Consider the following 50,482-nt stretch of genomic DNA (forward strand, 5'->3'; position numbering starts at 1 on the left):
GATCGACGCCGATGACAAAGCCTCGTTCGAGGTCAACGATCCCGCGCGCCGCGTACTGCTTGCCAGCGTGCCGAAGCTCGGTGCCACCGAGACGCGCCGCGCGATCGACGCCGCCGCGAAGGCCGGTCCCGCCTGGCGCGCCCTGCCCGCCGCAAGACGCTCGGCGATTCTGCGAAAATGGCGCGACCTCATGCTCGAAAATGCCGACGATCTTGCGCGGATCATGACGGCCGAACAGGGCAAGCCGCTCGCCGAGGCCAAGGGCGAAATCGCCTATGCGGCGTCGTTTCTCGAATGGTTCGGCGAGGAAGCCAAACGCATCTATGGCGATACGATTCCTTCGCCGACCGTCGACAAGCGGCTGATCGTCACTCGCGAGCCGATCGGCGTCTGTGCCGCGATCACGCCTTGGAACTTCCCTGCCGCGATGATCACCCGCAAGGTCGCGCCCGCGCTCGCGGCCGGGTGCACGATCGTCGTCAAGCCCGCCGAGGCGACGCCGCTGTCCGCGTTCGCCCTTGCGGTGCTGGCCGAGCGCGCCGGCGTACCGGCCGGCGTGCTGAACATTGTCACGGGCAATCCGAAGACGATCGGCGCCGAAATGACCTCGAATCCGATCGTCAAGAAACTGTCGTTCACGGGCTCGACGCCGGTCGGCCGCCTGCTGATGGAACAGTGCGCGCCGACGCTCAAGAAGCTCTCGCTCGAACTCGGCGGCAATGCGCCGTTTCTCGTGTTCGACGATGCCGACCTCGACGCGGCCGTCGAAGGGGCGGTCGCATCCAAGTATCGCAACGCGGGCCAGACCTGCGTCTGCACCAATCGCTTTTATGTGCACGATGCCGTGTACGACGCGTTTGCGGCCAAGCTCGCGGCAGCGGTATCGAAGCTTTCGATCGGCAATGGCTTTGAAACAGGGGTCACGATCGGACCGCTGATCAATGATGCGGCGATCGACAAAGTCGAGCGCCATGTAAGCGATGCGCTCGAGCACGGCGCCAAAGTCGTCACGGGCGGCAAGCTTCATGCGCTTGGCGGCACCTTCTACGAACCGACTGTCATCACAGGTGTGACGCAATCGATGAAGTTCGCGACTGAAGAAACGTTTGGCCCGGTTTCGCCGCTGTTCCGCTTCAGCACGGACGCCGAGGCCGTCGAGATGGCCAACGCAACCGAATTCGGCCTGGCCGCCTACTTCTACAGCCGCGATATCGGACGCGTCATGCGCGTAGCTGAAGCGCTCGAATACGGCATGGTCGGCATCAATACCGGTCTGATCTCGAATGAAGTCGCGCCGTTCGGCGGCGTCAAGCAATCGGGCATGGGTCGTGAAGGGTCGAAGTACGGGATCGAGGACTATCTGGCGATCAAGTACTGGTGCATCGGCGGCGTGTAAAGCCAGCGCATCCGATATGGGTGAGTCACCAAGGCGCACAGCGAACCCTGTGCGCCATTTTCACGTCCGCATGGAAGGCGCAATACGCATCTTGCGCGCAGGGAAACATGTTCGAGAAATAAAAACGCCGCCTCATCCCCAGGGCGTCGACTTCTGGCGCCCCGAGCGGGGCGCCACGTTCAGGAGATGATGTACCGGCACTGCGGACCGCCGCCGTACGCCTTCTTGGCAAGCTGCAGGATCTCGTCCCGATGGGTGTCGAAAGCCGCCAGCACCGCGGGTTCATCGGAGCCTGTCACGCCACCCAGTTTCAGGGTCACCGCATCGTCGATCAGGAAGGCGATTTCGCGCGAATTGTCATAGCCCCAGAAACATACACAGTGTCTGGAAGCATCGTAACTGCGACTGGGATTGGGGAAGTTGAGCGCCATAGAGTCATCGTAGCCTATTCGGCTGTCCGCCCATGACCGTTTCGTGAAAGCGAGCCGATGTACTGTTGTGTAATCTTGTGTTTTTGTGTAATATTACACACGTGAACAGCGCGAATCTTGTCAAGCAACTCAAGGCGATGGGGTGGGTTCTGGTCCATACCGTGGTTCACACCAGTAGTTCAAGCACCCAGACAGGCCCGGCAAGGTGACGGTGCCTCACCCACGAAAAGATCTGCCAATCGGTACGGTGCGAAGCATTCTTAAACAAGCAGGCATTCACTAAGGAGGGCGCGATGCTCTATCCGGCTTACATTCATTCCGGCGACGAAGGTCACGCCTTCGGCATCCAGTTTCCGGATTTTCCCGGCTGCTTTTCGGCAGCGGACGACGAGCAGAACATCACGACAAGCGCGCAGGAAGCGGTCGAGGCCCACTTCGCCGACGGGGAACCAGTACCCCAACCGTCCGCGGTCGGCGTTCTCATGAAGGCGCCTGAGTACCAAAGTGGATTCTGGATGCTGATCGATATCGATCTCTCCAGAGTCAATATGAAAGCGGTTCGGCTGAACATCAGTCTTCCCGAGCGACTGGTGCAGCAGATCGATGCATTCGCCCGCGCGCGTCGCCTGTCCCGCTCCGCCTTTCTTGCGCTTGCTGCTGAACACGAGATGACGAGGGCTTGACGCCGAAGCGCGCCCCTGTCGGAAGCTGCGTGTCCGATAGGTATCGCCAATGGATACCTTTAACGGGCACTCACTCATTGGCAGAATCGGGACTCCGCGCCGCCACGAGACGAGGCGGCCTGCCGATCGCGCAATGCCTTCCCCTACGTCCCAAACATCTCTTTCATCCGGTGATATAGGAAGCCGAGCTCGAGCACCGGACGACGCAACGCCTCGCCCCCCGGAAAGCGCCGGTGTTTGATGCGGGCGAACAGATCGAAGTTGCCCGCCTGCCCTGCGATCGCCTCGGCGGCGATGCGCCCGGCGATTCCCGTCAGCGCGACGCCGTGCCCCGAAAATCCCTGCAGGTAATAGATGTTCGGCGCGATACGCCCGAAATCGGGCGCACGGTTACGCGTGACATCGACATAGCCGCCCCATGCATACTCGACCTTCACGTCGCCAAGCTGTGGATAGACCGCAAGCATGCGCTCGCGCAAGGCGGGTGCAACGGCCTGGGGATCCATGAATGCAGTCGTCGCACGACCGCCGAACAGCAGCCGGTCGTCGCTCGAAACACGGAAGTAGTCGAGAAAGAAATTGTTGTCGCACACCGCCGCACGATCGCGGACCAGGCTTGACGCACGCTCGGCATCCATTCGCTCGGTCGCGATGATGAAGGAGCCGATCGGTGCGATCCGGTCATGAACTCTCGGCAGCACGCGTCCGATGCTCGCATTCCCCGCCACCACGACAAAATCGCACTGCACGCTGCCCTGCACAGTTTCGACGACCGGTTTCGCTCCCTCGACGATGCGGGTCACGCGACTATGCGCATGAATGCTGACCCCCGCGCGCCGGGCAGCGGCGGCCAATCCGAGACAATACTTGAGCGGATGCACATGACCCGAAAAGCTGTCGTGAACGCCGCTCAGATAGCGGTCCGAATCGATGCGGTCATGCGCGTCGTCGATCCAGCTCAGATGCGGATAAGCGAAGCGCTGCTCGACCATGTCCATCCATGCGCGCAATTCGGGGACGCGCTTCGAACGTGTCGCCACGGTCAGGTAACCGGGGGTGAAATCGCAGTCGATCGAGTACTTCGCAATCCGCTCGCGCAGCAAGCCGACACCCTCCACCGAAAGCCGCCACGCGCGCATGGCGTCGTCGCCGAGCTGATCGACGAGCGGATCGTCTTTCGCAAAGCCCACGAGAACCTGACCGCCATTGCGCCCCGATGCACCCCAGCCAGGCTCGTGCGCATCGACGAGGGTCACCGAGAAGCCTCGCGCACGCAAATCGAGCGCTGCCGACAAGCCCGAAAAGCCCGCGCCGATCACACAAACGTCAGCCCGCGCCGCCCCCTGCAAAGGCATGTCCGCGGCCGGCCGCGTGACAGTGGCTTCGTAGTAGGAACGCCGGATCAGCGGATCGTCATCGTGTGCATCGACAGTCATGTTGCGGGCCGGATAGGATTGGACCCAACATAATCGGCCCCTCTCGAATGCTTGGCAAGACGCCGTATTCCCTAGCGCCGCCCGCTTACAGTTCGCTTGCCGGCTCGACTCTCGCGGCCTGCGTTCTCTCGGGGGAAAGTTGCAGAAAAATCCAGGCCGATGCGGACGTGATCACGCCCACGCAGATGAAGGTTGCATGAAAGGCTGGCAATGCACCCGCAAGATTCTGTTGCTGGCCGAGATGATTCTGAAAAGTCTGCAGCAAGGCACCCGCCGACGTCACCGCGAGACTCATTGACAGCATCTGGACCATCGACAGCAGGCTGTTGCCGCTGCTCGCACCCGCACGTCCGAGGTCCTTGAGCGTGATGGTGTTCATGCCGGTGAACTGGATCGAATTCGCCGCGCCGAACAAGGCAAGCTGAATCACCAGCAGCCAGATCGGCAGGTTCGGCGAGATCAGCGCGAACGAGGCAATCATCACACCGACGAAGAAGGTATTTCCGACCAGCACGCGGCGATAGCCGTGCCGTTCGATCAGGTTCGTCGCAAGACGCTTGGACAACATGCCCGCGAAGGTTGTCGGCAGCATCATCAGGCCTGCCTCGATCGGTGAATAGCCAAGGCAGACTTGCAACACGAGTGGAATCAGAAACGGCATGCCGCCGTTGCCGATCCGCGCGAACAGGTTGCCGAGCAGACCGACGCTGAAAGTATGAATCCTGAAGAGCTCGAGCGAGAACAGCGGCTCGGGCTTGCGTGTCGCATGCAGACCGTAAGCCACCAGCAAGGCAAGACTCGCAATGAGCAGCATCAGGACAGTCGCGTGTTCGAAGCCCAGTTCCGCGAGCCCGTCGAGCGAAAACGAAATCGCGACCATGAACAGGGCGAGCAGCAGATACCCGCTCATGTCGAAGCGGCCGAGCCCGCTGATCTTGCTGTTCGGCATGTAGAGGATCGTCGCAATCCCGCCAGCGATACCGACGGGCACATTGATCAGGAACACCCAGTGCCACGAGAACGTCTCGGTGAGCCATCCGCCGAGGGTCGGGCCGATCAGCGGGCCGATCATGCCCGGTATCGCGACAAAGCTCAGGGCCTGGAGATAACGCTCCGGCGCGAAGGTACGCAGCACGGCCAGCCGGCCGACCGGCAGCAGCATCGCTCCGCCAACGCCCTGGACGACGCGCGCGCAGACCAGGAACTCGAGCGAATGGGCCGCGGCGCACAGGATCGAGCCGAGCACGAACAACACGATCGCCGTCTGGAAAATCCGCCGCGTGCCGAAACGATCCGCGAGCCAGCCCGACGCGGGGATCACGACGGCCATCGTCAGCGAATAGCCGATGATGACCGACTGCATCCTTAGCGGACTCTCGCCCAGACTCCGGGCAATCGGCGGTAGCGCGGTGTTGACGATCGTCGAGTCGAGCGTCTGCATGAAGAACCCGACCGCGACCACCCACAACATGATGTTCAACGATCGGGACTGCGCCGGAGTGTCGGTCATCGTCATCGCGGGGAGGAAAAGCCTTGATCTTACGCCGCACGCGTGACGCGCGAAGGTCCTTTCCTTTCAGGCCTGGCGTCGCACCAGCGGGGTCTCGGGCGTCGGGTAGCCCGCCTTGGAGAAGGTCTCGATGATGGTGCGATTCGTATCGAAGTAGACCTGCCAGTAGTTCGCATTGTCCGCATACGGACGCACGGCGAGCAACGGACCTTCAGGCGTGAACGACAGGATCTCGACGTCGGGCGCGGGCGTGGGCTTGACGTTCGGAATCTCGCCGATCGCCTGCTTGAGGCGCGCGATCGCATCGATCGGGTCGACGCCATTGGCGATCTTGGCGGTCAGCTCGACGCGCCGATAGGGCTGTGCGCTGTAGTTCGAGATCGTGTCCGCGAAGATCTTGTTGTTGCCGATGATCGTGGTCACGTTGTCGGGCGTGAGCAAGGTCGTGCCGAACAGGCCGATCTCGGTCACGGTGCCGGTCACACCGCCCCCGGTCACGAAGTCGCCGACCTTGAACGGCCTGAGCACCTGCAGGAACAGGCCCGCCGCGAAGTGCGCGAGCAGCCCGCCCCAGGCAGCGCCGATCGCCAGGCCGAGGCCGGCCAGCAAGGCGGCGAACGATGTCGTCTGGATTCCGAACACCTGGAGGATCGCCAGCACCAGCAACAGCGTCAGCAAGCCCGCAATGATCGAGCCGAGGTAATGCGCAAGCGTGGGGTCGACGCGGCCGTTACGCGCCAGCATCTTGCGCATGAGTCCGATCAGAATGCCGATGACCCAGCGACCGATGATCCACAACACGATGGCGGCGACGACTTTGATGCCGAAGTCGATCCCGCGGGTCATCAGGAATACGCGAATGGTTTCCAGATCCATGGCTTTCTCGCAGAGAAATGAAGGTTGACCAACGGCCACAGAAACGCTGCTGCGACGAATGACATCGGTGACGCATGACGCGCGATGCCTGCCGGCTGCGGCGTAGATGTCGACACCTCCGTATGCCCGAGCCCCCGTGCCGAGGCAGCGAACACTCGCGATTTATAACCGCGCCGCACGGCAGGCGCAAGCCGGATTCCGGCGCGCGCTAAACATCGGGGCGCATGTCGGAGTGCCGCGGATATCACGGGAATCGCGGTTGCGCACTGCTTCGCGCGATATCAGTTAATGTATCGGTCATCTCTTCCTGCCATTCACGAGGTTCGTCGTTACCATGCTGGCCGCTTTTTCGCACCATTCCCCCTACCCCTCCCGTCGCAGCGTGGTCTACGGCCGCGGCGGCATGGTCGCGGCTTCGCAGCCGGTGGCCGCCCAGATCGGGCGCGACATGCTCGCGCGCGGCGGCAATGCGATCGATGCGGCCATCGCGACCGCGGCCGCCCTCACGGTCGTCGAGCCGACCAGTTGCAGCATCGGCGGCGATGCCTTCGCACTGGTCTGGATCCGCGACCCGCTGACCGGCACGGGCGAATTGCACGGGCTCAATGCGAGCGGTCCGGCACCGGCCGGCCTCACGCTCGAACACATTCGCAGTGCAGGTCATGAGACGATGCCGCTACACGGCTGGACGCCGGTCACGGTGCCCGGCTGCCCCGCTTCCTGGGCGACGCTGTCACGCCGTTTCGGCAAACTGCCGTTCAAGGAGTTGCTCGCGCCGGCGATCGCGCTGGCGCGCGACGGCTTTGCGGTCACGCCGGTGATCAGTCAGCTCTGGCAGAAGTCAGAGCAGGCGTTCCGTAGCGGCGACACCCTGCGCAAGGCCGCGGGCGACGAGATCGCGCAACGCTGGTTCGACGTATTCGCACCGGACGGTCAGGCGCCACTGCCTGGCGAAGTCCATCGCTGGGAAGAGCAGGCCCGCACGCTCGAAGAGCTGGCGGCAACCGAATGCGAAAGCTTCTATCGCGGCGAACTGGCCCGCGCGATCGACGCCTTCTCGCAAAAGACCGGCGGCTACCTGCGCGCCAGCGATCTCGCGAGCTACGAGCCCGAATGGGTCAAGCCGATTTCGATCGACTACCGGGGCTATCAGGTCTGGGAGATCCCGCCGAACGGCCAGGGCCTCGTCGCCCTGCTTGCACTGAATATCCTCAAGGGCTTTGACGACCTGCGCGGGCGCGACGATCCGCTGACGCTGCATCGCCAGCTCGAAGCCATCAAGCTCGCCTTCGCGGACGGCCAGCATTACATCACTGAACATCATCGGATGAAGATGCCGCTCGAGGCGCTGCTCAGCGACGACTACGCGGCGCGGCGCCGTGCGCTGATCGGCGCGCAGGCGGGCGATCCGGCCCACGGCGAACCGGTACCGGGGGGCACGGTCTATCTGTCGACCGCGGACAGCGATGGCAATATGGTCTCGTATATCCAGAGCCACTACCGTGACTTCGGCTCGGCGATGATCGTGCCGGGCACGGGGATCGTGCTGCAGAACCGCGGAGCGGGTTTCAGCCTCGATCCCGGACATCACAATGCCTACGCGCCGGGCAAGAAGCCCTACCACACGATTATTCCGGGCTTCCTGACGCGCAACGGCGAGGCGCTCGGACCGTTCGGCGTGATGGGCGCCTTCATGCAGCCGCAAGGGCATGTGCAGGTACTGATGAACATGATCGATTTCGGACTCAATCCGCAAGCCGCGCTCGACGCGCCGCGCTGGCAATGGTTCGGCAAACGTCGTTTCGGCTTCGAGCAGGCCTACCCGAATTCGCGTGTTCACGAGATGGCGGCACGCGGCCACGATGTCTACGTCGATCATCATTCGACCGACTATGGTCGCGGCCAGATCATCCTGCGCGATCCCCAAACCGGCGTGCTGTGCGGCGGCACGGAGCCCCGCACGGACGGGATGGTGGCAGTGCTGTAGTCACGCCAGCTGGAACTCGTAGACAGGGCCGATACCCAGCAGCGTGGTCAGTTCGTCGAGCGCCGTGCGCGACTCGACGAGCAACTGCGGATCGGCAAGGTCATCGACGCCGAGCCTGTCGCGATAGTGTCGTTCGACCCACGCACTCAACACGGCATGCAGCGCATCGTTCATCCAGACCGACGGTGCGACGGCGGCGATTTCAGCGTCGTTCAGGGCCACGCGCAAGCGAAGGCAGGCGGGGCCACCGCCATTGCGCATGCTCTCGCGCAGATCGAATACGCGCTGTCCGGCAATCGGACCGTCCGCGTCTCTCAATCGTTCGAGCCAGGCGGCAACGCTCGGGTTCTCCATGCATTCCTGCGGCACGACCAGCAACTGGCGACCATCGGCACGCGCAAGTAGCTGACTGTTGAACAGGTAGGAAGACACCGCGTCGCCGACGCTCACCTCGGCATCCGGCACCTCGACCACCTGCAGCGTCGCGCCGTGCCGGGCCAGCTTCTCGCGCAAGACTTCGTAGACCGATGCTTGCTCGACGAACGCACGCTCATGGCAGAACAACACCTGCTGGTTGCCGACCGCGATTACGTCGTTGTGAAACACCCCCGCATCGATCACATCCGGACGCTGCTGCGCAAACACCGTCGCGCTGGTGGACAGGCCGTGTCTGCGTGCGATCGCCTGACTGGCCTCCAAGGTCTGCCGAGCCGGATAGCGCGATGGCGCAATGCCCCCGCCATAGGCACGGCGTCCGTACACAAAGAACTCGACACCGCGCGCCCCATAGGGTCCGCAGAAACGCGTGTGGTTCGCCGCGCCTTCATCGCCCAGCACAGGCGTTCCGGGCAAGGCCGGATGAACCGCGAAATGCCGTTCGGACGGAAACAGTGCCGCGAGCAGCCGCTGTGTCGTGCGGTGTTCGATGGAACGATGGAGATTGAATGCAAGATTGGCCGGCGTGAAATGCACGCGCCCGTCGGCCGTATCGGCCGATGGACTGACCGTGGCCGCATTCGCCGCCCACATCGCCGAGGCTGAGCTCGCGGCCGCTAGCAGTTCGGGTGCCTCGGCCGCCGCGCGGCGAATCACCTCCGCGTCGCCGCCATTGCTGCCGCTGCCTCCTCCGAAACCCAGCGTTCGCAACAGGCTGACCGATGGACGCTCGTGCGGCGGCAACACGGCCTGCCGGTAACCGAGATCGGCGAGCGCTTTCATCTTGTGAAGGCCCTGCAGGGCCGCCTGCTTCGGATTCGCGATACGCTTCTCGTTCGATTGAGACGCGACGTTGCCGAACGACAGTCCCGCATAGTTGTGCGTCGGACCGACGAGCCCATCGAAATTCGCTTCGAACGCGGTCGGCACCGGGGCCCCCGTCCGCTCCAGCTGAGTCCTCGTAGCTTGCATTATCTGTTCCAGAAGCTGTTTCAGATCCGTGTCAGGAATGAAGTCCCGCTGCCGTGGCTGCCGGTGTCGCCTGAGCCAGCACGCGGACTTCGCCACCCAGGCTGACATTGAGCGCCGCGGCCTGCGCGGCGCTCAATGCAATGGACGAACCATCCGTGCGCGCGGACACGGCGATCACGCGAAACTCGACAAGCGCCAGATTCGAGACGAGGCAGCGCAGTTCGCTCGTGTCTTCATCGACCGCGCCGACCCGCAACACGCGGCTCGCGCGCACCGTCCGCAAATCGGAGACGTGGCATTCGAGGACCGGCCCCGCGTCGAAGATATCGACGTGGTTCTCGTAGCGCAGCCCCTCGGATTCGAGCATGCGCCTGGCCGGCAAGGTATCGGCATGCGTCACGCCGATGCTCGCCTGCGCGGCTTCGGGCAACAGCTGGACATAGACGGGATGGCGCGGCATGAGCTCGGCGATGAACGCCTTCTTGCCTTGCGCGCTCAAATAGTCGGCCGCATTGAAATCGATCTGGTAGAAATGCGAGCCGAGGGCCCGCCAGAACGGCGACTCGCCGTGCTCGTCGAAATAGCCGCGCATCTCGGCGCAGATCCGCTGGGGGAAGCGTTCCTGAAACTGCGCAATGAACATGAAACGCGAGCGCGACAGCAAGCCCCCCGCTCCGCTCGCGCGCGCACGCGGGCTCAGAAACAAGGAGCAGAGTTCGGCATAGCCCGTCAGGTCGTGGGAAATCGTCAGCAGCGAGGTCCGCGACCAGACGTTGAGCTCCTTGCTCGCATGGACCACCGTGCTCACGCGATAGTTATAAAACGGCAGCTCGAGGCCGACCGACGCTTCGAGCCCGCAGACGCCGACGATGTCGCCGTTCGTGCTGTCTTCCATGACGAACAGATAACCCTGCTCGAACAGCTTGGCCTCGCCGCGCACGGTGCGCAGCGCGCGATCGATGCGTGCGCCGAGAGCGGCGCGGTCCGGCTTGAGCGTCGTCAGCCCGGGCCCGGTTTCGTTGGCGAGTGACAGCACGGCCTCGAGGTCGGACTGACGGGCATTGCGGACAACCATCATGCTCGTATCTCCTGCGCGGTCAGGGCGGGACGGTTCGTCCCGAGTTGCCGCGGCGGTTTGTGACCCCCGGGCAAGACAAGCGAAATGATAAGCGACGAGCGGGTTTGAAAGGAAACGATCGAACGGGAAAGATCAGGTGGCGAAGCGCACCATCAGACGTCGAAACGAAACAATTCCGGCGCTTCGCTGCTGGCCGTCGTACCGGCAGGCGAACGAAACGGCGCGCGCAGCAGCGGGACGATCTGGTCGGGCAGCAACGGCTTGGAGAACAGGTAGCCCTGTGCGTAACCACAGCCGCTTGCACGCAGCATCGCAAGCTGGCCGGTGGTCTCGACGCCTTCGGCCACGACGCCGTAGCCGAGCCCTTTGGCGAGCATGATGACCCCCCGCACGATGCCCGCGCGCGAGGTGCGGGTCTCGAGCTCGCTGACAAAGGACCGGTCGATCTTGAGCCGGTCGATCTCATAGGTATCGAGGTATGACAGACTCGAGTATCCCGTGCCGAAATCGTCGATCGCGATCCGGATTCCGTAGCTGCGCAAGGTTTGCAACTGGGCGAGCGTGCGGCTCGCGTTCTGGACCAGCGAGTTCTCGGTAATCTCGAGTTCGAGCCAGTGCGGCTCGATCTGGTGACGGGCAAGGCATTCGAGCACGGTCGACACGAAGTCGCCGCTCGCGAATTGCTGGGGCGCGACGTTGACCGACACCGCCACGAGCGGCAGGCTCGCCGCGCGCCACGCCGCGAGCTGGGCAAGCGCCTCGTTGAGCACATATTCGCCGAGCCGGCCGATCAGGCCGTGCTGCTCGGCAATCGGGATGAACTCGGACGGCATATACAGATGCCCGTGCGCGTCACGCCAGCGCACCAGTGCCTCGATCCCGGTCAGCTGATGGGTCGACAGGGAATACTGCGGCTGATAGACCAGATAGAGTTCGCGCTCGGCGAGCGCGCGGCGCAACTGATTCGACATGCCGAGCCGCGCCTCGATCTCGCGGCCCAGGGCCGGCTCGAAAAAACGCGTGCAGTTGCGGCCGTCGGCCTTGGCGAGGTACATCGCGGCATCCGCGCAACGCAGCAGGTCTGATGCCGAGCGCGCATGGCTCGGACACAGGGCGACGCCGATACTGCCATCCACGTGCAGCTCGCTCGTGCCGCTGAAAACCGGCTCGCCAATCGCGTCGAGCACGTCTCGGCACAAGGTCTCGATCTGCGCCACGTCGTAGCCGCAGACTGCGATCACGAACTCGTCGCCGCCGTAGCGCGCGATCAGCACGTCGCGCGGCAACCGCTTGCGCAGGTGCGATGAAACGTCGCGCAGCAGGGCATCGCCCGTCGCGTGGCCGAGCGTGTCGTTGATGAACTTGAAATGATCGAGATCGAGGAACAGCACGGCACAGGTGGTGTTCTCCCGCGCGGCTTCCACAAGCATCGCATCGAGCCGCTCGAGCAGTTCGTTGCGATTGGGCAGGTGCGTCAGTGTATCGATCTTGGCCTGCTGGCGCAGGCGTTCGCGCGAGGCCAGCAGCTCGCTGACGTCGTTGAGCACGCAGACGTAATAGGCCGGCTCGGTCACGTCGTCGACCACGGACGAGATGCACATCTGCACGCCAACCCGCTCGCCCGACTTGCTCCTGAGATGCACGAGCTTGCGGTACTGGCCGGTCTGGGCCAGCATGGCGCGCATTTCGGCGACATCCTCGACATCGGCGAGCGCTTCGCCTCTCATCCCGATCAGTTCCTCGCTCGTATAGCCGAGCATCGCCGTCACCGCGGGATTCGCGTATTCGATGCGCCCCTGCTTGTCGTCGGCCCGGCTGATCAGCACACCGTTCAAACTGTCTTCGAGCGCCTTGCTCAGCAGTCGCAACTGGTGGTCCGACATCGCGAGCGTGCGCATCGCGTCGAGCTCGGCCTTGCGCGTCGCGACGAAACGCGAGAACAGGAAGATCATCAACACATTGGTCACGATGACGGTCGCGAGCAGGATGCCGACCACCCAGTACGACCAGCCGAACACACTCGCCATGGCGCGCGTCACGCGCTGGTTTTCGACGGCGCGCTCGCGGGCAATCTCGTTGAGGACGGCATTGAGCCGCACATTGAGCGGCATCAGCCCAGTCGTACCCTCGCTCATGAGCGCCTCACTGCCGCGCAGGCGTTGGAGCGTCGCGCTGGCTGACTCGAGATATTGCACCGCCAGGTCGTGCAGGCTCAGGCCGTCTTTTGTCACCGCGCGGGCGGGACCGAGTGCTGACAGGACGTCGAGCGAATCTCGAGCTGCCTGGTTGCGTTGGGCTTCGAGGCTGCGCTCGCCGATGACCGTGGGCGCTGCAATACCCGAGGACACCACGGCATTGACCTGAAGCAACGCATCCTGCAGCGAATCGAGCGCCTGCTTGACCGTCGCCGTCTGGACGAGTTCAGCCTGCGAGCTGCGCTCGGACTTGATGCAGAAAAAGGCCACGCTTGCATCAAAGGTGGTCGCGAACAGGATCAGGATCAGGACATAAGTCCATCCTGTGTTCGGCGTCCGTGCAGCGCGCCACTGCGAATTAAAAGTTAATCGCATGCAAGACTCGTCAGGCACTGACTACGTTAATCCGGACAGTGCGGGTAATACCTCAACCCTTATTTACGGCAGATTTGCAGAAAAATGGAGTCGATGAGGCTCCGTAATTACCCTGACTAATCCGGCAAATACGAGGCGGGCCGCGCAGAAGCCCAGCCGGAAGGCGAAAGGCGGCCCCAAATGCGAAACGCCCGCCTCGTTTTACCGAGGCGGGCGCTATTCGTTCGAACGTGGGTTTGAACACCCATCAGCCGATCGAGCGTATCAAGCGCGAGCAGCCTTGCTTTACTACGTCACTGGGTGCTGGTCGTGCCGACGGTGCCGGCCGGCACGCGGGTCTTCGACGGATGGCCGATGCCACCGTCCTGGAACCAGTAGCCGAGCGCCATGAACACGGCGCCGCCGGCCAGATTGCCCAGCGTGACGAACAGCTCATTGTGGATCGCACCGGCGAGCGTGACTTCGGCCGGATGATCGACCATCAGCGCGAGGGCGAACACGAACATGTTCGCGACACTGTGCTCGAAGCCGCAGGCGACGAATGCGAACACCGGCCAGAAGATCAGGCCGAGCTTGGCACCGTCGTTGTTGGTGCGCGCCGCCATCCAGATGGCCAGGCAGACCAGCCAGTTGCACAGCAGCCCGCGCGCGAAAAGGGCGGAGCCGGGAGCGGCCATCTTTGCCGCGACGATCTTCATGAACACCGGCAAACCGTCGGTCAGCAACACGCCGCCACCCGCCAAATGAAGCAAGGCCGCCAGGATGATCGCCCCGATCAGGTTGCCGATCCAGCAAACCACCCAGACCAACACCACACCGCCGATGCCGGTCTCCCCACGCAGGGCTGCGAGCGGCATATACATCGCGGTACCGGTGAACAGGTCTGATCCGGCGAAGACGACGATGGTCAGCGCGCAGGCAAACACGCCGCCCATCACGAGGTGCACATAGGCCGGATCGACATGCGCGCCGACCGAGATCATGAGAATGTCACCAAAGCCGATATAAGCGCCGGCCATTGCCGCGCCAATCAGGAATGCAAGTGGCGAGCGGAGAATAGCCGATACCTTGTGCGCGCCGACCTTTGCGAATTTATCGATGCTTTCTGCGTACATCATTACTCCATTGAGTGGTCTCCCCTGCTCCACTTAGAACAGGGTGGTTGAATCAGGCGCACAGAATAAAAGAAGAGCATCACATTTACATCAAAGAATTCGCAACTTCGCCCGTGGAGCGCGTTGGGCTCAAACTGTACCCCTCTCAGCAAGCGCGAACTGTACTTCTTTTTCGACAATGGTCCGACTTAAGCTCGCGGCCTCGATCCAATAAAGTGTTCCTGGGCGAAGCTGGCAAGACTTGAAGCAACGCGCTTGGGCACGACAATATATTCAATGGCCAAATCGACACACGACGCTCGCATCGAACCGTATACGCATGCGGCAGCCGGCTGGGGCGCACTCAAGCAGGTCGCAATCAATCTCGTACGCGAGCGTGTGCCGGGCGCCCACTACCGAACCCTGCTCAAGCAGAACCAGCCCGACGGCTTCGATTGCCCCGGCTGTGCGTGGCCCGATCGCGAACACGCATCGACCTTCGAATTCTGCGAAAACGGCGTCAAGGCCGTCGCGGCCGAAGCGACCAGCAAACGCGCGACACCCGATTTGTTCGCCCGGTACACGGTCGCCGAACTCATGCAGCAGTCGGACTACGAGCTCGAGTTTCACGGCCGCCTGACCGACCCGCTGGTCTACGATGCGGCCAGCGACAAGTATCTGCCGATCAGCTGGGACGATGCGTTCGCGCTGATCGCAGATCACCTGAAGCGGCTCGACGACCCGAACGAGGCGGCCTTCTATACGTCGGGCCGGGCCGCCAACGAGGCCGCCTTTCTCTTCCAGTTGTTCGTACGGCTATACGGCACCAACAACTTTCCCGACTGCTCGAACATGTGTCACGAGCCCACCAGCCGCGGCCTGCCGAACACGGTCGGCATTGGCAAGGGCACGGTCACGCTCGATGACTTCGAACACTGCGACACGCTGCTGGTCTTTGGCCAGAACCCCGCGACCAATCATCCGCGCATGCTCGGCGAGCTACGCGAGGTTTCCCGGCGCGGCGCGACGATCGTCTCGATCAATCCGCTGCGCGAGCGCGGACTCGAGCGCTTCACGAGCCCCTCGCATCCGACCGAGATGCTCACGATGTCGAGCACGCCGATCGCGACCGTCTTCGTGCGCCCCAAGCTCAGCGGCGATTTCGCCCTGATCAAGGCCATCGCCAAGTACGTGCTCGAGCGCGATGACGAAGCCATCTCGAACGGCACAAAACGCGTGCTCGACACCGCCTTCATCGACGAACACACCACCGGCTTCGACGCCTTCGCGGCCGACCTGCGCGCCGAAGACTGGGCTCTCCTGATCGAAGAATCGGGTGTGCCGCGCGAAGAGATCGTCCGCCTCGCCGAGATCTATTGCAAGGGCGAGCGTGTGATCGTCACATGGGGAATGGGCCTGACCCAGCACCGCAATTCCGTGGCGACAATCCAGATGTTGTCGAACCTCATGATGATGCGCGGCAATATCGGCCGGCGTGGCGCCGGGCTGTGCCCGGTGCGCGGCCACTCGAACGTGCAGGGCGACCGCACCATGGGGATCGATGAGAAGCCCTCGAGCGCATTTCTCGACCGCCTCGGCAAGGTATTCAGGTTCGAGCCGCCGCGCGAACATGGCTATGACACGATCGAGACGATCCAGGCGATGCTCGAGGGCAAGGTCAAGGTGTTCGTCGGCCTCGGCGGCAATTTCTCGATCGCCACGCCTGATACCCCGCGTACCTGGGAGGCGCTGCGCGCGTGCGCGCTGACAGTCCAGGTCACGACCAAGCTCAATCGAAGCCATCTGATCCACGGCAAGGACGCGCTGATCCTGCCGACGCTCGGCCGTACCGAGATCGACCTGCAGGATGGCGTCGCCCAGGGCGTGACCGTCGAAGACTCGATGAGCATGGTCCATATCTCCTACGGGATGAACAAGCCCGCCTCGCCGAACCTGCTGTCGGAGACCGCGATCGTCGCGCGCATGGGCGAGGCGACGCTTGGCCAGGACAAGGTCGACTGGCGCTGGTATGCGCAGGACTACGCACGGATTCGCGATGCGATCGAGGGTGTCATCGATGGTTTCGACGACTTCAATGCGCGTGTCGCGAAGCCCGGCGGTTTTCACCTCGGCGTCGCTTCGCGCGATCGTGTCTGGAAGACGGCCAGCGGCAAGGCGCAGTTCATTGCGCATGCAGTCGATACCGATACGCCCTTGCATCGCGCGCGCCAGAAGCATGGCGAGCAGCTGATGACCCTGATGACGACCCGTTCGCATGACCAGTACAACACGACGATCTATGGGCAGGACGACCGCTATCGTGGTGTTTATGGCCAACGTCGCGTGGTCTTCATCAATCGAGGCGACCTCGAGATGCTCGGTTTCGCCAACGGCGACTGGGTCGATTTGAAAAGCGTCTGGGAAGACGGCATCGAGCGCCGGGCCGACGGCTTCATGCTGGTCGAGTACGACATCCCCCGAGGTTCCCTCGGCGCGTACTACCCGGAGACCAATCCGCTCGTGCCGCTCGAAAGCTTTGCGATCGGCGCGGGGACCCCTGCCTCGAAGTCGATTCCGGTCTTGCTGAGTCGCGCGGCCAGCCCGCTGCAGGCGCGCTGAAGATTTCATAGAATGGCGGACCATGCCGAGTTCCGCCCCTACCTTCACCGTCGTCATCGAGCCTGCGGGCTGGACGTTCACCGCGCCCGCCGACGTACCGATCCTGCAGGCCGCCCGCGAGGCCGGCTTCGTGCTGCCGAGCTCGTGCCGCAACGGCACGTGCCGGGCCTGCCTGTGCCCCGTGAAAAGCGGGCAGACCGCCTACACCATCGAATGGCCCGGCGTGAGCGCCGATGAAAAGACCGAGGGCCTGATCCTGCCCTGCGTCTCGGTTGCCCGGAGTGATCTCGTCATCGAAGCGCCACGCGCGATCCTGGTCTCGCAACTCGCGCGCCGTTCACCATTCGCCAAGACGCAAGAGTAAGGCGCTAAAGCGACAAGGTCCCGTCGATACACGTAAGCGCCGCGCCGCCGACCCAGATGTCGTCGCCGATCTGTTCAATATGGACACGTCCCGCGCGACCCATTGCGGTGCCCTGGCTCGCGATATAACGCGCGGGCGCCCTGCCGTTGCCAATCAGCCATTGAGCGAGGCTCGCGTTCAGGCTGCCCGTGACCGGGTCTTCGAACACGGCTTCGCCTGCGATGAACGCGCGGACTTCGAAGTCCGCGTCGCCACCCGCATGCCATGGCGCGACGACACCGAGCTTGATCCCGGCCAGGGCCGGATAGTCGGGCTGCAAGGCGAGGACGTCCGCGCGGTCGGCCAGCATCACGGCAACCCATCCCGGGCCGTTGTCGACCCATTGCGAGGCGACGATCGCTTGCGACGCAATGCCAAGCCCCCGCGCGATCCGTCCAAGCAGTTCGGGCTCCACCTCGCCCGTGCGGCGCAGCGGCGGTGCGGCAAACGCGAGGCGTTGACCTTCGCGCCGGATGCGAACCAGGCCGACTCCACATTCCTGCACGATGAGCTCCGCCTGCGGCTTACCACCGGCTTCGAGCCACGCGTGACAGGTGCCGAGCGTCGGGTGTCCCGCGAAGGGAAGTTCCGTGACCGTCGTGAAGATTCGCACGCGGTAGTCAGCCGCCGGGTTCGTCGGCTTGAGCACGAAGGTCGTTTCGCTCAGATTGGTCCAGCGCGCGAACGCGGCCATCTGCGCGTCGCTGAGTTCGTCGGCACCGAGCACGACAGCGAGAGGATTCCCCTTCAGAGGCTCGCTTGCAAATACATCGAGTTGCTTGAATGCAATTTGACTCACCTGGTGCGACTCCTCATCGTTCACGTTGATCGGTCGATGATCACCCGGGCAACCGCGCACATGCAAGAGACACAAAGGGACGCCTAGACCGGTACAGGTCTGCTTTCCGGACGAACAGACGCGAACGGACAGATGGAGTGGCGTCGCGCCTTGAATCAACGCGGATCGAGATCGCGCGGCAAGCTCGAAGGATTGTTGTACATCTGATAGCCGTACCAGAGGCTTTCGGCGATTCGCGGCGCGAGCATGTCGGCGCGATCGCGCATCGCCGCATTGCCAAGCGCGCGGGTGGTCTGGTGAAACAGGCTCAGCCATCGCTTGAACAGTTCCGGATCGAGCCCGGGCAACTGGGCATGCCGGGGCATCGGCGTGCCGCGATAGCGTGCCGTCCCGCGCAGCGTCGACGACCAGAAGTCGACCATCTTCGCCAGGTGCTGCTCCCAGTCCTTCACATGGGCGTTGAAGATCGGCGCCAGCAGCGGGTCTTCATGAACCTTCGCGTAGAACGCGTGGACCAGCTCGCTGACTTCCTCTTCGGTACACAAATCCGGTGTCGAACTCACCACTTCCTTCCTCGCACTGCTTCAACCTTGTTAATGTGCACGCCGATGCGCGCCGGCGCATACCGGCGCGGTCCACGGCCCCCGAGTCGCCCCAGGGACCGCGACAAGCGGGACCCGAAGGTGCCATCGCGTCCCACTATCCTAACCTTAGTCGAGCGCCGTCGCCGGGCCGAAGAACTCATACCGGCTTTGCTTGCCCGGCACGCCCAGTTCGAGCAGATGACACTTGACCGCCTTCATGAACGGCAGCGGCCCGAGGAAATAGACGTCGATGTCGCGCGAGGCCGGCAGCCAGCGGGCGAGCAGATCGCGGTCGAGCATGCCGATCGCATCGGCAGCCGGGTCGCTGTCGCGCTGCTCGGCGTAGCAATAGAAACGCTTGAGTTGCGGATGCCGCGCGACGAGACCGTCAATCCAGTCGCGGAAGGCATGGACACCGCCGTGCCGGGCCGCATGGATGAAGTGCACCGGGCGATTTGCCTTCAACGCGGTTTCAAGCATCGCGAGGGTCGGCGTGATGCCGACACCGCCGCTGATCAACACGAGCGGCCGTTCGCTCAACTCGAGCGTGAAATCCCCCGCCGGCGGAAACAGCTCGAGCATGCCACCTTCGGCAATCGAGTCGTGCAGATACTTCGAGACCGTCCCGTTGGGCTCGCGCTTCACACTGATGCGGTATTCATGCGATGAGGCCGCCGCTGACAGCGAATAGTTGCGGCGCATTTCGCGACCGTCGATCACGACGCGCAGGCCGATGTACTGGCCCGGATGGAATTCGAGCAGCGCCTTGCCGTCTTCCGGCCGCAGATAGAACGAGGTGATCTCCTCGCTCTCGCGAACTTTGCGTGCGACCGTGAACCGACGCGCACCGCGCCAGCCGCCGGGCGCGTTCGCCTTTTCGTCGTAGATGTTCGCCTCGGCAGCGATCAGGATATCGGCGAGCTGCCCGTAGGCGGCGGCCCACGCTTCGATGACCGCATCGGTCGCGATCTCCGTGCCGAGTACTTCGCGAATCGAGCGCAGCAGGCAGCCGCCGACGAGCGGATAGTGCTCGGGCAGGATCTGCAGCGACACATGCTTGTTGACGATTTGCGAGACGAGGCCGCCAAGCTGCTCGAGCTCGTCGATATGACGTGCATACATCAGCACGCCGTTGGCCAGCGCGCGCTGTTGCGCACCGCTCGCCTGATTGGTCTGGTTGAACAGCGGCTGGACTTCCGGATGCTCGCTGAGCAGCATTTTGTAGAAGTGGGTCGTGAGCGCCTCACCCCCGCTTTCGAGCAGGGGAACGGTGGCTTTGACGATAGTGCGGTGTTCGGCGGACAGCATAGTGGGCTTCACTCTCAAAAAAGGCAGCGCCTGGAACTGCATGACCACAGGCCCTCCCTCTCATACACTTTCCATGCCTGATTTTATTATTTAATAATCAATTAGATAAGGTATAGTGGGTCAATATGACACGAGTCGAATCGACTCACCTCGAGTCATTATGACTTCAAAAGCCTTACTGGACACCCTGATTCCGCTGGTCGGCGATCTTTCTCGCGAGCTGTCCGACGCCGAGCGGTATCAGCGTCTGCTCGGTTCCATGCGCGCGCTGTTTCCCTGCGATGCGGCGGCGCTGCTTCGACTCGACGGCGACATCCTCGTGCCCGTCGCGATCGATGGCCTCAGCAGCGATACGCTTGGCCGGCGCTTTCGCGTGAGCGACCATCCACGCCTGCAGGCCCTGCTCCGGCATCCGGGCGCGACACGTTTTCCGCCGGACTCCGATCTGCCCGATCCCTACGACGGACTGGTGCAGAGCATCCACGACAGGCTCGAGGTCCACGATTGCATGGGTTGTGCCCTGCACGTCGGCGGCCGCGCCTGGGGCCTGCTCACGCTCGATGCGCTCGACCCTGCGCGTTTCGATACGGTTGATGTCGCTTCGCTGGAGGCTTTCGCGAGCCTCGCCGCGGCCACCGTCAACGTGGTCGAACATATTGGCGTACTCGCGCGGCGCAATGAGCAGGAACGCCAGCGCGCCGAAGCCTACCGGGCCGCCGCAGGCGAGGTCGCGCACGAGATGATCGGACAGAGCACCGCGCATCGCCGCCTGCTCGAAGAGATCCAGGTCGTCGGGCACAGCGAGTTGACCGTGCTGATCACGGGTGAAACCGGTGTCGGCAAGGAACTCGTCGCCCATGCGATCCATGCCGCCTCGCCGCGCGCGGACAAACCGCTGATCAGCCTGAACTGCGCGGCACTGCCCGAGACACTGGTCGAAAGCGAACTGTTCGGCCATGTACGCGGCGCGTTCTCGGGTGCGATCAGCGACCGGCGCGGCAAGTTCGATCTGGCTGACGGCGGCACGTTGTTTCTCGACGAAGTCGGCGAGCTACCGCTCGCGAGTCAGGCGAAGCTGCTGCGCGTGCTCCAGAGCGGGCAATTGCAGCGGGTGGGTTCCGACCAGGAACACAAGGTCGACGTGCGGCTCATCGCGGCGACCAACCGCAACCTCGCCGACGAAGTGCGGCTCGGCCGGTATCGCGCGGACTTCTATCACCGGCTGAGCGTCTATCCGCTGACGGTGCCACCGCTGCGCGAACGCGGCCGCGACGTGCTGATGATCGCGGGCTTCTTTCTCGAGCAGAATCGCGCGCGTCTCGGGCTGCGCAGCATCCGGATCGCCGCCGATGCGCAGGCGGCCTTGCTCGCCTATCCATGGCCCGGCAATATCCGCGAACTCGAGCACCTGATCGGCCGCAGCGCACTACGGGCGCTGGCCGTTCAGCCGGAGCGCCCACGCATTCTGACGCTGGCGGCAAGCGATCTTGAACTGCCCGATGCGGCAGCAGGCACCGGCATCGCGAGCGTCGCGCCGGTCACTGACTTGCGTCAGGCGATGGCCGAATACGAGCGCGAACTGATTCGCGCCAGTCTCGAGCGCCATCGGAACAACTGGGCTTCGGCCGCCCGCGAACTCGGCATGGATCGCGCGAACCTCAGCCGGTCGGCGAAGCGGCTTGGATTGAAATAGCGGTGGGTGCTCCCCTCAGACCTGGATGGAACCCGTGCGCTCCAGCTCGAAGCCGAGTTGTGACTTGCCCGTCGGTGACAGGTCGTCCTCACGAGCGCGGCCGCTGAAATCGATTTCGAAGTCGTCGGCCGGAAAGTCCGGCGGGCTCCGGCCTTCGAGAAAACTCGGTAATTGCCGCTTCAGATAGGCATCGTTCTTCGCGCACGAGGGGACCGACGCGATATACATGACGTTGCTGTAACCCGCTCCGTGATGCCGGTCCTCGACCGCGTGGATCACGTCGCTGTGCCAGAACACCGTATCGCCCGCCTGCATAGGCGGGATGGAGACGAGCGCGTCGAACAGCGGCGCATGCCAGGCCGGCTTGATCGACAACGCGCGACCCGGCAACGCGCCGCAGAGATCATCTTCAGGCACATCGTCTTGCAGGGCGCGCAACAGCACATAGGCCATCGCATTGGCAATCGGGATCAACTGAAGCGTGCCGTCGCCAGGACCCTGCGGCGTCAGTGCAGTCCAGCCCTGGAAGGTCCGGAACATCGAGCAGACCGCGGGCGAGGCGATCTCGCGCACATCGGGCCGATAAGCTGCGTCGAAGGCGTCGTACTCGCGCCACTGCCCGCTGTACACGTGCCGGTAGACCTGCCGGAAATTCGTCTCGAGCCAGCGTTCGACCGAACCGCCGTCGCAATGCGCGGACAGGCCCAGTGACTCCGAACCCGGCGGCCGGCGGCGGATGCGATCGGCATAAACCGGCACATGATCGGGATCGAAATGCCGCACACCGTCGCTCTCGGCGCGCCAGAGGCGGTTGAGGAACACGCGCGCCTCAGTCAGTGCGGCGGACTGGCGCGCCTCGACCTGCGGTTTGGACCAGTAGATCCCATAGATCTGCGGCTTGCTCGACTGGAGCTCGCCGAAGTACTTGTCTTCGGCGCGATGGAGCAGTTTGCGATCAAGACCATTGGTCTCGACGTATTCGGCGATCTGCGCGTCCCAGCGGGCCGCTTGCTCGCGCGGGAAGACACGGCGGATCACACAGGCGCCGCGCTCCTTGATCGATGCGAGGGTCGCCTGGTTCACGCGCTGCGCGCGGATGTCCGCGAAGTCGAGCTCGGGGATGCTTGAAACACCGTGTTTGCGTTCGGCCATGATCCGCTTCGCCTGCTGTCGGATGTCGGCCTCGACTTCGGTGAACACCTCGGCGTAGTTCGGCAACTGGGCGCGCAGTTCGCGCTTGGCCGCACGAATGGCGGAAGGGAGGTCATCGATCTGAAGGGGTTCCATCGTCGTCTTCTGGGCATCATGGGATTTGATGCGAGCATAAGTCCGCCGCGCATTTCAGAGTGATGCGTTTCAGCCAATGAGTATGCCGATTCGGTCAGCAAGTCGATAGGCCTAATTTCGGATACCGCACTATCCCTGTTCTTTGAGCTTGGCTTGGCTTGGCTTGGCCTAGCCTGGCTTGGCTTGGCTTGGCTTGAGCCTGCACTGATGCTGAGCTTCGCGAGCTCGAACTGCTTAGCTGCCCTCGCGCTTCGTGAATGTGCGTTACCACACACAACACCACCTAAATCGCGCTTTCAAATAAACGTCGGTTCGACAGACCGGCACGCGCGGATATCGACCATGAAAATAAATCTCAATACCGTGCCGTTATGTTGGCTTGCACGCTGATCGATCGCTACCCATTTGATATGTTCGGCCTGCACACACCCCGTGTGCGATTGGTCTGTTTGCCCCGCGCCGTTCCCCGACGGCCGGGGCTTTTTTTTGCCCTTCCCCGAGCGGCGCCACCCGAAATGCGTCGCACCGTGAAAGCAATAGCCGCGGCAACCGTAGCGACACGCCTGCGCTTCTACCTGTCCTGCACGGGAGAGTGAAACAGCTGAGAACACGAAAACAAAAAAGGCAGACCCGCGAAGCGGACCTGCCTTTTTCTTGTTTCCAAAGCGCTGGCGCCGGAGCGCGCGCGCTCTAGAACACCCTTTTACAGCGGCGAAATATTCGAAGCTTGCATGCCCTTCGGGCCGCGCTTCGTTTCGTAGCTCACCTTCTGGTTTTCAGCAAGCGACTTGAAACCGTCACCGCGAATTTCCGAGAAGTGCGCGAAAAGATCTTCACCGCCTGCATCCGGCGTAATAAAACCAAAGCCCTTTGCATCATTGAACCACTTGACAATACCGGTATCCATTACGAATCCCCTAAAAAAGATTGAGTGCTGCTCCGGGATCGGAGCGAATGAGCGTCAAGTAGAGAGAGGACAACTAGATACCGCTAAGGGAAACGGGACGTGATGTACAGCAATCGACTTCTTGAACACTTCGACCCGCACAGTACGTGTCGGCATCGATAGTGTCAAGGCATTCCGAAAGTTTCGCGACAATGCATTGAAAACAGCGCACACTTGGCGCACGCTCGACCACTCGGCGAGCATGCACGTAATAGGAGTCATCTCATGGCAAAAGGTCAAATAAAAGGCAATAAAGAGGCCAAGAAACCGAAGCAACCCAAAAAGCCGGAGCCTGTTTCGGTAGTGGCCGGCTCGACCCCGCTGCGCGTACCTTCCGGCACGCCAGCCGCAAAGAAGCGTTAGAACATTGCGGCATCCCCGTTTTTACCGCTGTCTTTCGGCACGGTCGATCGTCGGCACCGCATGACCTTGCACGGCCGCCCTCGCGGGCGGCCGGCGCATACCCTGCAAGCCATGTCCAGGCGGCCCGCAAACCGCGCATGCCGCAGCGGACCGGGCACCTCCCCACCGATCACTGCCGCGCCGAACCGCCATGCCGTCGATCGATTTCGATCCGGTGAACGCCGCCATCGTCAAGCAGCCGCACTTCCCCGTCGTCCTGAAGCACACCGTCGACCGACACGCGCTCGTCACCCGCGCCTTCGGCTGTCTGCCGGACCGCGATCTCATAGACGGTCTCGCCGAAACGATAGTGCATGCTGAACCCGGCCCACTCGACCGGCAACACCGGCTCGATGCGAAGCCGGTCACCGCGAACGTCGAGCCCCAGCAGCGATTCGAGAATCAGCCGGTACAACCAGCCGGCCGATCCCGTGTACCAGCTCCAGCCGCCGCGCCCCGCATGCGGCGCGACACCGTAAACATCGGCTGCGACGACGTACGGCTCGACCTTGTAGATCTCGATCCCCGCAGCGCTGCCCGTATGGTTGACCGGATTGATCATGTGCAATAGCGCCCACGCCTGAGCGCCCTCCCCGAGCGCCGCAAAGGCCATGGTCGCCCAGACCGCCGCATGCGTGTACTGGCCGCCGTTTTCACGCACGCCGGGGACATAGCCCTTGATATAGCCGGGATCGAGCGTGCCGTGATCGAATGGCGGATCGAGCAGCTGGATCAGGCCGACATCGCGCCGCACGAGATGCTGATCAAGCGAGCGCATCGCTTCGCGCGCACGGTCGTCTGGCGCGGCACCCGAGAGCACCGACCAGCTTTGCACGATCGAGTCGATCCGGCATTCATCGTTTGCCGAGGAACCGAGCGGCGTGCCATCGTCGAAGTAGGCGCGCCGATACCAGGCGCCATCCCAGCCGTGCAATTCGAGATTGTCACGCAGGGTCCGTGCCTGCGTCTCGCACCGTTCGGCAAACGCGGAGTCCCCATGCTCGTGCGCGGTACAAGCGAAATCACGCAAGACTTCATAGAGGAAGAAACCGAGCCAGACACTTTCTCCCTTCCCCTTGTCGCCGACCCGGTTCATGCCGTCGTTCCAGTCGCCGCTGCCGATCAGTGGCAGGCCCTGAGCACCTCGTGGCGAAGCATGCTCGATCGCGCGCACACAATGCTGGTATAGCGTTTCGCGCAGACCCGAGCGCGTCGGCAAATCGTAGTACGACTCCTCGCCGGGGTTGAGTGGCCGGCCCTCGAGATAGGCGACCGGTTCGTCGAGCACGCTGCGGTCCCCGGTTACGCGCACATAGCGGCTCGTCGCGAGCGCGAGCCACAGATAGTCATCCGAACACTGCGTGCGCACACCGCGCTCGATCGGCGGATGCCACCAGTGCTGCACGTCGCCCTGCGGATATTGGTGCGCGGCGCTCACGAGCAGATGCTCGCGGACCCGGGCCGGGCTGGCATGGACCATCGCCATCACGTCCTGCAACTGGTCCCGGAAACCGAACGCCCCGCCCGACTGGTAATAACCGCTGCGTGCCCAGAGACGGCACGCGATCACCTGGTACATGAGCCAGCCGTTGGCGAGCATATTGGTCGCGACATCGGGTGTGGCGATCTGGACACTGCCGAGCGTCTGTTGCCAGTGAGCGCGCACAGCCTCGAGCGCGTTGGCCGCAGCAAGCGCACCGCGCTGCCGCTGCACGAGATCGCGCGTCGAGTCGGCATCGCGTCCGGCACCGAGCCGAAAGACGATCTCGTGGCTGTCGTCGTCGTTCAGCTCGAATACCGTCTGCACCGCGCCGCACGGATCGAGCCCGGCGCCCGTGCGGCCCGAGAGACGCGCCCGCGACATCGCCGCGGGCGCGCGCAGGTTGCCATTGCGGCCGATGAATTCTGTACGGTCTCCTGTAACACTTCGCGCGGGCATGTCGATATCGAAGAATGCGACTGCTTCCGTGAATTCAATCGAATACCGGTTGTGCGCGCTAAGGGTGCCGCCCAGGGGATCGTACTCGGTCACGACGTGCATGGCCGACTTGTCGCGCAGATCGCCGAGCACCCACTCGACGTAGCCGGTCGCTGACAGCCGGCGCGGCCGTCCCGACCGGTTGTACACCTTGAGCACCGAGAACTTGATCGGCGCATCGAGCGCGACGTAGACCCAGAGCTCGCTGTGGATGCCGTCTTCCTCATGTTCGAAGACGCTGTAGCCGAAACCATGGCGCGTCGTGTAGCCGCCCTGTCCCGGAATCGGCAACGGTGTCGGCGACCAGTAGCGGCCCGTCTCTTCGTCGCGCAGATAGAATGCCTCGCCGCTCGCGTCGCAGACCGGATCGTTGTGCCACGGCGTCAGCCGATACTCATGCGCGTTCTCGCTCCAGGTGTAAGCGCCCCCGCTTTCCGAAATGACGCTGCCAAAGCCGGGGTTCGCAAGCACATTGGCCCACGGCGCCGGCGTCGCGTCGCCGGGTTCCAGCCCGATCACATACTCGGTGCCGTCGGCGGAAAAGCCGCCGTAAGGGTTAGGCAGCACAAGGCCACTCGAAGCCGGATCGAAGCGCACGGTGCGCGCCACGGGTGTTTCGCCCAAGCCGGCTCGCGTCGGTTCGAAGCGTGCCAGTGGCGTCTCGGCCCGGCGCCGGTAGAGTTGCTCGGCCAGACTGCCGCGTGTGTCCGCGACGACGATCCGCGCGACCGATTGCATGAGGACGCGGTCTTCGCGCGAGAGCTGCTGCGCCGGCCGCACGAAAATGCCGCCCGGCCTGTCGATGAGCGTCGCTTCGACGCCCGACGCGATCAGGCCCATGATCAGGTCCTGCAGATGCTGGCGATACCCCGCGTGATCCTCGTTCCAGATCACGAGGTCGACCGCAAGTCCCTTGAGACGCCAGTAGGCATGCGCCTGCACGAGCTGCCGCACGAGTTCGATATTGGCCGATTCGCTGATCTGCAGCAGCACGATCGGCAAGTCGCCCGAGATCGCCTGCCCCCAGAGACCGGACTGGCTGCGTTGGTTGGCGGCGAGCAGGCTCGCCTCGGCACGCATCGATGCGTTCGCATACAGGATCGAGGCAGCCATCTGTTCATAGAGCCGCGCATCGGACAGCGAGGTATTGAGCTGCCGCAATGAGACCTGGCTATGCGTCCATGCAAGGTCGAACACGCGGTCGGCCAGATGGCGGTCGCGATACTTGCCGATCAACTGCACGCAGTCGTCGCGACTCGCACCGAGCCCCGTCACGAAGTCGACGCTCGCCGACTGGCCGGCCTCGAGCGTCAGGCGGCAACGGATCGCGACGATCGGATCGAGCACCGAGCCTTCGCTGTTGGACAGTTGGCCCTCGCCATCGAGCCCGTCGCCGACTCGGCCTTGGGGCCGGCCGACGGGCCGGTCGTCCATCGCGGCCGGATCGGCCAGACTGCGGCCACGGCCGATGAATCGCGCGCGATCCGTCTCATACGAGATCGAATCGATATCGGTGCCATGCACGGCCAGCAGATGGAACATCCAGGGCACCGCTTCCTCGCTCGAGCGCGGCCGCCGTGTGCAGACGATGGCCTGGAGGGGCCGCAGCAACTCAGTCTGGATGAACAGCTTGTTGAATGCCGGATGCATCGCATCGGAAATCGCCGGCGCGAGCACGACCTCCGCATAGCTCGTGAGCTCGATCGTGCGCGTGGTGCGCGCGCGGTTCGTCACGTGAATACGACGAAGTTCGATATCGTCCTCGGGCGAGACGACGATCTCGGTGTGCGCGTCGAAGTCGCGTTCGCGCACGCGGAATTCGGCGCGCGAGTCGGAGAAGATCGCCTCGTAGAGTTCGGGGCGACGCAGCGTCGGCTGGTGGGCGGTCGACCAGAACGCGCCGCTCACGACATCGCGCAAATAGCAGAACGCGCCGAAAAGATCGCTGGTGATGTCCTCGTGCCAGCGCGTGAGCGCGATTTCGCGACAGCGGCTGTACCCGCCGCCCGCGCTGCTGACCATCACATGGTAGCGACCGTTGGACAACAACTGGACGGCCGGGCGATGAAGATCCGGATCGGTGAAGACGCGCAGCTGCGTCTCGGGCTGGCGTATCGCCGCATCGACGTCGGAGAGGCCGGCTGCATGCAGATACGGCGAGGCCGTCTTCGGCAGACGCTCCTGGAGCAGCAGTGCCGCGGCCTGGAACTGCGGATCGGACGCGAAGCGCCGCTGCATGGGTTGATCGAGCAGCACGCTCGCGAGCGCGAGCAGGCTCATGCCCTGATGGTGAGCCATGAATGACCGGACCACCACCGAGGTCTGACCGCGCGGCAAACGTGCCGGCGTGAAATCGACCGCCTCGTGCAGCCCGAAACGCCCCGCGAGGCCTTCGGCCGCGAGACGCTGGAGATTACGGCAGGCCGCGTCGGGCGCGACCATCAGCGCAAGTGCCGATGCGTAGGGCGCGACGACCAGATCCTCGCCGAGCCCGCGTTTGAGGCCGAGCCCCGGCACGCCGAACGCGCGGTACTGATAGTTGAGCTGGGCATCGAGCAGGTTGTAACCAGACTCGGACACGCCCCACGGCAGGCCGAGCTGGTGGCCGTATTCGATCTGCCGCGCGACCGCGGCGCGGCAGGTCTGCTCGAGGAGGGTGCCTTCGAGGCTCGGCATCACGAGCATCGGCATCAGGTACTCGAACATCGAGCCGGTCCACGACAGCAGGACCGGCGTACCGCCGGTCGTTGTCAACAGGCGGCCGAGACTGAACCACCCTTCCTGCGGCACCAGCCCCTGCGCGATGGCGACGAAGCTCGTGAGCCGCGCCTCGGAGGCGAGCAGATCGTAGAAGCCTGTATCGACTCGCCGCTCGTCGACGTTGTAGCCGATCGACAGCAGATGACGCCGCGCATCGTAGAGAAACTCGAGATCCATCGTCGCAAGCTCCCCGGCCAGTTGCGCGAGCCGCATGGCGGTCGCGATGCGTTCGGCCGCCATGCGCTGCACAAACGCCACACGTTCGCGTGTCGCCTCGGGCCACGCCTTCGCATCGATACACGCGAGTTCGCGCCAGGTCGGCACGGCCTCCTGAACGGTTATTTCAGAAGGATGGCCGCCGGCTCGAGATTCGCCTCCGCGTACGGACGGCAACACGAAATAATTCAGTTCCTCGCACAAATCGACACATTGCGCGACCAGTGCGTGGAGCCAGAACTCGGCATCGCTATCGGGTCTGACGTCGAGCATCGGCGCCATCTCCCTCGCCCTGGCGAGCAGGCGCTCGAGGCTCGCGAGGGCTGCCTCGAGCGAGCGTGGCGCCCGTGCGAGCGTCACCCGCAGCTCCGCGCGCATCGCCTCGGCCGCTTGCTCGTCGCTACCGGCCGCCCGCAAGGCCTCCTGCAGGATCGCGAGCGTGTCGCCGAGTCCGTCGAGCTGGCCCATGTCGAAAACGGGATCGTCGGGCAGTGCAAGCAGGCCCGGCCGCAGTGTCAGAAGATGGCCGGCGAGATTTCCGCTGTCGACGGTCGACACGTACTGTGGCCGCAGCGGCTTCAAGGTCTGCGTGTCGTACCAGTTGTAGAAATGCTGGCGATGGCGTTCGAGCGTGACCATCGTCGCGAATGTGCGGTCCAGACGATCGAGCAGCCGCCCTCCACTCAGAAAGCCGAAGTCGTAGGCCGCCAGATGGGCGAGCAGCGACAGGCCGATATTGGTCGGCGAAGTCCGGCGCGCGACGACGGCGACCGGCTGCTCCTGCATATTGTCGGGCGGCAGCCAGTTGTTTTCGGGTCCGACGTGGTGATCGAAAAACGCCCAGGTCTTGCGCGCGAGGATGCGGAGAAACACTCGATCTTTTGCCGAAGGAACAAAGGCCGCATGCGACGAGGCGCGGCTGACCCACCAGGCGGCTGCGGGGGACCCCAGCCAGAGCACGATCAAAGGCAGCGCGGCAGCAGGGGAAATTCGCAATACGGCGAGCGCGGCAAGCGTCAGTACGCCGAGCGCCGGTCCCATCCACATCGTCCGGTAGAGACCCGCGAGTTCGTTGTTCTGGGTGCGTTCGACTTCGCGCGACGAATTCCATTGCAGCAGCAAGCGCCGGCTGACGAGCATACGCCACAGCGTGCGTGCAATCGCATCGAGGCTGTAGAACGCTTCGTGCGGAAGCCAGGCGAGCGTCAATACGGTACGCGCGAGTTGTTGCCACGCCGCCCGCAACGAAACCGACAGATGCTGCGCGACACTCAGGTCGCCAGGCTTGCGGCCCGCGGCATGGAGTGCCATGAGCGCCATCGGACCGAACACGAAGGCCAGCATCAGCAGGGTCCACGATGCGAGATCGGCCATGCCGAGCCAGCCGCTCAGGAGCATCACGACGAGCGCGGCCGGCACGAGACTGCGGCGCAGATTGTCGGCGATCTTCCAGCGCGAGAGCGCGGACAGGGGATTGCGCTCGACACCGTGCTGCTCCGTCGGCGCCCAGGGCGAGGCCCAGAACATGAGCTGCCAGTCGCCGCGAATCCAGCGGTGCCGACGCGTCGCATCGGCAACGTAGCGCGCGGGGTATTCCTCGTAGAGTTGTACGTCGCTGAGCAGGCCGGAACGCGCATAGCACCCCTCGACGAGATCGTGGCTCAGGATGCGGTTGTGCGGAAAACGGCCGTCCAGCGCACGCTCGAACAGATCGACTTCGTAGATGCCCTTGCCGATGAACGAGCCTTCCCTGAACAGGTCCTGATACACGTCGGAGACGGTGCGCGTATAAGGATCGATGCCCGCATCGCTACCGAACAGCTGCGCATACAGGGAGCGGGCGGTGCTCGGCAGGCTGATACCGACACGCGGTTGCAGGATCGCATAACCCGAGCTCACGCGGCCACTGCGCGCATCGTAAACGGCGCGGTTCAGCGGGTGCGCGATGGCACCGACAAATTGGCGGGCGGCATCGCGCGGCAACTGGGTATCCGTGTCGAGCGAAATCACATATCGGATCTGCGGCAGTATCGCGGTCTCGCCGACGACCAGCGCGAAATGGTCCTGACCCGTGCCTCGCAGCAAAGCGTTGAGTTCGGCGATCTTGCCGCGCTTGCGCTCCTGGCCCATCCAGGTGTTCTCGGCCGCATTCCACCGGCGCGGACGGTGAAACAGGAAGAAGCGGTCGGCCTCTCCCACATATTTCGCGTTGAGCGAGTCGATCAGTTCGCGCGCGTGGATCAGAAGCGGCGCGTCCTGTGGGAGCGTTTCGGACTGGGCATCCAGGAAATCGGTCAGCAAGGCGAAATGCAGGTGCGCATCGCGATTCGCCAGAAAACGGACTTCGAGTCCTTCGACGAGGTCTTCGAGATCGGATGTCGACGCGAGCAGCGTCGGAACGACCACGAGCGTGCGCGCATGCGCGGGTACGCCTTCGCTGTAGTCGAGCCGCGGCAGCACATCCGGCCGCACCGTCAACGTCACGAGCCAGTTGACCAGTGCGAGCGCGGCGCTGCCGCTCACGAGCAGCGCGGGAATCGCGAGCAGCGCCAGTGCATAGCCATGCCAGCCGCTGATACTGGCGAGATGATAGAACGGCGTTGCAAGCAGGAGCGTCAGTGCGAAGGCGAGTCCGAGGTAGATCGACAGGGGCGAGTCTTCGAGTTCGCGCTCCCATCTTTCGCTGAGCGTCACCCGGACCGCGATCTTGCGTTCGAGCTCCGGCAGGCCGCGGCCGACCAGGTAGTAGCCGATATGGGCCTGCACCTTGTCTGGAGCGCCTGCATCTTGCGGGGGCGCCGCGCTCGCCGCTGCATTCGCAGCCGCTGTTGCGAGCCCCAGGGCCGCACGCGCAACGGTCTCTTCCGACTCGGCACTGTTTCTCGACAGACGTTCGATCACATGGCGATAGTGATCGCGCGTCGCAAAGTCCATATCGCCGTAGACCTGCGCGGGATCGTCGCGCAGCACATGCTCGACCACGCTCATGCGCTCGACGAACTCCTTCCAGTCGGCTGCCGCGAGCAGGCGCAGACTACCGATGCAGTTGCTGATCGACACCTGATCAGTGGCCTGCTGCTGTGCTTCGATCTGCACGAGATGCTCGATCGTCAGGCCTGACTCGGACAGCAGTTGCTCGATCCAGGTCAGCGGCAGGGCGAGCGTCGCGCTCTGGCCCCGGAGCCTGCGCGCGAGCTCGGCGACGAAGGAACTCGCCATCGGCGGATCGGAACGGGCCATGTCGGCGACGGTGAGCACGACGCTCTTGGGATCGAGTTCGGCGGTCTGCGTCATGCGATCGGCCCAACTTACCGCCAAATTCCGGTCCTTGAGGTCCGACATCACCCGCGTGGCGACGCGCCGCAGGTTCTCGATCAGTGCGAACCGCAACATGATCGGGATCGCCCAGAGCTCGCCGAGCTTGAGCGGCGTAATCGTCTGATAGGCCGCGATGAAACGGCTCAGGCTTTCGATGTCGACACGCCCGTCACCATGCGAAATTGTCTCGAGCGCGATGTCGTAAACGCGCGGCGAGCCGCTTGACGGACCGTTCGCGAGCCGTGGCAGTTCACGGCTGTAGCCCTCGGGCAAATGCTGGCGCGCGGTGCGGATCTGATCTTCGATCAGATAGTAGTTGTCGAGCAGCCATTCGGCGGCGGGCGTCGGGCGGCGGCTCGAAACAGTCGCGGCGGTCAGCATTTCGCAGCTGCTCGCGAGCATCGTCTCGTTGTCGCTGAGGCGGGCGAGCAGCCCGTCGGTGGCCGACGCCGCACTCAATCGGTGTTGCCGCGCGAGATGCTGACCGTGGTGCTCCATCTGGTCCGCACTGAACAGCTCCGAGCGCAGCAGAGGCTCGACATCCGTTACGCCGTTTGACGCTCTCCAGGTATGAAATCGCGCAACGAGAGAGGGGACAAACGAAAAGCGAAATGAGTGGAACGGGCGGAGAAGATGAAACTTGTCCATCGTGACCTTGAGCTGCGTGAGAGCGCACACCCCGACGGCCTGTCGAGCGTCGTCCGGTGAGTGCGGTAAAGGTCATGGGCCGCAAACACCGATGAACGAACGCGAAGTCTCGTGAGATCCGCGCGAGGCCTAGGCCGGCGCACTCGTGCCCCGCGAAACGAAGGCAGATACCGTGCGGCCTGTCCGACTGTATACCGTCGCGCGCGGATGTAAAGACAATCCTGCAGCACGCCCGTGCCGCAATCCCCCCGACGCAACCTGCGAAGGCCGTGTGCAGCTTCATCCGAGCGCCCCCGAGTCGACAGCCTGAACGCTGCGCTCACGCTCGCCCTGGCCGGCCAGACCCAGCCCGCCGACCCAAGGAATCCGCTCAAGAGCGCCGCCTGGCGCGGCGCCTCCCGTCCACCGCCGCGCGCCCGGAAAGATTTCAGGCCGATCGCGCGGCCCGGCTGAATTCGCTCTTCATCCCCCTCTTTTGAGTCAGATCTCAGGATTTTTGTTCGTGGACTGCATTCGCCTATCAAGTTCGCTTCGGGCCTGCCGATAGACAGACTTGACGTTTGGATACTCGAGAGGAGCGACTTGTGAAGCAGCGCGCATGCTCTGCGGTTCTCATCGTGCTGGCCTTGGCGGGATGCGCGCAACTGCCCGCGGTCACCGAGACGAAACCGGAGAAACCCGCACCGGTGCCCGGCGAGGTATTGAGCTTCACCATTCCGCCGGATGCGCTCGGCGCGCACGACCCGCAATTGTCGGCCGTGCTCGCGAAGGCCGGTTCACTGGCGGCCGCGCAGCAGCGTCCGACGACCGTACGTGTGACAGCGCTGGCCCAGGACTTCAAGTATCTGAACCAGGCAATCTGGAGAGGCGTGCCCGCCCAGCGGACTTCCGAGGTGAGCCTCGAGAACCTGACGGCAGGCATGAACGAGTCGTACAGCGTGTCGATCAAGACGACGCCATAGGGACGTGAGGTTCATGAATCGACTCAAGGGATCGGCCATCAGCCTGGTGCTGGCGCTTGCGTCAGCCGCCGCGCTGGCTGGCCAGTACGAGGGGAAACCGCAGGTGGCCGCGGTGACGACCAGTCCCGCGGCGGTGCATAGCGCGCCAGCTCCGGCGGTGCCAGCGGCCGTGGTCGCGAATGCGCCACCCGCGGCCGACAAGGTTTATCCGCCGCTGCCGTCGCTGTCGATGCTGCCGCCTTCGACGGGTCCGGACGAGACCCCTGCCCCGCGCGGCTCATCGCGCAGGCGGACGGCTTCGGCCACTGCCCGGAAGGCGGAGATGCCGTCGGTGCGGCTGGTGGTATCCGATGCGTCCCACGCCTATCTCGACTCGGTCGAGCATCAGATCGACCAGGCTTTGCTGAAGTAAGGAAACACCGTTAAAGGCGAGAGCGTAGGGCAGCCCATCATCCCGGGAGACGTGAGTCGTGGCGATCGAAGGACAGACTTTTGCGCCGGTTTTGCACCGGCGACTGAAGCAGGTGCGGATTCGGGCATGGGCATGGCTGGCACTCGTGTTCGCCTTGCCGTGCGGCATCGCGCAGGCGGGCGACTGTTTCATGCAGGCGGCGGTCTACCAGGGCGTGAATCCATCGATCCTCCGCGCGATCGCGTGGTACGAGTCGAAGGGCGATCCGAGCGTCGTCAACCGGAATGCAAACGGCTCGGTGGACGTCGGTCAGTTGCAGATCAATTCGATCCATTTCGGCGATCTCGCCCGCGCCGGCGTACCGCAACGCGCGCTGACCGACCCGTGCGTGAACGTCTTCGTCGCTTCATGGCTGCTCAAGCAGAAGATGGTCAAGTATGGCAACACGTGGCGCGCGATCGGCGCGTATCACTCGGAATCGCCGAAATTGCGCGATGCGTATGCGCACAGCATTCAGCAGATTCTCGTCCAATGGGGCGAGTTGCAGGTTTCGGCTCAGTAACAATAAAAGACGGACCAGCCGTTACGGGGCGTAATGAGTATGCAAGGCAGTAACGGATAGTCGTGTTTGTTTCCGTGTTTTATGGTGGGAAACTGCGTTCGGGGGATCGCAGTTTCAAGTTGCTGTTGAAGGCGGTTGTGGTGGTGCTTTGAGGTCAGTAGTCGATGTTCAAGGGTAGTGGTTTGGGAGTGAAGTTCGACGTTTCGGGGGAAATAGTCGTTCAGGGAAGCAGCGGAAGTACGTTGCGGAAGGTACGTTGCGGAAGTTGCAGGTGTTTTGGGTTGTAGAAGCACAATAGTAGAAGTACAGGTAGTAGAAACACACGGGGTAGTGCCGTAGTGGGAACGAAGGGTCTCGGGGGGCGGCGCCCCCCTGGGACCTTTCCAAACCCCTCGGCGCCCTCGCCCATCGATGAAAAACCTATCACTCAGCGTGGCCACCACGCGCACTTGCGCCCGAATCTCCACAGTTCGATCACTGTAAGCGGCGCAATATCAATTCGCAAAAAACGAGGCCGGCGGCGAAGTATGGAAGCCCATTGAGGCAACCCGTGCATGCGCGTAAAATACTCGCTCCACGAGTCTCGGAAGCCGATGCAAACCCGGCGCGGTCGGGCCACTGTGATCGGCAGTTGAAAGCCAGACCCGATGGTTTCAGCGCCTCTCGCGGCGCATGCACCCCCTGGAGAGATCTCTCATGAGCCAAACCGGGTCTCGAGCAAGCGTGACCACGCTCGAGGTTTGCGTCGATTCGGCAGCCGGCCTGCTTGTCGCGGGCGCGGCGCCGATCGCGCGCATCGAACTCTGCGGGCCGCTCGCGGTCGGCGGGACCACACCGTCCCTCGGTCTCATGCGGGCAGCCTCACGCGTGCCCGTGCCGGTCTACGCGATGATCCGGCCGCGCGACGGCGACTTCGTTTTCGACGAAGAAGACGAAGCCATCATGATCGCGGACATCCATGCGGCCAAGGCGGCCGGTCTCGCGGGTGTCGTGCTCGGAGCGAGCCGACCCGATGGGACCCTCGACGCGGCGCTCCTCGCTCGCCTGAGCGCCGAATGCGAAGGACTGGGACGTACGCTGCACCGCGCTTTCGATCTTGCCCCCGATCCGCTCGAAGCCATCGAGACCGCCATCGAACTGGGCTTCGAACGCGTGCTCACGTCAGGGCGCGCGCTCAACGCGAGCGAGGGCGCATTCGTTCTTGCCACACTCCAGCGGCACGCCGCGGGGCGCATCTCCGTCATGGCTGGCGCGGGCATCACACCCGGCAACGTCGGCGCGCTCGTTCATGCGACGGGCGTGGGCGAAGTCCACGCCTCGTGCCGTTCGCCGGCCGAAGGCGGCAGCCCCGATGTACGCCGCTTCGGCTTCGAGACCTCCCGGCTGCGCACAGACCGTGCCGTGATCGACGCCATGCTGAACGTGCTCGGCTAGTCGAAGCGACACCCAACGCGGCGCGCGAATTGACGCTATCCTTTTCAATTCGCGTGTACGGCATCACGCCCCACCCTCACAGGAACCAAGAATGCAATACCGGAAATTCGGCGGCACCGGCCTGACAGTCTCCCGTCTGTGCCTCGGCACAATGACCTTCGGCCTGCAAACGCAAGAAGACGTTTCGCATGCCATTCTCGACAAGGCGAGCGACGCGGGCGTGAACTTCATCGACACCGCGGACGTGTATCCGCTCGGCGGCGACGAAAGCGCGGCCGGCCGCACGGAGGAGATCGTCGGCCGCTGGCTCAAGGGACGACGCGATCGCTTCATCCTCGCCACCAAGGCTTGTGGCAAGGTTGGCCCTTCGGAGTGGGACCAGGGTGCTTCGCGCAAACACCTGCTCGATGCGATCGACGCGTCGCTGCGCCGGCTCGGCACCGACTATGTGGATCTTTATCAGTTGCACTCCGACGACCCGCATACCCCGCTCGACGAAACGCTCCGTGCGCTCGACACGATCGTGCAATCGGGCAAGGCGCGCTATATTGGTGTATCGAATTTCCTCGCCTACCGGCTCGCACGTGCGCTCGGCCGCGCCGATGTGCTGGGCCTCGCGCGCTTCGTGTGCGTCCAGCCGCGCTACAACCTGCTGTTCCGTCAGATCGAACGTGAGCTGCTGCCGCTCGTCAGCGAAGAACAGCTCGCCGTCATCCCTTACAACCCGCTCGCGGGCGGCCTGCTGACCGGCAAGCATCGCCACGACGCCGCACCGTCCGAAGGACGTTTTACCACGGCCACCGTCGGCAACGCCGGCGCGATGTATCAGCAACGCTACTGGCACGAGCGTGAGTTCGCGACCATCGACAAGCTGCGCGAACTCGCCCAGTCGAGCGGCGAATCGTTGACCAAGCTCAGCGTCGCGTGGGTGCTCGCCAATCCGGTCGTGACGTCGGCGATCATCGGCGCGAGCCGTCCCGACCAGTTGACCGATACCCTCGCGGCTGTCGATCTCACGCTCGATGATGGACTCAAGGCGCAGCTCGACGACACGACGATCGAGTATCGCTGGGGCGACGCGGCACGATAGGAAGGGGTGGCCCGGTCTGCAAAGCGGACCGGTGAGTTGGCCTGCGAGATGGAACTGCAGCCAGCGAATCGAGTCTTCGAATCAGACTTGAGCAGAACCGGGCTAGCAGGCCCCGAAAATGCACAATCAACGTTGGGAAATCCACCACCCATGAAGAAGATTGCATTGAGCGGCGCCGCCGGCCAGCTCGGTACCGTGCTGCGCGCGGCGCTGATCAAACGAGGCACGGTACTGCGTTCAGCGGGCGCACCCGATCCGCGCGAGCCGCTCACGCCGCTCGCCGCCGACGAAGAAGTGATGCACGGCGACCTCGGCGATCCGGCCGTGGTCGACCGCCTGCTCGAAGGCGTCGACGTGCTGATCCATCTTGCGGGCACGAGCGTCGAACGCCCTTTGCCGGAAATCATCGACAATAATCTGCGTGCGCTCGTCGAAGTCTACGAAGGGGCTCGCCGGCACAAAGTCCGCCGCATCGTATTCGCCAGTTCGAACCATGCGATCGGCATGTACCCCGTGGAAGAGAAGCTTGCGCTCGACTGCGAACTGCGGCCCGACAGCTTCTATGGACTCAGCAAGGCGTGGGGCGAGGCACTCGCGCGCATGTATTGGGACAAGCACGGTATCGAAAGCATCTGCGTGCGTATCGGCAGCTGTATCGACAAACCGACCGAGTTCCGCCACCTGAGCACGTGGTTCGGGCACGAAGACCTGTTCCACCTGGTCGACCGTTGCATTGATGCGCCCGATGTCGGCTTCCTCGTCGTCTGGGGTGTCTCGAACAACACCCGCAACTATTGGGATACTGCGGGTGCCGAACGGCTCGGCTTCGCGCCTCGCCAGAATGCCGAGGACTATGCAGCCGAAATCCTCGCGCTGCCGAACCCGATCGATGCGATCGGACAGCGTTATCAGGGCGGCACTTTCGCGAGCCACGACTTCACGCCGGAACAGGATCGCAGGCAGCCCCGTTGAGCCTGGTGCAACCGTAACCGCGACGACAGTCGCTGCGACGATTTCACAGCACGACGCCTTCCAGCTCCGCGCGGGTCGGAAGGCCTTCGCAGTCACCCATGAACTGGACCACGCGCGCGCCGATCAGTGTGCCGCGCTCGACCGCATGGGCGAGCGTCAGGCCGTCGAGCAAGCCGCTGATCACGCCGACCGCGAAGCCGTCGCCAGCGCCGACCGTGTCGACGACCCGGCTCGCGGGCACCGGCACGCCCGCGACCCGTCCGCTTTCCGTGCCGTTCGTGAAATAGGCACCCGCGGGTCCGAGCTTGATGACGACCGCCGAGGCGCCGAGATCGAGATAGAACCGCGCGATGTCCGCGGGCTCGGTGTAGCCCGTCAGCAGGCGCCCTTCCCCGAGGCCCGGCATCACGAGATCGCCGAGGGCCGCAAGCGCGTGGGTACCGTCGATCATCGCCTGCGTCGAGGACCAGAGACGCGGGCGCAGGTTCGGGTCGAACGACACTGTCTTGCCGGCCGCCCTCGCTTCACGCGCGAGATGAACGGTAAGCTCGCGCGCGCTGTCCGAGAGCGCTGCGCTAATCCCGGTCAGATGGACATGCCGCCCCTGCAGGCAATAATCGGCCGCATAGTCGGCCAGGCTGAGCCGGCTCGCCGCCGACCCGCGCCGGAAATATTCGACATGAGGATCGCTGCCGTCGTCGCTGCGCGTCTTGAACATCAGGCCCGTCGGATAGACCTCGTCGAGCGCGACGTGGGAGCGGTCGATCCCCTCGTGGTCGAGCGCCGCGAGCAAGAACCGGCCGATCGAATCATTGCCGACACGACTCAGATAGCCGACGCCGAAGCCCAGCCGCGCCAGACCGATGGCGACGTTCAGCTCGGCACCCGCGGTGATTTTCTGAAATTGCCCGCAGTGTTCGAGCGGACCGGGCTGCAAGGCGGCAAACAGCGCCATCGCTTCGCCGCAGGTCACGACATCGAGCGAGGATGAGTGGGAACGAGGCATGGTGCAGGGTCGTAGGAACGCGAACGTTGGATGGACGGTAGCAAGGATACAGGCTTGGCCTCATGGGATGCACGACGCCCCAACTCGACGTTCGTTCGCGGACTATTCGTTGAATTCGCTGGCGATCAGTCCGCGCAGCCATCGATGTCCGGTGTCGTGATGGAAGCGCCGGTGCCAGAATGTATTGGTCTGTAGAAGCGGCAGCTTGAGAGGCGGCTTGACGAATGAAAGGCCGAACGAAGCAGCAATGCTGTCGGCCAGCTTGCGCGGCACGGTTGCGACTAGCTCGCCCTGCGCGACGATCAGCGGCACCGCGAGAAACCCCGGGACCTCGACGGGCGCCCTTGCGCGAATGCCGGCTTTCTCGAGCAATTGCGCGATGCGATCGTAAGGGCTCGTCGATTCCGCCACCCATACATGGCGTGCCGCGCGAAAGCGCTCCAGGGTCAGCGGGCTTCTCCCGAGCTCATGATCTATGCGGAACACCGTCACACATTCCTGACGGAACAGCCGCTGCTGGTAATAGCTGTCCGAGAAATCATTGTTCGCGCCGATCGCAAGATCGATCAGCCCGTCGGCCATCGCATTCGACAATGCCCTGTCACCGGATCTCACGACGCTGATGCGAACCTGTGGCGCGAGTTCCGCACAGCGTGCCGTGAGCCGGGGCATGAAGTAGACCTCGGCAACATCCGTCATCGCGATCGTGAAGCGCCGCAGGCTGGTCGCGGGATCGAACGCCTCGCGGTGGTGATTGAACGTATCCTGCAATTGCGACAACGCACTCGAGACGGGGCCGGAGAGTTCCTCGGCGAGCGGAGTCGGCAGCATCCCCCCCGGCGTGCGCACGAACAATGCGTCGTCGAATGTCGTGCGCAGACGCGCGAGCGCATTGCTGACTGCCGGCTGTGACAAGCCAAGATTTTGCGCCGCGGCGGAGATCCCGCGCGTGTGCAGCACCTCGAGAAAAACCACCAGCAAATTGAGGTCGAGTTCTCGCAAGTTCACGAAGCGTGCCTATTCATAATGTGAATGCTGATTATTTTACCACCTGCATTCTCAGTGACAGTCTTTGACCGGATAATCGTGCAACGTGCATGAAAAGCCGGGTCCCGCATCCGGGCGGCCCGGTCCCGAATCGAACGGAGACACAGATGGACGCATCGTCAAGCTTGCGATACCAATCCGGTTTCGCCAATCACTTCGCGACAGAGGCATTGCCGGGTGCCCTGCCCGTCGGCCAGAATTCGCCGCAGCAATGCCCGTACGGCCTGTATGCCGAACAACTCACGGGCACTGCGTTCACCGCACCGCGCCATCAGAACCGCCGTTCCTGGCTCTATCGGATTCGTCCGGCTGCCGCACACCGTCCCTTCGAGGTCCGCGCGAACGAACGCGTGGTCAGCCGCTTCGACACGCTGCCGACACCCCCGAACCAGTTGCGCTGGGATCCCTTGCCACTGCCTGATGCCGATATGCCCCGCGATTTCGTCGACGGCCTCGTCACCATGGCAGGCAATGGCGGCCCGGATGCGCAGGTCGGGGTGGGGATCCATATGTATGCCGCCAACCGCTCGATGCAGGGCCGCTATTTCTATAATGCCGACGGCGAGATGCTGATCGTCCCCGAACAGGGTCGTCTGCGTTTCGCTACCGAAATGGGCGTGCTCGAAGCCGAGCCGCAGCAGATCGTCGTGATTCCGCGTGGGGTGCGTTTTCGTGTCGAACTGCTCGACGGGACCGCGCGCGGGTACGTCTGCGAGAACTACGGGGCGCCTTTTCGCTTGCCGGATCTCGGCCCGATCGGCTCGAACTCGCTCGCGAATCCGCGCGACTTCAACACGCCGGTAGCGGCGTACGAGGATATCGAAGGCGACTTCACACTCGTCGCCAAATTCCTCGGCGGCTTCTGGGAAGCCGCGATCGGCCACTCGCCGCTCGACGTGGTCGCGTGGCACGGCAACTACGCACCCTATCAATACGATCTGCGTAACTTCAATACGATCGGCTCGATCAGCTTCGACCATCCGGACCCGTCGATCTTCCTCGTGCTGACCTCGCCGTCGGATACCCCGGGCGTAGGCAACGCCGACTTCGTGATCTTTCCGCCCCGCTGGCTCGCGGCCGAGCGCACGTTCAGGCCACCCTGGTTCCACCGCAATGTCGCCAACGAGTTCATGGGCCTCATCACGGGCGTCTATGATGCGAAGGCTGAAGGTTTCCAGCCCGGCGGCGCAAGCCTGCATAACTGCATGAGCGGCCATGGCCCCGATGCGGCAACTTTCGAGCGCGCGAGCCACGCCGATGTCAGCATGCCGCACAAGGTCGACTCGACCATGGCCTTCATGTTCGAGACACGGCTCGTCATCCGTCCGACTGCCTTCGCGCTCGAATCCGCCCAGCTTCAGGCCGACTACTTCCGCTGCTGGCTCGACCTCAGGAAACACTTCAATCCGGAACAACCATGATCTATCGGCTTAACGAAACCCACGACAACAAGCTGCGCAGCTGGGTCGAATCCGCCAACGCGCCAGGTTGCGACTTTCCGGTCCAGAACCTGCCCTACGGCGTGTTTCGGCGCCGGGGCAGTATCGAGGAATTCCGCATCGGCGTCGCCATCGGCGCGCAGATTCTCGATCTTCGCAAGGCCTATGCGGCGGGTGCATTCGACGACACGGACGAACTCACGCTGTCAGCGATCGAGGCGGCCCGTGCATCGACGCTCAATGAACTCATGGCACTCGGCCCCGATGCATGGCAGGCGCTGCGCCTTGCTGTGTCGCGCCTGCTGCGCGAGGCCTCGCCGGCCCAGGTCACGCTGCGCCAGGCCTTGCTGCCCCAGGACGAGGCCGAATACAGCCTGCCGGCGAAGATCGGCGACTATACCGATTTCTACACATCGATCCATCATGCGACCGCGGTCGGCAGCCTGTTCCGGCCCGACGCACCGCTGCTGCCGAACTACAAGTGGGTGCCGATCGGCTATCACGGGCGCGCCTCGTCGATCGGTATATCGGGGCAGCGCGTGCGGCGGCCGATGGGACAAATCAAGCCGACCGGAGAGGACAGCCCCTCGCTCGCGCCGAGCGCGCGGCTCGACTTCGAACTTGAGGTCGGCATCCTGCTCGGCGGCGGCAATTCGCTCGGCGAGCCCGTGCCGATCGACGAGGCCGAATCGAAGATTTTCGGCCTGTGCCTGCTCAACGACTGGTCGGCGCGCGATATCCAGGCGTGGGAATATCAGCCACTCGGCCCGTTTCTGTCGAAGAACTTCGCGACGACGATTTCGCCGTGGATCGTCACGCTCGACGCACTGACGCCGTTCCGGACCCCATGGAGCCGACCGGCGGGTGATCCTCTGCCGCTGCCCTATCTGGATTCGCCCGCGACGCGCAGCCTTGCGGGCCTCGATATCGATCTCGAAGTGCTGATCCAGACAGCGCGGATGCGCGAGCGGAATGAAGCGCCGCAGAGGCTGTCACGATCGAACTTCAAGCATTCGTACTGGAGTGTGTCGCAGTTGGTTACACATCACACGGTCAGCGGCTGCAATCTCCAGGCGGGTGACCTGCTCGGCTCCGGCACGCAATCCGGTCCGGCGCCCGCGGAGGCTGGCTCCCTGCTCGAGCTGTCGAACGGCGGACGCAAGCCGGTGGCATTGAACAATGGCGAGCAACGTTCTTTTCTCGAGGACGGCGACACCGTGGTCCTGCGCGCCTGGGCTGACAAGGCCGGCTTTGCGAGGATCGGCTTCGGCGAGGCAAGCGGGACAATCGTCGAGGCAGTCAATGTAAAGCCGTGAGAGGCCCCCGACGCTGACGATACGAGGTCAGGGGTGGCGGTTAGTGTCCGTTCGTAGCGTATCAGCTGCGGCACAACGGACTCAGCTGTACTTCGGAGCTGCGACGTAGGTCGCAGCTCCGCTCGGCGATCAGGCGCCGTATTTCAGCCTCCGCTCATCTCACTCCGCGTCGACCTGATTCCCAGGCGCCGCGCGCACGAACGCCTCGATTTCTCCTGCCGCGGCGGCAATCCGCTGGATCGTCGGATACACATCGAGCGGCACGCCCATGCGCTCCGCATTGAAGACCTGTGGCACCAGGCAGAGGTCGGCGATGGTCGGTGTATCGCCGAAACACAGGCGCCCCACCCTCCCGCCCGGCCCGGCTTCACGTGCAAGGCGCGTCTCCAGCGCGGCGAAGCCGGTCTCGATCCAGTGCCGGTACCACGCATTCTTTTGATCGTCGCTGACGCCCAGTGTCTTCTTCAAATAGAAGAGGACACGCAGGTTGTCGAGCGGATGAATATCGCAGGCGATCTGCATGGCGATCGACCTCACATACGCACGATCGGCCGGGGCGCGCGGCAACAATGGCGGCTCGGGCCGGGTTTCCTCCAGGTACTCGACGATGGCGAGCGACTGGGTGAGCGGATCACCTTCGTCCTCGATCAGCACGGGAACGAGCGCCTCGGGGTTCAGCTCGACATAGCGCGGGGCGCGTTGCTGGCCGCCATCGCGCAGGAGATGGATCGGCACATAGTCGTATGGAAGTCCTTTGAGGCCGAGCGCGATGCGAACTCGGTAAGCCGCGGAACTGCGGAAGTAGCTATAGAGTGTAAGCGCGCGCGCCTGTTCGGCGTCGCCGCTCTGTGTGTTCGCCTGGCTTTCAATCATCATGTTTTCTCTCGGATGTCTCTGCCGCAGTGCTACCTTGGGTTCTTGTCTGTCCTGAGCTGCGGCTTCCGGAAGGATCACCACGGCCACGAACGGCCGGGAAATCGCTCCGCCTCAAGAAGGTACGCGAAGCACGGAGCGTTGCGCAAGATCAAGCCGAAGGTATTGCACATAGACGAGGTCGTCGCGGTGTTCCAGACTGGGACGAGCCGCGATGGCAGGCCACGGAATAGTTTAAACACGCGGCTCCTCCTACGTCCTCTCGAACCCTGTGATAAATTGCGGACTGCGGTGTCGAACATCGCAAGCGTTCTCAGGGCGGGGTGCAATTCCCCACCGGCGGTAATCGCGTCGTAGACGCGTAGCCCGCGAGCGCTTGCCGGCGAGGTCCTGTCGGCAAGGTCAGCAGACCCGGTGTGATTCCGGGGCCGACGGTCATAGTCCGGATGAGAGAGAGCGGGGATTCAACGCGTAGCAATGCGCGGCTTGGCCCTGTGCGCCCTTTTTCTTTTCTCACAGGATTTGCCAAGTGTCCAATACTTCTTCGCGTCAGCCTTCATCCTCTCCCCGCATCGCGTTCATTCAGGCCGGCTGGCATCGCGATATCGTCGACCAGTGCCGTGTCGCCTTTGTCGAAGAACTCGAACGCGCCGGCTATGCCGCATCGGACTGCGATTTCTTTGAAGTCGCGGGTGCTTTCGAGATTCCGCTGCACGCCAAGCTCCTCGCGAAGAGCGGGAAATACGCGGCTGTCGTGGGTGCCGCGCTGGTCGTCGATGGCGGCATCTACCGCCATGAATTCGTTGCGCAAGCCGTGGTTTCAGGCCTGATGCAGGTACAGCTCGAAACTGAAACGCCGGTGCTGTCCGCCGTGCTGACGCCGCATCAGTTCCACGGCTCGCCCGAGCATGTGCAATTCTTCCACGAACACTTCCTCGTCAAAGGCCAGGAAGCAGCCCGCGCGTGCATCGATACCATGCAAAAGGTCGCATCGCTGCGCGGCGCGCGTGCCGAGGTCAGCGCGATCGCGGCCTAAGTACCAACAGCGTTAAAAAACCAGAGGGAACCCCGCAGAGCGAGTGGCGCATTCCTTGTGCGCGTCTCAAGGGGTTCACAACGGCGGCGTAGTCAGGATCGCCACGATCTGCTGCGCCGGCCGACGGGCTGTTTTCGAGGAATAAAAAAGCGTCGCATGAAGGGCGAGCCCGGTGCAAACTGATGGGAGGCACGCAAACAGGGACCGGCCATGAGCTACGCGGAGACGATCGGGAGCAGGACCTACCGGTTCGACGACCTGAGGACGCTGCTGGCAAAGGCCAGTCCGCTGCGCTCGGGCGACCAGCTCGCGGGCCTGTGCGCGGCCACGGAGGAAGAGCGCGTGGCGGCCAGGATGGCGCTCGCGCAGCTCCCGTTGCGTGCCTTCCTGAACGAGGCGCTGATTCCCTACGAAGAAGACGAAGTCACCCGGATGATCGTCGACGATCATTCGGCCGCCGCCTTCTCCGAGATCTCGCATCTGACGGTCGGGGATTTTCGCAACTGGCTCCTCGCGGACACGACCTCTTCCGCCGCGCTGATCCGGATCGCACCGGGCCTCACGCCCGAAATGGTCGCAGCCGTGTCGAAGCTCATGCGCAATCAGGATCTGATCCTCGCCGCGAAAAAGCGGCCCGTGATCACCCGTTTCCGCAATACCGTCGGCCTGCCCGGGCACATGTCCGTGCGGCTGCAACCCAATCATCCGACCGACGACGTAAAGGGCATCGCGGCTTCGATGCTCGACGGACTCATGTACGGCTGCGGCGACGCGATGATCGGCATCAATCCCGCCACCGATTCGCTCAATGCGATCACGAAGCTGCTCGTGATGGTCGACGAGTTCCGCCAACGCTACAACGTGCCGACACAGTCCTGTGTGCTGACCCACCTCACCAGCACGATCGCGGCGATCGAGCACGGCGCGCCCGTCGATCTCGTGTTCCAGTCGATCGCCGGGACTCAAAAGGCCAACGAGAGCTTCGGGATTTCGCTCGCCCTCCTCCAGGAAGCCTATGAGGCAGGGCTGTCGCTCAAGCGCGGCACGGTCGGCGACAACCTCATGTACTTCGAGACCGGCCAAGGTAGCGCCCTGTCGGCAAATGCCCATCACGGCATCGACCAACAGACCTGCGAAGTGCGCGCGTACGCCGTCGCACGCAAGTTCAAGCCCTTTCTGACCAACACCGTCGTGGGCTTCATTGGCCCGGAATATCTCTACGACGGCCGGCAGATCATCCGCGCGGGGCTCGAAGACCATTTCTGCGGCAAGCTTCTCGGCGTGCCGATGGGCTGCGACATCTGCTACACCAATCATGCTGAGGTCGATCAGGACGATATGGACAATCTGCTGACGCTGCTCGGCGTTGCGAACGTCAATTTCATCATGGGCGTTCCCGGTGCCGACGACGTCATGCTGAACTACCAAAGCACCTCGTTTCACGACGCGCTCTACGTGCGCAGCGTGCTCAAGCTGCGGCGCGCACCGGAGTTCGAGGCGTGGCTCGAAAGCATGCAGATCGCGGACAACCAGGGCGCTCTGCTCTCGCAGCCGACGCGGGTTCCACTGCTCGACGGTGCGCGGGAATGGATGGACAGCTAGACGACGAACTAGACGACGGGTCATTTCGAAAGAACGGGCGTGCGATGGAAGAACCACACAAACCTGTAGCCTGCGTTCCCGTGCCGGACACGGATGCCGAGGCCGCCGATGCCGACGCGCCGCCTACATCTTCAGCCGGCGTGAACGCCAATTCTTGGGACGTGCTGCGACGTTTCACGCGTGCGCGGATTGCGCTTGGCCGCGCAGGCAACAGCTTGCCGACTACACCACTGCTCGAGTTCAATCTCGCGCACGCGCAGGCGCGCGATGCCGTGCATCAGCCGCTCGATCCCGGCCCCCTGCACGAGGCGCTGCGCGAGGCGGGTTTTCAGACGCTCGACGTGGAAAGTGCCGCACCCGATCGCGCGCACTATCTGCGGCGTCCGGATCTCGGCCGAACACTGAGCGACGAGAGCGTGGCGCATCTCGCGGACTATGCAGGTACGATGAACAGCACACCGGACGTGGTGTATGTCGTCGCGGACGGACTGTCGGCCTTTGCGGCGGCACGTCACGCGCTGCCTCTGCTGCGTGCCGTGCACGCAAGACTCGAAGGCTGGAATGTCGGTCCGGTGGTGGTCGCACGGCAAGCGCGGGTGGCGCTCGGAGACGACATCGGCGAGCGCCTGCGCGCGCGCATGGTCGTCATGCTGATCGGCGAGCGGCCAGGCCTCAGTTCGCCGGACAGCCTGGGTCTCTATCTGACCTACGGCCCGCGCGTCGGCCGCAGCGACGCCGAACGCAACTGCATTTCCAATGTACGTCCTGAAGGACTCGGCTACGAGCAGGCCGCGTTCAAATTGCACTACCTGATGACGCATGCGCGCCAGCTCTCATTGACGGGCGTGGGTTTGAAGGACGACAGCGACAGGCTGCTCATGGCACCGCCGGACACCCCCGACTGCGCACTCCAATAACCGCATCCCATGCAACTGATTAAGTCAGCTTAATAGCGGCATCGGTATGAAATGTTAAAAAGAGTGGCATGACCAGGCGCCGATCAGCTATCGAAAATTAAATCGATTCACTCCCAATATCATCCAATTAGTCTGATTTCATATTTTACTTAATACAACATAATCGTTAAATAACATCAAACGCCAAAAATTTATTGCCACACCCTGTAAGATCAGCGCTCCCTGCATTGGCACCCCTTCCTCGGCGCGTCCATAGACCCTATGACGCAACGCCACAACGCTCATGGCGGACTTGAGGCGGAGCATGACAGGTTATTAAGAGCGTATATCAGAATACGGCAGCCATATGTTAAATTGTTCTTTCATTCCTGCTCGACCTCCATCACTCAATCAGACATTAAAATGCGTGGCATTAATCACCATGACGATTCCTGTATTGGCAACCCAACCGGCGCTTGCGCAGCAGGCCGTGTGGACTGGCCCTTTCGACGGAAGCTGGTTCACAGCCGGTAACTGGAGTACCGGTCAGATTCCGAATGCGTCAACCGATGTGGTGGTCCAAAACGGAATGCCCGTTATCAATGCAGATGGAGCGCAAGCGGCATCGGTGAGCGTCAGTAGCAATTCCATGCTGACCATGAACGGAGCCAATATTGGTGCGCTTGGCCACATCTTTGGTGGATCGCAAAGCGTCATACTCTTCACGGGTGCCTCATCCGCAGGCAATGCGGCGATCGAACTTGTCGGGGCCGAAATGGGCACATACGACGACGCCACCGCTGCCTTTTACGGAACGTCGACGGCATCAAGCGCGGTCATGAGCACCGCGAATCAAGCGCAAATCGGCTTCTACGAGGCCACCACCGCGGGTCAGGCCAGCATTTCCAGCCACGACGGCGGCTTGACCACGTTCAGGGACAATTCCAGCGCCGGAACCGCCCATATCAGCAACAATTCGGGTGGCCTCACGGCGTTTTTCGGAGACTCGTCCGCGGACACTGCCACGCTCGTCAACAATGCAGGCGGCACCCTGGACATCAGCCAGATGTCACAGAGTCTTAGAGTGGGTTCATTGTCAGGCGCAGGGAACGTCTACCTGGGTGCGAGCAATCTTGCCGTAGGCGGCCTGAATCAGGACGACGTCATAGCGGGTGTCATCAGCGACAGCGTGTCGCCACAGCTCACCGGCCTTCTTGTCGCCGCCGGTTCCCCCCTCCCCCCCTCAGTCGGGGGCTCACTGACCAAGGCAGGCACGGGCACGCTGACGCTTGCCGGTCAGAACACTTACACGGGCGGCACATCACTCAACGGCGGCGTGGTACAGGTCAGTGCCGACGAAAACCTCGGTGCCGCGACGGGCCCCCTCAGCTTCAACGGCGGCACGCTGCGCACGACGGCCGACATGACCATGAGCCGGGCAACCACGCTCGACACCGGCGGGGGCACCATCGATACGATGCCGGGAACGCAGCTGACCCAAAACGGCGTGATAGGCGGCACCGGTGCACTGACCAAGGCCGGCACCGGCACACTGACGCTTGCCGGTCAGAACACTTACGCGGGCGGCACCTCGCTTGACGGGGGCGTGGTACAGATCAGTGCCGACGAAAATCTCGGTGCCGCAACGGGCCCCCTCAGCTTCAACGGTGGCACGCTGCGCACGACCGCCGACATGACCATGAGCCGGGCCACCACGCTCGACACCGGCGGGGGCACCATCGATACGATGCCGGGAACGCAGCTGACCCAAAACGGCACGATAGGCGGCACCGGCGCGCTGACCAAAATCGGCACCGGCACGCTGACACTTGCCGGTCAGAACACTTACGCGGGCGGCACCTCGCTTGACGGGGGCGTGGTACAGGTCAGCGCCGACGCAAATCTCGGTGCCGCGACGGGTCCCCTCAGCTTCAACGGCGGCACGCTGCGCACGACCGCCGACATGACCATGAGCCGGGCCACCGCGCTCGACACCGGCGGGGGCACCATCGATACGATGCCGGGTACGCAGTTGACCCAAAACGGCACGATAGGCGGCACCGGCGTACTGACCAAGGCCGGCACCGGCACCTTGGTGCTCTCCGCAGCGAACGTCTATACGGGCGGCACATCACTCAACGGCGGCGTGGTACAGGTCAGTTCCGACGCAAATCTCGGTGCCGCGACGGGTCCCCTCAGCTTCAACGGCGGCACGCTGCGCACGACAGCCGACATGACCATGAGCCGGGCCACCACGCTCGACACCGGCGGGGGCACCATCGATACGATGCCAGCAACGCAGTTGACCCAAAACGGCGCGATAGACGGCACCGGTGCACTGACCAAGGCCGGCACCGGCACACTGACGCTTGCCGGTCAGAACACTTACACGGGCGGCACCTCGCT

Annotated in this window: 36 protein-coding genes, 1 pseudogene and 1 riboswitch (1 of these 38 only partly in view); of the genes and pseudogenes, 20 read left to right on the plus strand and 17 right to left on the minus strand. The window is 63.4% G+C overall.

From position 1 onward, the window contains the following. Positions 1-1,396, plus strand: partial view of an NAD-dependent succinate-semialdehyde dehydrogenase gene (locus HV670_RS09670; RefSeq protein WP_175104548.1) — the 3' portion only. It extends 77 nt beyond the left edge of the window; the window shows 1,396 of its 1,473 coding nt (coding positions 78-1,473); its start codon lies off the left edge, out of view; its stop codon occupies positions 1,394-1,396. 179 nt (positions 1,397-1,575) lie between these two features. Here the strand turns inward: HV670_RS09670 and HV670_RS09675 are convergent, their stop codons facing one another. Further along, on the minus strand, positions 1,576-1,827 hold the full coding sequence (locus HV670_RS09675; RefSeq protein WP_175104549.1) for a DUF1488 family protein: 252 nt from the start codon (positions 1,825-1,827) through the stop codon (positions 1,576-1,578). A gap of 101 nt (positions 1,828-1,928) precedes the next feature. On the opposite strand from HV670_RS09675, the pseudogene HV670_RS09680 reads away from it, so the two are divergent. Then, positions 1,929-2,110 (plus strand): annotated as a pseudogene (locus HV670_RS09680) (type II toxin-antitoxin system HicA family toxin). A gap of 10 nt (positions 2,111-2,120) precedes the next feature. Next, positions 2,121-2,510 carry a type II toxin-antitoxin system HicB family antitoxin gene (locus HV670_RS09685; protein WP_175104550.1) on the plus strand — a complete coding sequence of 130 codons (390 nt, stop codon included), beginning with the start codon at positions 2,121-2,123 and terminating at the stop codon, positions 2,508-2,510. A 143-nt stretch (positions 2,511-2,653) separates the two neighbouring features. On the opposite strand, the gene HV670_RS09690 is transcribed toward HV670_RS09685, so the two are convergent. The 3 genes from HV670_RS09690 to HV670_RS09700 all read right to left on the minus strand — a co-directional run bounded on the left by HV670_RS09690 (position 2,654) and on the right by HV670_RS09700 (position 6,332). Next, on the minus strand, positions 2,654-3,946 hold the full coding sequence (locus HV670_RS09690; RefSeq protein ID WP_175104551.1) for an NAD(P)/FAD-dependent oxidoreductase: 1,293 nt from the start codon (positions 3,944-3,946) through the stop codon (positions 2,654-2,656). Between the two features lie 85 nt (positions 3,947-4,031). Next, positions 4,032-5,456: a multidrug transporter subunit MdtD gene (gene mdtD, locus HV670_RS09695; protein WP_175104552.1), complete on the minus strand. Its 1,425-nt coding sequence runs from the start codon at positions 5,454-5,456 to the stop codon at positions 4,032-4,034. Positions 5,457-5,522: 66 nt separating this feature from the next. After that, entirely contained in the window at positions 5,523-6,332 is an 810-nt protein-coding gene (locus HV670_RS09700; protein WP_175104553.1) for a mechanosensitive ion channel family protein, read from the minus strand. Positions 6,333-6,666: 334 nt separating this feature from the next. Here HV670_RS09700 and HV670_RS09705 point away from each other — a divergent pair, with 334 nt between their 5' ends. Next, the gene (locus tag HV670_RS09705; protein ID WP_175104554.1) at positions 6,667-8,319 is read left to right on the plus strand and encodes a gamma-glutamyltransferase family protein; all 1,653 of its coding nucleotides are present in this window, start codon (positions 6,667-6,669) and stop codon (positions 8,317-8,319) included. On the opposite strand, the gene astB is transcribed toward HV670_RS09705, so the two are convergent. The 4 genes from astB to HV670_RS09725 all read right to left on the minus strand — a co-directional run bounded on the left by astB (position 8,320) and on the right by HV670_RS09725 (position 14,492). Continuing rightward, positions 8,320-9,726: an N-succinylarginine dihydrolase gene (gene astB, locus HV670_RS09710; protein WP_175104555.1), complete on the minus strand. Its 1,407-nt coding sequence runs from the start codon at positions 9,724-9,726 to the stop codon at positions 8,320-8,322. A 31-nt stretch (positions 9,727-9,757) separates the two neighbouring features. Then, entirely contained in the window at positions 9,758-10,804 is a 1,047-nt protein-coding gene (gene astA / locus HV670_RS09715; RefSeq protein ID WP_175104556.1) for an arginine N-succinyltransferase, read from the minus strand. Positions 10,805-10,956: 152 nt separating this feature from the next. After that, positions 10,957-13,374: a putative bifunctional diguanylate cyclase/phosphodiesterase gene (locus tag HV670_RS09720; RefSeq protein WP_175104557.1), complete on the minus strand. Its 2,418-nt coding sequence runs from the start codon at positions 13,372-13,374 to the stop codon at positions 10,957-10,959. A gap of 293 nt (positions 13,375-13,667) precedes the next feature. Continuing rightward, positions 13,668-14,492: a formate/nitrite transporter family protein gene (locus HV670_RS09725; RefSeq protein ID WP_246257185.1), complete on the minus strand. Its 825-nt coding sequence runs from the start codon at positions 14,490-14,492 to the stop codon at positions 13,668-13,670. A gap of 273 nt (positions 14,493-14,765) precedes the next feature. Between HV670_RS09725 and HV670_RS09730 the strand changes: the two genes are divergently transcribed. Together HV670_RS09730 and HV670_RS09735 are read left to right on the plus strand one after the other, a co-directional pair. After that, on the plus strand, positions 14,766-17,087 hold the full coding sequence (locus HV670_RS09730) for an FdhF/YdeP family oxidoreductase (RefSeq protein WP_175104558.1): 2,322 nt from the start codon (positions 14,766-14,768) through the stop codon (positions 17,085-17,087). A gap of 22 nt (positions 17,088-17,109) precedes the next feature. Then, the gene (locus tag HV670_RS09735; RefSeq protein WP_175104559.1) at positions 17,110-17,451 is read left to right on the plus strand and encodes a 2Fe-2S iron-sulfur cluster-binding protein; all 342 of its coding nucleotides are present in this window, start codon (positions 17,110-17,112) and stop codon (positions 17,449-17,451) included. A gap of 4 nt (positions 17,452-17,455) precedes the next feature. Here the strand turns inward: HV670_RS09735 and HV670_RS09740 are convergent, their stop codons facing one another. From HV670_RS09740 to hmpA, 3 genes are all read right to left on the minus strand, one after another. Next, positions 17,456-18,289 (minus strand): PhzF family phenazine biosynthesis protein, encoded by an 834-nt coding sequence (locus HV670_RS09740; RefSeq protein WP_175104560.1) that lies wholly within the window; start codon positions 18,287-18,289, stop codon positions 17,456-17,458. Positions 18,290-18,444: 155 nt separating this feature from the next. Next, positions 18,445-18,852 (minus strand): group III truncated hemoglobin, encoded by a 408-nt coding sequence (locus tag HV670_RS09745; RefSeq protein ID WP_175104561.1) that lies wholly within the window; start codon positions 18,850-18,852, stop codon positions 18,445-18,447. 147 nt (positions 18,853-18,999) lie between these two features. Beyond that, positions 19,000-20,181, minus strand: coding sequence for an NO-inducible flavohemoprotein (hmpA, locus tag HV670_RS09750; protein WP_175104562.1), 1,182 nt, complete (start codon positions 20,179-20,181; stop codon positions 19,000-19,002). A gap of 160 nt (positions 20,182-20,341) precedes the next feature. Here hmpA and norR point away from each other — a divergent pair, with 160 nt between their 5' ends. Further along, entirely contained in the window at positions 20,342-21,874 is a 1,533-nt protein-coding gene (norR, locus tag HV670_RS09755) for a nitric oxide reductase transcriptional regulator NorR (protein ID WP_175104563.1), read from the plus strand. 15 nt (positions 21,875-21,889) lie between these two features. On the opposite strand, the gene HV670_RS09760 is transcribed toward norR, so the two are convergent. Both HV670_RS09760 and HV670_RS09765 read right to left on the minus strand, forming a co-directional pair. Further along, the gene (locus HV670_RS09760; protein ID WP_175104564.1) at positions 21,890-23,161 is read right to left on the minus strand and encodes a DUF1479 domain-containing protein; all 1,272 of its coding nucleotides are present in this window, start codon (positions 23,159-23,161) and stop codon (positions 21,890-21,892) included. A 703-nt stretch (positions 23,162-23,864) separates the two neighbouring features. Further along, complete coding sequence (locus tag HV670_RS09765; protein WP_175104565.1) at positions 23,865-24,068, minus strand: cold-shock protein; 204 nt, start codon at positions 24,066-24,068, stop codon at positions 23,865-23,867. A gap of 264 nt (positions 24,069-24,332) precedes the next feature. On the opposite strand from HV670_RS09765, the gene HV670_RS09770 reads away from it, so the two are divergent. Next, positions 24,333-24,470: a hypothetical protein gene (locus HV670_RS09770; protein WP_175104566.1), complete on the plus strand. Its 138-nt coding sequence runs from the start codon at positions 24,333-24,335 to the stop codon at positions 24,468-24,470. Positions 24,471-24,639: 169 nt separating this feature from the next. On the opposite strand, the gene HV670_RS09775 is transcribed toward HV670_RS09770, so the two are convergent. Continuing rightward, entirely contained in the window at positions 24,640-33,459 is an 8,820-nt protein-coding gene (locus HV670_RS09775) for a glycoside hydrolase family 94 protein (protein ID WP_246257187.1), read from the minus strand. A 554-nt stretch (positions 33,460-34,013) separates the two neighbouring features. Between HV670_RS09775 and HV670_RS09780 the strand changes: the two genes are divergently transcribed. The 6 genes from HV670_RS09780 (at position 34,014) to HV670_RS09805 (ending at position 38,861) form a co-directional block, all read left to right on the plus strand. Continuing rightward, positions 34,014-34,391 (plus strand): hypothetical protein, encoded by a 378-nt coding sequence (locus HV670_RS09780; protein WP_175104567.1) that lies wholly within the window; start codon positions 34,014-34,016, stop codon positions 34,389-34,391. 13 nt (positions 34,392-34,404) lie between these two features. Next, on the plus strand, positions 34,405-34,803 hold the full coding sequence (locus HV670_RS09785; protein ID WP_246257189.1) for a hypothetical protein: 399 nt from the start codon (positions 34,405-34,407) through the stop codon (positions 34,801-34,803). A 118-nt stretch (positions 34,804-34,921) separates the two neighbouring features. After that, positions 34,922-35,365 carry a lytic transglycosylase domain-containing protein gene (locus tag HV670_RS09790; protein ID WP_425511408.1) on the plus strand — a complete coding sequence of 148 codons (444 nt, stop codon included), beginning with the start codon at positions 34,922-34,924 and terminating at the stop codon, positions 35,363-35,365. Positions 35,366-36,061: 696 nt separating this feature from the next. Continuing rightward, on the plus strand, positions 36,062-36,799 hold the full coding sequence (locus HV670_RS09795) for a copper homeostasis protein CutC (RefSeq protein WP_175104568.1): 738 nt from the start codon (positions 36,062-36,064) through the stop codon (positions 36,797-36,799). A 91-nt stretch (positions 36,800-36,890) separates the two neighbouring features. Continuing rightward, positions 36,891-37,889, plus strand: coding sequence for an aldo/keto reductase (locus HV670_RS09800; protein WP_175104569.1), 999 nt, complete (start codon positions 36,891-36,893; stop codon positions 37,887-37,889). Positions 37,890-38,039: 150 nt separating this feature from the next. After that, entirely contained in the window at positions 38,040-38,861 is an 822-nt protein-coding gene (locus tag HV670_RS09805) for an NAD-dependent epimerase/dehydratase family protein (protein WP_175104570.1), read from the plus strand. A 43-nt stretch (positions 38,862-38,904) separates the two neighbouring features. Here HV670_RS09805 and HV670_RS09810 read toward each other — a convergent pair whose 3' ends face one another. Next, positions 38,905-39,867, minus strand: coding sequence for a sugar kinase (locus HV670_RS09810; protein WP_175104571.1), 963 nt, complete (start codon positions 39,865-39,867; stop codon positions 38,905-38,907). A gap of 102 nt (positions 39,868-39,969) precedes the next feature. After that, a complete protein-coding gene (locus HV670_RS09815) occupies positions 39,970-40,875 on the minus strand; it encodes a LysR family transcriptional regulator (protein WP_175104572.1) in 906 nt (301 codons plus the stop codon). 146 nt (positions 40,876-41,021) lie between these two features. Between HV670_RS09815 and hmgA the strand changes: the two genes are divergently transcribed. Continuing rightward, entirely contained in the window at positions 41,022-42,335 is a 1,314-nt protein-coding gene (gene hmgA / locus HV670_RS09820) for a homogentisate 1,2-dioxygenase (protein ID WP_217478398.1), read from the plus strand. Beyond that, positions 42,332-43,669 carry a fumarylacetoacetase gene (gene fahA, locus HV670_RS09825; protein WP_175104574.1) on the plus strand — a complete coding sequence of 446 codons (1,338 nt, stop codon included), beginning with the start codon at positions 42,332-42,334 and terminating at the stop codon, positions 43,667-43,669. Before hmgA ends, fahA begins: the two co-directional genes overlap by 4 nt. A 159-nt stretch (positions 43,670-43,828) precedes the next feature. Here fahA and maiA read toward each other — a convergent pair whose 3' ends face one another. After that, positions 43,829-44,542 carry a maleylacetoacetate isomerase gene (gene maiA / locus HV670_RS09830; protein WP_175104602.1) on the minus strand — a complete coding sequence of 238 codons (714 nt, stop codon included), beginning with the start codon at positions 44,540-44,542 and terminating at the stop codon, positions 43,829-43,831. A gap of 305 nt (positions 44,543-44,847) precedes the next feature. Then, positions 44,848-45,004: riboswitch (FMN riboswitch) on the plus strand. Between the two features lie 67 nt (positions 45,005-45,071). On the opposite strand from maiA, the gene HV670_RS09835 reads away from it, so the two are divergent. The 4 genes from HV670_RS09835 to HV670_RS09850 form a co-directional block, all read left to right on the plus strand. After that, positions 45,072-45,578 carry a 6,7-dimethyl-8-ribityllumazine synthase gene (locus HV670_RS09835; RefSeq protein WP_217478399.1) on the plus strand — a complete coding sequence of 169 codons (507 nt, stop codon included), beginning with the start codon at positions 45,072-45,074 and terminating at the stop codon, positions 45,576-45,578. 210 nt (positions 45,579-45,788) lie between these two features. Next, positions 45,789-47,180, plus strand: coding sequence for an ethanolamine ammonia-lyase subunit EutB (locus tag HV670_RS09840; RefSeq protein WP_175104576.1), 1,392 nt, complete (start codon positions 45,789-45,791; stop codon positions 47,178-47,180). 44 nt (positions 47,181-47,224) lie between these two features. Beyond that, positions 47,225-48,097, plus strand: a complete 873-nt coding sequence (gene eutC / locus HV670_RS09845; protein WP_175104577.1) for an ethanolamine ammonia-lyase subunit EutC — start codon at positions 47,225-47,227, stop codon at positions 48,095-48,097. A gap of 436 nt (positions 48,098-48,533) precedes the next feature. Continuing rightward, a partial coding sequence (locus HV670_RS09850; RefSeq protein WP_175104578.1) for an autotransporter-associated beta strand repeat-containing protein occupies positions 48,534-50,482 on the plus strand: 1,949 nt, incomplete at its 3' end.

Source organism: Pararobbsia alpina, from assembly GCF_902859895.1.
GTDB lineage: Bacteria > Pseudomonadota > Gammaproteobacteria > Burkholderiales > Burkholderiaceae > Pararobbsia > Pararobbsia alpina.

Coding starts and splice junctions, on each gene's coding strand:
- HV670_RS09795 (WP_175104568.1), top strand. CDS start 36,062: ATGAGCCAAACCGGGTCTCGAGCAAGCGTGACCACGCTCGAGGTTTGC.
- astB (WP_175104555.1), bottom strand. CDS start 9,726: ATGCAAGCTACGAGGACTCAGCTGGAGCGGACGGGGGCCCCGGTGCCG.
- HV670_RS09725 (WP_246257185.1), bottom strand. CDS start 14,492: ATGATGTACGCAGAAAGCATCGATAAATTCGCAAAGGTCGGCGCGCAC.
- HV670_RS09840 (WP_175104576.1), top strand. CDS start 45,789: ATGAGCTACGCGGAGACGATCGGGAGCAGGACCTACCGGTTCGACGAC.
- HV670_RS09685 (WP_175104550.1), top strand. CDS start 2,121: ATGCTCTATCCGGCTTACATTCATTCCGGCGACGAAGGTCACGCCTTC.
- eutC (WP_175104577.1), top strand. CDS start 47,225: ATGGAAGAACCACACAAACCTGTAGCCTGCGTTCCCGTGCCGGACACG.
- HV670_RS09700 (WP_175104553.1), bottom strand. CDS start 6,332: ATGGATCTGGAAACCATTCGCGTATTCCTGATGACCCGCGGGATCGAC.
- norR (WP_175104563.1), top strand. CDS start 20,342: ATGACTTCAAAAGCCTTACTGGACACCCTGATTCCGCTGGTCGGCGAT.
- astA (WP_175104556.1), bottom strand. CDS start 10,804: ATGATGGTTGTCCGCAATGCCCGTCAGTCCGACCTCGAGGCCGTGCTG.
- HV670_RS09735 (WP_175104559.1), top strand. CDS start 17,110: ATGCCGAGTTCCGCCCCTACCTTCACCGTCGTCATCGAGCCTGCGGGC.
- fahA (WP_175104574.1), top strand. CDS start 42,332: ATGATCTATCGGCTTAACGAAACCCACGACAACAAGCTGCGCAGCTGG.
- mdtD (WP_175104552.1), bottom strand. CDS start 5,456: ATGACCGACACTCCGGCGCAGTCCCGATCGTTGAACATCATGTTGTGG.
- HV670_RS09765 (WP_175104565.1), bottom strand. CDS start 24,068: ATGGATACCGGTATTGTCAAGTGGTTCAATGATGCAAAGGGCTTTGGT.
- HV670_RS09720 (WP_175104557.1), bottom strand. CDS start 13,374: ATGCGATTAACTTTTAATTCGCAGTGGCGCGCTGCACGGACGCCGAAC.
- maiA (WP_175104602.1), bottom strand. CDS start 44,542: ATGATTGAAAGCCAGGCGAACACACAGAGCGGCGACGCCGAACAGGCG.
- hmpA (WP_175104562.1), bottom strand. CDS start 20,181: ATGCTGTCCGCCGAACACCGCACTATCGTCAAAGCCACCGTTCCCCTG.
- HV670_RS09675 (WP_175104549.1), bottom strand. CDS start 1,827: ATGGCGCTCAACTTCCCCAATCCCAGTCGCAGTTACGATGCTTCCAGA.
- HV670_RS09730 (WP_175104558.1), top strand. CDS start 14,766: ATGGCCAAATCGACACACGACGCTCGCATCGAACCGTATACGCATGCG.
- hmgA (WP_217478398.1), top strand. CDS start 41,022: ATGGACGCATCGTCAAGCTTGCGATACCAATCCGGTTTCGCCAATCAC.
- HV670_RS09810 (WP_175104571.1), bottom strand. CDS start 39,867: ATGCCTCGTTCCCACTCATCCTCGCTCGATGTCGTGACCTGCGGCGAA.
- HV670_RS09805 (WP_175104570.1), top strand. CDS start 38,040: ATGAAGAAGATTGCATTGAGCGGCGCCGCCGGCCAGCTCGGTACCGTG.
- HV670_RS09770 (WP_175104566.1), top strand. CDS start 24,333: ATGGCAAAAGGTCAAATAAAAGGCAATAAAGAGGCCAAGAAACCGAAG.
- HV670_RS09800 (WP_175104569.1), top strand. CDS start 36,891: ATGCAATACCGGAAATTCGGCGGCACCGGCCTGACAGTCTCCCGTCTG.
- HV670_RS09785 (WP_246257189.1), top strand. CDS start 34,405: ATGAATCGACTCAAGGGATCGGCCATCAGCCTGGTGCTGGCGCTTGCG.
- HV670_RS09760 (WP_175104564.1), bottom strand. CDS start 23,161: ATGGAACCCCTTCAGATCGATGACCTCCCTTCCGCCATTCGTGCGGCC.
- HV670_RS09705 (WP_175104554.1), top strand. CDS start 6,667: ATGCTGGCCGCTTTTTCGCACCATTCCCCCTACCCCTCCCGTCGCAGC.
- HV670_RS09690 (WP_175104551.1), bottom strand. CDS start 3,946: ATGACTGTCGATGCACACGATGACGATCCGCTGATCCGGCGTTCCTAC.